Here is a 56,537-nt window from a genome sequence, read left to right as displayed (position 1 = left end):
GGCATCGCCGTCTCCGACATCGGTCTCGTCATTCATGGCACGACGCTTGCGACCAACGCGCTGATCGAGCGGCGCGGCGCGAAGACCGCCTTCGTCACCACGGAGGGCTTTCGCGACGTGCTCGAGATGCGCACGGAAAACCGCTTCGAGCAGTATGATCTCGACATCGTCCTTCCGCCCGCGCTCATCGCCCGCGCCGACCGTTTCACCGTGCGCGAGCGGATGAACGCGGCCGGCGCGGTGCTGCTGCCGCTCGAGACAGCCTCCCTCGCCGCCGCGATCGAGGCTGTCTCCGCGGGCGGCTATGACAGCGTCGCGATCGGCTTTCTCCACGCCTATGCCAATGGCGCGCACGAAGTGGCCGCGCGCGCAGCCATCCTCGAACGCCTGCCGGACATCTCGGTTTCGATCTCGTCCGAGGTCTCGCCGCAGATGCGCGAATTCGAACGCTTCAACACGGTCTGCGCCAATGCCTATGTCAAGCCGGCGATCCAGTCCTATCTCGACCGGCTCACCGTCGCGCTGAAGGGCATCGGCGTCGAGGGGCCGGTCTTCATGATCCATTCCGGCGGTGGCATCATTTCGGTGGAAACCGCGGCGGAATTTCCCGTCCGCCTCGTCGAATCCGGTCCCGCCGGCGGCGCGATCTTCGCCGCCGACATCGCCCGGCGCCACGGCCTCGACGCGGTGCTGTCCTTCGACATGGGCGGCACGACGGCGAAGATCTGCCTGATCGAGAAGCACGAACCGAAGACAGCGAAGACCTTCGAGGTCGCGCGCACCTGGCGCTTCCGCAAAGGGTCGGGCATGCCGATCTCCATTCCCGTGGTCGAGATGGTCGAGATCGGCGCCGGCGGCGGCTCGATCGCCTCGGTCGACGGCATGCGCCAGATCCGCGTCGGGCCGCATTCGGCGGGCTCCGAGCCGGGGCCGGCCTGCTACCGGCGCGGCGGCACGCGGCCGACCGTCACCGATGCCGACCTCATCCTCGGCAAGCTCGACCCCGACAATTTCGCCGGCGGCGCCATACCGCTTTCCGTGCCGCTCGGACGCGCGGCAATAGAAGCGGCGATCGGCGCCGTTCTTGGCCTCGATGCGGACGCCGCCGCCTACGGTATCTGCGAGATGGTCGACGAGAACATGGCCAATGCCGGCCGGGTGCATGCGGTCGAGAGCGGCAAGGCCATCGCCGACTTCACCATGATCACCTTCGGCGGGGCGGGTCCTCTGCACGCGGCGCGGCTCTGCGAGAAGATGGGGATTTCCACTTTCCTCGTGCCGCCGGGCGCCGGCGTCGGCTCGGCGATCGGCTTCCTGCGCGCGCCCTTCGGCTACGAGTCGGTGCGCAGCGCCGTCTTCGCGCTGTCGGCGTTCGATATCGCCGGCGCCAACCGCCTTATTGCGGCGATGGAGGCCGAGGCGCTCGGCTTCGTCGCGGGCGGGCTTAACGCCGGGGCGCCGGTGATCGAGCGCACGCTCTTCATGCGCTATGCCGGACAGGGCTGGGACATTCCCGTGCCGCTCGGCGACGGACCCTTTGATGACGGCAGTGTCGGCGACATTGCGGGGCGGTTCGAGGAAGCCTATGCCCGCTTCTTCGGCCGCGCCATCGAGGGACTGCCGATCGAGATCGTCGGCTGGTCGGTCAAGGCGCGCTCGCCGCTGCCGCCGGTGGCGCGCGTGCCGGCGATCGCCGAGGGCGCCGTCGTCGCGCCGACGGGCCGGCGGCGCCTGTTCGAGGCCGCGGCCGGCGCCTATCGCGACGCCGGCATCGTCGCGCGCGGGACGCTGTCTCCGGGCGATGTCGTCGAAGGCCCCGCGGTCATCGTCGAGCGCGAGACGTCGACCGTGCTCACCTCCGCCTTCCGTGCCGTCGTCCAGCGCGACGGCTGCCTGCGCGTCACCCGCTCGTGAGGATCGCCCGATGATCGATATCCGGATGCAGGTCATGTGGAACCGGCTGATCTCCGTCGTCGAGGAGCAGGCGCAGACGCTGATCCGCACCGCCTTCTCCACCTCGGTGCGCGAGGCGGGCGACCTTTCCGCCGGCATCTTCGACCTCGAGGGCCGGATGCTGGCGCAGGCCGTCACCGGCACGCCCGGCCACGTCAATGCCATGGCGGAGTCCGTCGCCCATTTCATCCGCGACATCGGCCCCGGGAACATCTTCGAGGGCGACGTCTACATCACCAACGACCCGTGGAAGGGCACCGGCCACCTGCACGACATCACCGTCGTCACGCCCTCCTTCCATCAGGGCAGGCTGGTCGGCTACTTCGCCGCGACCGCCCATGTCGTCGATGTCGGCGGGCGCGGCTTCGGGCCGGATGCGCGCGAGGTCTACGAAGAGGGCCTCTTCATCCCGATCATGAAGTTCTTCGAGCGCGGTGAGATCAACCGGACGCTGATCCAGATCGTGCACAACAATGTGCGCGAGAGCGACAAGGTGGTCGGCGACCTGCACGCGCTTGCCGCCTGCAACGAGACCGGCCATCGCCGCCTCGTCGACATGCTGACGGAATTCGACCTTCCGGACCTGACGACGATCGGCGGCTTCATCCTCGCGCACAGCCGCGCGGCGACGCTGGAGCGGCTGGAGCACCTGCCGCACGGATGCTGGTCCTACAGCCTCGATCTCGACGGTTACGACGCGCCGGTGCATCTCGCCGCCCGCCTCACCATCGGGCCGGACGGGGTGCTGGTCGATTTCGACGGCACCTCGGCTGCGAGCCCCTTCGGCATCAACGTTCCGCTCGTCTATGCCAAGGCCTATGCCTGCTACGGCATCAAATGCGTGGTGGCGCCGGAGATCCCGAACAATGCCGCCTCGCTCGCGCCCTTCGCGGTCACGGCGCCGGAAGGCTGCATCCTCAACGCCAAACGCCCCGCCCCCGTCGCCGTGCGCCATGTGCTCGGCCATTTCGTGCCGGATCTCGTGCTCGGCGCCCTGCACCAGGCGCTGCCGGGAAAGATACCGGCGGAGGGGGCGAGCGCCCTCTGGAACCTGCATATGAGCCTGCGGCCGGTGTCGGGAGAGGGGCGCGGCGCGGAAATCCTGATGTTCAATTCCGGCGGCGCCGGCGCGCGCGCATCGCTCGACGGCCTCAACGCGACGGCGTTTCCGAGCGGCGTGCACACGATGCCGGTCGAGGCGACGGAGAATGTCGGCCCCGTCATCGTCTGGCGCAAGGAACTGCGGGAAGGCTCAGGCGGCGCGGGGGCGCGGCGCGGCGGGCTCGGCCAGACGATCGAGATCGAGGCGGCGGAGGGCTATGCCTTGCGTTTCTCCGCCATGTTCGACCGTCTCCACCATCCCGCGCGCGGCCGTGACGGCGGCCATGACGGGGCGGCGGGGGGCGTCGCGCTCGACGACGGGACGGTGTTGAAGGGCAAGGGGCTGCAATTCGTGCCCGAGGGCCGCCGGCTCGTCCTGTCGCTGCCGGGCGGCGGCGGCTACGGCGATCCAGCGGACCGGCCGGCCGAGGCCGTCGCCGAGGATCTCAGGCACGGCTACATCACCCCCGCGCAGGCCACGCTTTACGACGGCGGGGATGGCGAACCGTGACGACGACCTTCGAGACGGCGCCGGTCGAAGCCGTCGGTCGCCCGCACGCCCTCGCCGGGGGTAAGATCGCGACGCGGCCCGGCTCCGGCCTCTTCGTTCGTCCGCACCTTCCCTCGGCGATGTCGCGCGAAACGCTGGGCCTTGCCGGCGACCGCGTCGGCGCCGCCTTCAAGACCCTTCGCCGATCCGAGGAGACCCCATGACCGATTACCAGAAGACCCTCGTCACCGGCGCCGCCGGCCGGATCGGCACGGCGTTGCGCGCCTCCGGCACGCGGCTCGGCCGCAGCGTCCGGCTTTCGGATCTCACCCCTTGCGCCGATCTCGCCCAACACGAGGAGGACATGCCGCTCGATCTCGCCGACTTCGACAGGGTGTCGGCGGCGGTCGAGGGTTGCGACGCGATCGTCCATCTCGGCGGTCTGTCGCTGGAAGGCCCCTGGCGCACCGTGCTCGATTCCAACATCACCGGCGGCTACAACATCTACGAGGCGGCGCGCCGGCACGGCGTCAAGCGCATCGTCTATGCGAGCTCCGTCCATGCGATCGGCTATTACGAGCGCACCGAGACGATCGACGGCACCGTCCCCACCCGGCCGGACAGCCTCTACGGCGTGTCGAAGACCTTCGTCGAGAATCTTGCCCGCTATTACCACGACAAGTTCGGCATCGAGAGCGTCTGCCTGCGCATCGGCTCCTGTTTTCCCGAGCCGACCGACCGGCGCCATCTCATCACCTGGCTCTCCTTCCGCGACTGCCGGCAACTGATCGAGAAGTGCCTCACCGCGCCGCGTGTCGGCTTCATGGTCGCCTATGGCATGTCGAACAATTCGGAGGCCTTCTGGGACAACCGGACGGCGGCCGTGCTCGGCTACAGGCCGCAGGACAGCGCCGACGCGTATCGCGCCGAGATCCTCGCCAGGACCCCGCAAGGCGATCCGAACGATCCGGCCGTGCGCTACCAGGGCGGCAGCTTCTGCGCCGCCGGCCATTTCGAGGACGAGCACTGAGGCACCGTCATGCAGGCTCCGCGAACATCCTATGACGTCGTCATCGTCGGCGGTGCCGTCATCGGCAGCGCCACGGCCTATTTCCTCGCCCTCGATCCCGATTTCACCGGCTCGGTGCTGGTGATCGAGAAGGACTGGAGCTATGCCCGCTCGGCGACGGCCCTGTCGTCGAGTTCGATCCGCCACCAGTTCTCCAATCCGATCAATGTCAAGATCTCGCAGTTCGGCACGGATTTCATCCGCCGTTTCAGGGAAAATGTCGCGGTCGACGGCGATGTGCCGGAGATCGGCTTCCACGAGAACGGCTATCTCTTCCTCGCCGGCGACGAGCGCGGCGCCGGCGTGCTGCGCGCCAATCACGAGACGCAGGTCGCCTGCGGCGCCGAGGTGTCGCTGCTCGCCCCGGAGGCCCTGGCCCGCCGCTTTCCCTGGCTCAACACCGACGGGCTGACGCTCGGCAGCACCGGCGAGCGCGGCGAGGGCTGGTTCGACAGTTCCGCCCTGTTGCAGGGTTTTCGCCGCAAGGCCCGAGCGCTCGGCGTCGATTATATCGAGGACGAGGTCGTCGCGGTCGGACGCGCGGGCGACCGTATCGTCTCGGTGACGACGAAAGGCGGACAGACGATTGCCTGCGACGTGCTGGTCAACGCGTCCGGCACCAACGGCAGACATGTCGCCCGCATGGCCGGGCTCGACATCCCCGTCGAGCCGCGCCGCCGCTCGCTTTTCGTGGTGGACTGTCGCACGCCGCTCGAAGGTCCGGTCGGGCTGACCATCGATCCCTCCGGCGTCTTCTTCCGGCCGGAAGGCAGGTTCTACCTGATGGGAACCGCGCCCCGGCATGACCCGGCGGTCGATCCGGACGATTTCGCCGTCATGCATGACGAGTTCGAGGAGGAGATCTGGCCGGCGCTGGCGCACCGCGTGCCGGCCTTCGAGGCGATCAAGGTGGTGAATGCCTGGGCCGGGCACTACGACTACTGCACGCTCGACCACAATGTCATCCTCGGACCGCACGGCGTGGTGAAAAATTTCCTCTTCGCCAACGGCTTTTCCGGTCACGGGCTGCAGCAGTCGCCGGCCATGGGGCGCGGTCTCGCCGAGCTGATCGTGCATGGCGGCTTCCGCACGCTCGATCTTTCGTCCTTCGGTCATGAAAGGGTGGTTGCCGGGCGGCCCTTTCTCGAACAGGCTGTGATCTGACAAGAACAAACGGGAGGAGACATCATGGCGACGGATAAAAAGGCGCGCACGGGCGGCGAGATCCTGGTCGATGCGCTGCGGATCCACGGCGTGACGCGCGCCTTCGGCGTGCCCGGCGAAAGCTATCTCGCCGTGCTCGACGCCTTCCACGATGCCGCCGATGCGATCGACTTCGTCATCTGCCGGCAGGAGGGCGGAGCGGCCTATATGGCCGAGGCGCATGGCAAGCTGACCGGCCAGCCCGGCATCTGCTTCGTCACGCGGGGACCCGGGGCCACCAATGCCTCGGTCGGCGTGCACACGGCATTCCAGGATTCGACGCCGATGATCCTCTTCATCGGCCAGGTGGCGCGCGACCAGATGGAGCGCGAGGCCTTCCAGGAAATCGACTATCGCCGCATGTTCGGCCCGATGGCGAAATGGGTGGTGGAGATCGAGAACGCCGCCCGCATTCCGGAGCTTGTCAGCCAGGCCTTCCACCGCGCCGTCAACGGCCGGCCGGGGCCGGTCGTCGTGGCGCTGCCGGAGGACATGCTGACCGATCGGGTGGCGGTCGCCGACGCGCCCGCCTATCGCCGGGTGGAGACCTATGCCGGCGGATCGCAGCTCGACGACCTCGCCGCCCTTTTGGCGAAGGCCGAGCGGCCGATGGTGGTCGTCGGCGGTGGCGGCTGGACGCCGCAGGCGGTCGCGGACCTCAAGAGCGTCTCCGAGCGCTTCGCCCTTCCCGTCGCCGCCTCCTTCCGCTGCCAGGACCTTTTCGACAACGCCCATCCGAACTATGCCGGCGATCTCGGCCCGGCGGCGGGAGCGAAGTTGATGGAGCATCTGCGCGGCTGCGACCTTCTGGTCTCGATCGGCGCGCGGCTCGGAGAAATGACCACGGGCGGCTATGCGCTGGTCGACATCCCCGTGCCGCGCCAGCCGCTCGTCCATATCCATCCGGGCGCCGACGAGCTCGGCCGGGTCTACCATGCGACGCTGCCGATCCAGGCGACGGTCGCGGGCTTCCTTTCCCAGGCGGCGCGGCTGTCGCCGTCCTCTGCGCCGGCGCGCGCGGCCTGGGTCGAGGCGGTCCATGCCGATTACCGCGCCAATCTCGTCCATCCCCAGATCCCCGGTCCGGTGCAGATGGGCGAGATCATGGCCTGGCTGCGCGGGACGCTGCCCGAGGATGCGATCATCACCAACGGCGCCGGCAACTATTCCACCTGGGCGCACCGCTTCTACCAGTATCGCACCTTCCGCAGCCAGCTCGGGCCGACCAACGGCTCGATGGGCTACGGCGTGCCGGCGGCGGTCGCGGCGAAACTCGCCGCACCCGGGCGCATGGTCGTCGCCTTTGCCGGCGACGGATGTTTCCTGATGAACGGGCAGGAACTGGCGACCGCCGCGCAATATGACGCGCGCATCATCGTGCTCGTCATCAACAATGGCATGTACGGCACGATCCGCATGCATCAGGAGCGCCATTATCCCGGCCGCGTCTCCGGCACGCGGCTGACCAATCCGGATTTCGCCGCCCTTGCCCGCGCCTATGGCCTGCATGGCGAGACAGTCGAGAAGACGGAGGAATTCGCCGGAGCCTTCCATCGCGCCGCCGGATCGGGCCGGCCGGCACTGATCGAGATCCGCATCGACCCGGAGGCGGTCACGCCGAAGATGAGCCTGAGCCAGATCCGCGCGCAGGCGCTCGCCGCCGCGACATGACGGTCGTGCGGCGCGACGGCGCCTCAGTCGCGGCCGTCGGCCGCCGCCGGGGCTTCGAGCATATGGCGATAGCGGGTGAGGCTCTCCTCCAGATGGGCGACGAGGGTCTGGCGCGCCGCCTTCGCGTCGCCCTGGGTGATCGCCGCCAGCAGCGCGGCGTGTTCCCTGCCGATCCTTTTGCGGTAGGCCGCCGGGGCGCGGCCGGACAGGCGATGCTTCATCACGAGGTCGAGGCTGATTTCGCCCATCACCGCCTCGAGGAAGCGCGGGAAATGCGGGTTGCGCGTCGCCCGGGCGATCGCCAGGTGGAAGTCGAAGTCGGCCAGCGCCTCCGTCTCGGCGTCGCCGCCGTCCAGGCTTTCCAGCCGGTCATAGGCGCGGGCGATGTCGGCGAGCGCCTCCGGCGTGCGGCGTTGCGCGGCGAGCGCGACGGACTGCATCTCGACCCCGAGGCGCAGTTCGAGGATCTCCATCGCGGAGCGGATGTCGTCGATCCGCCCGGCGTCGTAGTGAAGCGCCCGGGTGTCGCGCTCCGTCACGTAGACGCCGGCGCCCTGCCGCGCCGTGACCCGGCCGGCGACCTTCAGCGAGGTCAGCGCCTCGCGGATCACGGTGCGCGAGACGCCGAACTCGGCGCAGAGCTCGGCGCTGGACGGGATCTTCTCGCCGGCGGCGTAGAGGCCGGAATCGATCCGCTCGACGAGCCTTGCGACGACGATCTCGGCCAGGTTGCCGCGCTGCGTGATCACCGACATCGCCCTTGTGCTCCATGGGAGAGGTTTGCACTTGTCATATATCATACAGGACTTGCCGTCGGCGCGGAAGGGAGCGCCGTTGCCGCCCGCCAAAATTACCGGCATCCGGACGGGGCGGCTTGCACTGATAAAACTTGGCATATAAGTGATAACAGATAAATTCTACTCTCTGTCCTTGCTGGGAGAACGATCATGAAGGACCAGACCGTCGTCATCGTCGGCGGCGCCTCGGGCTTGGGGCTTGCCACGGCACGGCTGATGATCGCGCGTGGCGCAGCCGGGATCGGCCTGATCGACAGGAACGCGGGGCTGCTCGAAGCCGCCGCCGCCGAACTTTCCGCGCTCGGCGCGACGGTCGCGACCGCGGCCGCGGACATCTCGCGGGCGGAGACGGCGCATCCGGCCTTCGAGGCGGTCGCGGCGACGCTCGGCCGCATCCACGCGCTCGTCAACAGCGCCGCGATCTATCCGCGCGCGCCCATCCTCGACATCACCGACGACGAGTGGGACCTCGAAAACGCCATCAACATCAAGGGCACCTACCACATGATGGTCGCCGCCGTGCGCCACATGCGCCGGCATGTCGCGCCGCCGGCGGTGACGGGCCGCATCGTCAACGTCACCTCGGTCGACGCCTTCAAGGCGCATCCCCAGAACGCGCATTATGCCGCGACCAAGGCGGCGGTCGTCAGCCTGACGAAATCCTTTGCCCAGGAATGCGCGAAGGACCAGATCCTCGTCAATTCGGTCGCACCTGCGGGCTTCGCCACGGAGCGAGCGAAGGAGCTCGGCTTCCTGCCGGAACTCGCGAGAGCGAGCGCGCTCGGCCGCGCGGCGGAACCGGCGGAGATGGCCGAATGGATCGTGATGATGGCCTCGAGCCGCAACACCTATGCGACCGGCGAGAACGTCGTCGTCAGCGGGGGATACATCTATGTCTGACGCGGATCGCATCGCCGTCGTCACCGGCGCCACCAGCGGCATCGGCCAAGCCGTGGTGCCGGTCCTCAGGCGTCGCGGAATGGCCGTCTACGCCATCGGCCGCGATGCGGCGGGACTCGACCATCTCCACCGGGCATTCGGCGCGGTTCCCGTCAAGGCGGACGTCCGCGACACGGCAGCGATCGCGGCCGCCCTTGCCGGCGTCGCGGTCGACGTCCTCGTCAACAATGCCGGCATCCTCTCGTCCCGCGCCGCCTTCCATGAGGTCGACCCGGCAGAGATCGACGCGATGATCGACGTCAACCTGAAGGCGCCGATGCATCTGACCCGCCTCCTGCTCCCGGGCATGGTGGAGCGACGGCGCGGCCATCTCCTCTATGTCGGCTCCATCGCCGGCCTTTCGGCCTACCCGACCATGGGCGTCTACGGTCCTTCCAAGGCGGGCCTCAGCCTGTTCTGCGACAATCTTCGCTGCGACCTTCTCGGCACGTCGGTGCGGGTGACCGAAATTGCGCCCGGCCGCGTCCAGACCGCGCTCTATCGCAGCGCGATCCCGGACAACCAGGCCAGCGCCGTCCTCTATGACGGCTATCGCCCGATCCAGCCCGAGGACATCGCCCGCATCGTCGGCGACGTGATCGACCTGCCGCCGCATGTCGATGTGGCGCGCATCGAGGTCTTCCCGACGGACCAGGCGAGCGGCGGCGGCACCATGGTCAAGGCCCCCTGAGCAGGCGTGCCGTTCCCGCATCGGAACCTTGGCCGCGATCACGGCGTTACCGGGCAGACCTCGCCTGCGGCTGGCCTGTCCGTCGTTCCCCGCATGGCTTACCCTGGACCCGCTTCCCGAGCCGACACGCCCGCGACAACGGGCATTTCGGTCTTGCAGCCACATACGGGAGAAACCGGCGATGAAGCCCGTCTTCTGGATCAGCCTTGGCATCTACGCGTCGACGGCGCTTTTCGCGGCAGGCTTCTTCAGCGCGACGACGCTGATGGCGAAGCCGCCGCGTGCGGCGCTCGAAAGCATCGATCTTGCCCAATTGTGGCCGTCCACGCCACGCCCGGTCGATCCGGACAGCCAGGATTTCGAACGCCTGCCCGCACGGCCGCTGCCGGCGCCGGTCGTCAGCACGCCGGCCCACATCTCAAGGGAAAGCATCGAAACCGCGACCGCCCCCTCCTCCGTGAGCGACACAAGGCAAACGGCTGCGATCGAGATCTCCGAGATCGACGGCGACACGACCGGTTCGGTTTCACAAGGAATAACGGATGATGGTGACGCGATGGCGGTCTACAGGGCGGAACATGTCGCCTGGTGCGAGCGGCGCTACCGTTCCTACCGGCCGGACGACAATACCTATCGCAGCTATCGCGGCGAGATCCGTCCGTGCGTGTCGCCGTTCCTGGAGATCGCGATGGCGACGGCAGCGGATGCTCCCGCTGATTTCAGCCCAGACGGCGCCATCGTCAACGTCGATGGCGACGCGACTATGGCCGGGTTCATCAGTGAAGAGACCATCGACCGATGCCGCCGCCGATACGCCTCCTACCGCGCATCCGACAATACGTATCGCAGCTACAGCGGCGAGCGCCGGCCTTGCCTGATTGACTGAGGCACCGGAAGGCGCATCGAACGTCACGGGATGGCGAGACGGATGGGGCTGGAGGGAGACCGAAGATCCCGACGCGTCGCGCGGGGCGGTGGCTCCGCCGAAACCCCTCAGAATTGCTTCAGGATTGGGCGAAGAGGTCGAAGGGACGCTGCCAAACCTACGGGGCGTCGTGGCCGGCCGGATCACTTCCGCCCGCCTTTGAAAGAAGGACGTACGCCTCCGCAAAGCCCGATTTCGGGGGGGTCACACTTGGCAAATTATTGAGTATCCAAAAGCCGAACTCCGGAAATCCGGGTTCTTGCAAGTGCCCGCGATGGCCCGGATTCTGGCGGGCGGATCAGCGAAGGGGCTTTCCCTCCGCATCGAGAACGACCTCGCCGTCCTCCTTGGCAAAGGCGCCCTTGAACGTCTCAGGCAGGATGTCGATGACCGTCTCGGACGGCCGGGCAAGCCTCGTGCCGAGCGGTGAAACCACGAAGGGACGATTGATCAGGATCGGCATGGCCAGCATGGCGTCGAGCAACTGGTCATCGGCAAGCGACGGATCGTCGAGGCCTTTTTCGGCAAAGGGCGTGCCCTTCTCGCGGATCGCCTGGCGCACGGTCAGTCCGGCGTCGGCGATCAGTCGCACCAGTTCCTCCCGTGACGGCGGCGTCTGCAGGTAGTCGACAATGGTCGGCTCGAACCCGGCATGACGGATCAGCGCCAGCGCATTGCGCGAGGTTCCGCAGGCGGGGTTGTGGTAGATCGTGACGGTCATGGGCCGGGTTCCGGGTGCGGGAGGGATCGACAGCCTCTCTCGCGAACCTGTGCAGGGGCTTTGCGAGACTGGCATAGAAACAAAGACCTACAGCGGTGCGGGCGTATCCGAGCGATCCCGACGGGCGATCGGCGCCGGCTCCACCAGCATCCATCCGGCCACCGCCAGCGCCAGAAGCGCGCCGACGGTTTCGGCGAGGAGGAAGCCCGGCAGGTCGGCGGGGCGGATGCCCGCGAACGTGTCGGAGGCGGCGCGGGCGATCGCCACGGCGGGGTTGGCAAACGCGGTCGAGGCGGTGAACCAGTAGGCGGCGGTGATGTAGAGGCCGACAAGGCCGGAGATCGCCTGAGGCCGGAAACGGAGGCCGGCAAGGACGACGAAGATCAGGCCGAAGGTGGCGACCGCCTCGGCAAGCCACTGGCCGCCGCCGATGCGGATCGTCGTCGACACCTGCATCAGGGGCATTTCGAACATCGCATGCGCCAGCAGCGTGCCGGCGATCCCGCCGACGATCTGCGCGAGGCCGTAGGCCAGTGCCGCACGGCCTTCGAGGTCGCGGCGAAGTGCGAAGACCAGAGACACCACGGGATTGAAATGCGCACCGGAGACCGGTCCGAGCGTCGCGATCAGCACGACGAGCATCGCCGCCGTCGCCACCGTGTTGCCCAGCAGGACCAGCGCCGCGTCGTCGGTCAGCCGGTCGGCCATGATGCCGGAGCCGACGACAGTGGCGACGAGGATCAGGGTGCCGAGGGCCTCGGCGCCGAGACGGCGCGACAGCGGGAAGGCCGGACCCTTCATGCCGCGACATCCTTCACCATGATCGTGGCGGAGGCCGGGCACAGGCCTGACGCCTGACGCGTCGCGAGGATCGCGGCCGGTGCCATGTCTCGCGACGTGACCCGAAATCCAAGCCTCTCGAAGAAGCCGACGGCTGATTCCGTCATCAGGTAGACGGCCTCCCCACCGGCGTCTCGGGCCCTGCCGAGCAGCATGCGCGCAATCGTCGCGCCATAGCCCCGTCCCCTCTGGTCTTCGGAGACGACGAAGGAGCGAAGCAGCGCGCAGGCGCCAAGTGTTTCCAGCCCGCCAAATCCGACCGTCCGACCGTTCGCCGTGAACCGGAAGACCTGTCTGCCCGGCTCCGTGAGGTCGTCGAGGGGAAGGGAGGCAGCGGCAAGCGCCGCGCGCAGCCGGTCGTCGTCGCCGCGGATCGGCTCCATCGCCAGCGGAGCGCCGGCGCGGCGACCGGCTCCGGCCGGGCGAGACGGCCGCCCTGCCGCGTCCGTCCCAGGGGCGGGAGGGCGGCAGACGACCGATCCCACCGGCTCGCAGATCTCGGGATGGCCACCGCAACAGTCCTCCAGAAGGAAGCGCACCAGGCCGCTCAGTCCTTCGAAACGGGCCATGTAGATGATGGATCGGGATTCGCGCTGCTGGCGGACGAGCCCCGCCCGTTCCAGTTCCTTCAGGTGAAACGATATGTTCGACGGAGAGGTCCCGGCCTTCGCCGCGATGTTCCCTGCGGTCATGCCCCCGGCTCCGGCGACGACCAGCATCCGCACGACCCTGAGGCGGGTCTCCTGGGAGAGGGCTGAGAAGGATGCGAGTGCCTGATGCTCTTCCATATTTCTACAATCATTGAAATTTCGAAATCAATAGCGGATATCGAGATCGCCGGCAAGGCCTCATAAGGCGGTCGCGATCATTCGGGCGGTTGGCAGGCGGCGCCGCGTCGGTGGCGAGACATGCGCGGGTGGGGCCCGGCGGCGGGCCGGGGATGGCCGTTGCCCATGGCAGCAATCGAGCTTGCGCGAACGGCCGGATGTCCCGGGGTCTCGGCGCATGCCGCTCTGCTGTCGCCCTTCGTGTCCGGTGATCGCATGGCGCAAGGCAACCGCAGCCCGTAGCGATCAAGGAGATGAGGAGATCCTCCACTTTCAGCCGTCCTTCTCGAGGATCCGGGACCCGCCTCCGCGCGACGGACGCGGTGCGCCCTCGCCGCTCTCTCCCGAGACCGGCGAAAGATTTCTCTTGATATCGCGGGAAACTTCTCTTAAAACGTTTTTCGTAAATCGTTTTAAGGATTCGGCACGCCTTGGGAGGGGTGGATCGGCATGGTGGTCTCGATCAAGGACGTTGCCAAGCGGGCCGGCGTTTCAGCCGGCACCGTCTCCAACGTCTTCAGCGGCAATCGCGCGGTCAAGGCCGACCTCGTCGAGCGTGTGCGCCAGGCGGCGAGCGACCTCGGCTACCAGCCGGACCGCGCCGCCTCCCAGCTTCGCGCCGGCAAGGCGCGGATCGTCGCCGCGCTCGTTCCCGACCTCAACAACCCGTTTTTCACCAGCCTGATCGCGGCGATCGAGACCAGCGTCCGCGACGAGGGTTACGACATCATCGTCGCGAGCTCGCACGGCGATGCCGAGGAGGAGGCAAGGCGCCTGTCGGCCCTTCTCGCCTGGCGCCCGGCCGGTGTGGTCATCATCCCCTGCACGGACGCCTTTTCCAGCCGTGACCTGCTGATCGGCAGCGGCGTTCCCTTCGTCGTCGCCGACCGCGTTCCCGCGAATTTCACGGGCGATGCCGTGACGGTCGACAATGTCGATGCCGGACGCAAGGCGGCCGAACATCTCGTCGCGCTCGGCCACAGGCGCTTCGTCGTCGCAGCCTCGTCCATGGCCTTGCAGAACATCCGCGAGCGCTGCGAGGGGATCGAGGGCGCGCTGTCCCGGTCTGGCCTGCCGGTACCGACGCTGATCGAGGTCGGCCTCGATTTCGACACGGCGGCGGAACGGCTCGGCGCGTTCATGGAAGGGGAAAGGCTCGCCACCGCCTTCATCGCTCTTACCAACTTCGCGACGCTCGGCATTCTGGCCTCGGCCAATAAAAACGGCCTGATCGTTCCCGACGACATTTCCGTCCTCGGTTTCGACGACTATTCGTGGATGCATGCGGTCAAGCCGCCGCTGACCGCCATCCGGCAGCCCGTGGAGGAGATCGGGCGCACCATCTGGAACAGGCTGCGCGGCCATCTCGACAACGAGGACGAGATGCCGGCGCGCGAAAGACTTTTATGTGACCTCGTCGTCCGGGCGTCCACCGGCGCCCCGTCGACGGCGGGAGGCGTGCTCCGCCTGGCGTGAGGTGCCGGGCGCTGGAGTCGGAAGGCATCAACGGGACAAGCCGATGCGGTGGTCGCAACCACTGCAAGGGAAGAGCCGTGTCGACGTGCGGGCGCCGTCGCGGGCTGTGGAGGAACGCGTCCGCAAACTGGAGGAAGAAGACATGCGACATGCGAAAATGATCGGTATGACGTCCCTCGCGGCGATGCTCTGCGCATCGACCGCCATCGCTCAGGACATCGACTGGAAGACGCAGCTCGGCGACCATTCCGGCAAGACCCTCAGGGTCATGACCATCACGGATCCCTTCATCGATTCCATGAAGGCGACGAAGGACGCGTTCACGACCCTGACCGGCGCCAAGGTCGAGATCGACGGCTATGGCTATGATGCGCTTCACGAGAAGGAACTGCTCGCCTGCTCGCAGAACGACGGCAGCTATGACGTGCTGCTGATCGACGGCATCTGGATCGGCGAATTCGCCGAGGCCGGCTGCCTCGATGCGGCCGAGGAGAAGATCGCCGAGAACCCGGATCTCTACGCCTGGGACGATTTCACCCCCGCTGCCGCCGGTCAGGCGAGCTGGGAAGGCCAGCGCATCTGCCTTCCCGTCGGCATCTATTACGAGCTGATGTACTACCGCACGGACCTCTTCGAGAAGGCCGGCCTCAAGGTGCCGGAAACCTTCGAGGAGCTGAAGGCGGCCGCCGCCACCTTCACCAACAACAAGGACTTTCCGGGCGTCTACGGCTACGCCATGAACAACAAGCGCGGGGCCGCCGCCGGCCAGCAGTGGTTCGAGTGGATCTACAGTGCCGGCGGCAAGCCGTGGGTGTCGAACGACATCGGCGCGACGGAGCCCTACAAGGACCAGACGCCGCTGTTCAACTCGCAGGAATCGGTCGATCTCGTCCAGTTCTTCCGCGACATGGTGGCCTTCGGTCCTCCGGGCGTCGAATCCTTCGCCTGGGACGAGCGCGCCAATGCCTTTGCCGCCGGCAAGCTGGCGATGATCAACGACTGGTCGGTGCGCGCGCAGATCGCCAACGATCCGAAGCAGAGCCAGATCGCCGGCAAGTTCAAGGCAGCATTGATGCCGCACAAGGACGGCGGCAAGACGATCACCCCGGTCGGCGGCTGGATCGCCTGCGTCAATACCCATGGCGCCCAGAAGGACGCCGCATGGGACTACCTGAAGTGGTTCGCCAGCAAGCCCGTCCACCGCGACTTCGTGCTGGCCGGCGGGCCGCCGAGCCGGCTTTCCGCCATGGAGGACAAGGACGTCCAGGCGAAGTTCCCGTGGACCTCGGTGCTTCTCGAGGGGCAGAAGGACTCCTGGGCCGAAGTCCGGCCGCGCAACTCCGTCGCCTTCCAGCTGATCGATACCGTCGGCGCCCATGTCAACAAGGCGATCATCGGCGAAGCGACCGCCAGGGACGCCATGGAGGCCGCGAACGAGGACGTGACCAAGCTGCTCAAGGCAAACGGCCAGCTCTAGCCCATGTCCCGTCAGGTCCGGATCGGATCCGACGCCCCGACATGGCGTTAAGACGGAGAGACGGAGCATTCCCGGTGAACCGGTATTTGCCGGAGATGCGCCAGTCCTCGACCGCCGGGGCGGCCCTCTCGCCCGCCCCGGCGGCGCCCGGCAGGGAAAACCCGCGAGGGTGATCCGGGCAGGGCCGACGGCAACAGAGACAGCAGACATCCGTCCGGATCGACAGGGACCCGGACGGACGCGCCAACGCACTTCAACCCGTGGAGGATCTGACGATGGCCCATGCCGCATGGCAGGCCGGTTCGCCGGAGGCAGCGCCGAAGCGCGCCTTCATCCACAATGACCGGTTCCAGATGACCGCGTTCATCGTGCCGACCTGCCTCTTTCTGGCGTTTCTGACGATCTGGCCGTTCCTCTATTCGGTCTATCTCAGCCTGCACGCTGTGAAGCTGACGGCGATGAAGCGTGCGGTCTTCATCGGCCTCGACAATTACGTCAACCTCCTGAGCGACACGCTGTTCCTCCGGGCGATGGCGAATACCGGCCTCCTCGCCGTCGTGTCGATCACGTGCGAAATCGTCATCGCCTTCGTCATCGCCAAGGCCTTCGTCAGCCTCAGCCACCTGAAATGGGTGAACGGCCTGCGCTCGCTGTTCATGCTGCCGATGATGGTGACGCCGCTGATCGTCGGCATGATCTTTTCCTACATCTTCAATCCCGTGCTCGGCATCGCCAACCACCTGCTCGGCGGGATCGGCCTCGGCCCGGTTCCGTGGTTCGGCGACACGACGGCGGCGATGATCTCGATCCTCTTGATCAACATCTGGCAGTGGACGCCGTTCATGATGCTCCTGACCATGGCCGGCCTTCTGTCGATCCGCTCCGATCTTTACGAGGCGGCGCGCGTCGACGGGGCGAAGTGGTACCATGTGCTGACCCTTTTGGAGATCCCCTCGATCAGGGGCATCATCCTGCTCGGCGTCATCCTGCGCATCATCGACACGCTGCGCTTCTTCGACGTGGTCTATGTGACGACGCGCGGCGGACCGGGCGATTCCACCATGGTTCTGACCCTCTACGCCTACCAGCAGAACTTCCAGTTCTTCCAGGCCGGCGTCGGCTCGGCCGCGGCCGTGATCATCCTGGCGATCTCGATGATCATCACGACCTTCGCCGTGCGTCTCCTGAGGAGGATCGAGAATGAATAGCACCACCTTCCGGTTGCGCGACCTCGGGCCGATCGTCCTCGTCCTGTCCTTCGTCTTCGTCTCGATCGCACCGCTGCTGTGGCTGACGCTCGCCGCCTTCAAGCCGACGGCCGACATCATCGCCATACCGCCGGTGTGGATCCCGGACTTCACCTATCTGCAGAACTTCATCGACGTGCTGACGCAGTTCTGGCCCTTCATCGTCAACTCGCTGGTCGTCACCCTGGGCGCGACGGCGCTGGCGCTGCTGCTGGCGATCCCGACCGCCTTTGCGCTGGTCAATCACCGGTTCACCGGCCGCGAGGCGCTGGCCGACTGGATCCTGTCGACGCGGATGATGCCGCCGATCGCCGCCGCCGTGCCGCTCTTCGTCATCTTCCGCGGGGCGGGCCTGCTCGATTCGCTCCCCGGGCTGATCATCGCCTATGCCGGCTTCAACCTGCCCTTCGCCGTCTGGATGACGATGTCCTTCATCCGCCGCGTGCCGAAGGAGCTGATCGAGGCGGCGCGGCTCGAAGGCTGCACCTGGTTCCAGGTACTGATCCGCGTCGTGCTTCCCCTGAGCAAAAGCGGCCTTGCGGCGGTGGCGACCTTCGTCTTCATCTTCGCCTGGAACGAGTTCATGCTGGCGCTCTTCCTGACGACGCGCGAGGCAAAGACCTTCCCGGTCGTCATCTCGTCCTTCATCGGCACCGGCCGGGTCTACTGGGAGTACATCGCGGCGGCCTCCGTCATCCAGTGCCTGCCGCCGGTCCTCTTCACCTTCTTCATGCAGAAACACATCGTCTCCGGCGTCACCATGGGCGCCGTGAAGGACTGATGGTCAATACAGACAACCACGGAGACTTCCCATGATATTCCCACGCGGAACAGGCAAGGCGGCGCTGGTGACCGGCGCGTCGCGCGGCATCGGACGGGCGATCGCCGAGCGTCTGGCGGCCGAAGGCTACCGGGTGTTTGCCGCCGACCTGCCGGCGCGCGAGGCCGAGCTCGCCGATCTGGTCGCAACCGTCGCCGCTGCCGGCGGCACCTGCGAGATCCTCCATTGCGACGTCAGCGACGCGGCCTCCGTCGCGGCCATGGCGCGCGACCTTCTGGAAAAGGCCGGTCGCCTCGACGTGCTCGTCAACAATGCCGGCGTGCGCTCCGTGCATCTGGCCGACGCGATCGAGCCGGATGAGTGGGACCGGATGTTCGCCGTCAATACCCGCGGCACGTTCCTCGTCGCCAAGGCCTTCCTGCCGCACTTCCGCGAGAACGGGCGCGGCCGGGTGATCAACATCGCCTCGATCGGCGGCAAGCTCGGCGGGCCGAATGAGACACATTACTGCGCCTCCAAGGGCGCCGTGGTCAATTTCACCCAGGGGCTTGCGCGGGAAGTGGCAAAGGACGGCATCACCGTCAATGCCGTCTGCCCGGGCGTCATCGATACCGACATGGGCCGCGCCCATCTGGAAGATCCCGAAACCCTGCGCAGAGTGCTCGACAAGACGTCGATGGGCCGCGTCGGCAACCCCGTCGACGTCGTCGGCGCGGTGGCGTTCTTCGCCTCCGACGACGCGTCGTTCATCACCGGGCAATCGCTGAACGTCGATGGCGGGATCATCTTCCACTGAAGCGATCCGCCGGGGGACGACGGCGCCCGCCACCGCATCCGAGGAGGAGCATCATGGGTCAAATAGAACTCCGCAACGTCGTCAAGAGCTTTGGCGCCGTGGACGTCATCCGTGACGTCAGCCTGACGATCGACGACGGCGAATATGTCGTCTTCGTCGGACCGTCCGGTTGCGGTAAATCCTCGCTGCTGCGGCTGATCACCGGGCTCGAGGACGTGACGAGCGGCAAGGTGGTCATCGACGGGCGCGATGTCACCGGCGTCGCGCCGTCGGAACGGCATCTCGCCATGGTCTTCCAGTCCTACGCGCTGTTCCCTCACCTGACCGTCGCCGACAATATCGGCTTCGGTCTTCGCGTCTCCGGCCGGCCGAAGGCCGAGATCCGCGAGCGGGTGCTGGCGACCGCCCGCTCGCTGGCGCTGGAACCCTATCTCGACCGCTATCCGCGGCAGCTCTCGGGCGGACAGCGCCAGCGCGTCGCGATCGGGCGGGCGATCGTGCGCGCGCCGACGGCCTTCCTCTTCGACGAGCCGCTGTCGAACCTCGATGCGGCGCTGCGCGTGCAGATGCGGCTCGAACTGATCCGCCTCCACGACGAACTCAAGACCACCATGATCTACGTGACCCACGACCAGGTGGAAGCCATGACCATGGCCGACCGGATCGTCGTGCTCAATGCGGGCAAGGTGGAGCAGTTCGACACGCCGATCGCGCTCTACGACGCGCCGGCGAACCGGTTCGTCGCCGGCTTCATCGGCTCGCCGAAGATGAACTTCATCGCGGCGACAACGGAGGGCGGCAACCGCATCCGCACCGCCGCCGGCACCATCGACATCACCAACCTGAAGGAGCGGCTCGCGCCCGGCAGGGTGGAGTTCGGCATCCGGCCCGAGCATCTCGGCTACGGCCGCGAGGCGGGGCTGTGGCGGGGGAGGATCCTGGTCGAGGAGCAACTGGGAAGCGATGCCTACCTGACCGTCGATGTCGAGGCGCTCGGCACGCTGACGGTGCGCGCCGTCGGCGAGCGCGGCTATCGCCGCGGCGACACGATCTTCCTGACGCCTGACCCGGCACGCTCGCATCTCTTCGCCGAGGACGGCCGCGCGCTGACCGCGCCGGGCGTCCGGTGAGACATGGCCGGATCGATCGGCTGCAGCCCGGAATTTTTTGAAAGGAGTTCGCCGTGTACAGAGAGAAGACGAGCCTTGACGGACGGCTGGCCGCGGTCACCGGCGGCAGCCGCGGCATCGGGCTGGCCATCGCCGAGGCGCTGGCCGAATACGGGGCACGGGTGATCCTGCTCGACCGCGACGCCGACTTGCTTCGGGAAGGGGAGGCCGCGCTCAAGGCGAAAGGCTATTCCGTCCTCTCCCGCGTCGTGGACGTCACCGATGCGCCGGCGGTCCGGGCCGTGGCCGACCGGATCGCCGCCGACGAGGGGGGTGCCGACATCCTCGTCGCCAATGCCGGCATCGGACGGCCGCCCGTCGCCGCCGAGGACGTCGAGGATGCCGACTGGCTCGCCGTCAACGACGTCAACTTGAACGGCGTGTTCTGGTGCAACCGCGCCTTCGGCCGCCACATGCTGGCGAAGGGCGCAGGTGCCATCGTCAATGTCGGTTCGATGTCCGGCCTCATCGTCAACCGCCCCCAGGGCCAGTCGCATTACAATGCCTCCAAGGCGGCCGTCCATCATCTCACCCGCACGTTGGCGGCGGAATGGGCCGGGCGGGGTGTGCGGGTCAACGCCGTCGCGCCGACCTATATCGAGACGCCGCTGATCGCGCATGCCGAGGCGAGCGGCCTTGCGGCGCAATGGCGCGGCGACACGCCGATGGGCCGTTTCGGCCAGGCGCACGAGGTCGCGAGCGTCGTCCAGTTCCTCGCCTCGGATGCCGCCAGCCTGATGACCGGCGCGGTCGTTCCCGTCGACGGCGGGTTCACCTGCTGGTGAAGGGCGGGACCCGGCAGTCGCGCCGATCGGACAGGGAGGTTTTGTGAGCAGCCTTAAAGACAATGCCCGCCTCGTCGCGGAAAACGCCCTGTCGTCCCTCGTCTCCGCCGGCCGCGTCCTCCGCGCCCCCGGCAGGCAGGGAGGCGCCGCGCGTGCCGCGCTCTTTTCCAGGGACGGCGATCACCATGACGGCGCGGCGCGCGATCTCCCGGGGCGTCGCGCCGTCAGGGGCGCGATCGATACGCTCGAGGCCGATGGCCTCAGTCCCATGCCGCGCGGCCTGAAGGCGAACGGGGAGGGGACGATCGCCATTCCGGTCGTCGACCGCCCTGTCGAGCGCGTGCGCGCCGGCGGCGGGCCCATGGCGCAATCGACCGGCATCGTCACCTGCGAGGGCGACAACTCCGCGCCAGTCGCGCGCTTAGGGATCTGCCGGAGCCGATCCCCGACGACATCCTCCGCGTCCGTGCCGATGGCGACGACCGGCGGCGGCCCCGCTCTCCCTCGGCCTCGACGAGGGGAGAAACGGGACGGAAAGCCGGGGACGATGACCTGCCGAAAGGGGACCTGCCGAAAGGGGACTTACCGGACGGGGACCTGCCGAACGGGCGTGCTATTCTCCGGATATCGGGCGAACCGGACCTTCGCCTTGAAAACGGAGAGAAGCGCCGCCTGGATACCTGAAGCCATTCATCCGGCGCGATCACGCGTCGGCTCACACTTGAAAAACCAAGGACACGTCTGATGAAACACGGAATCTACTACTCCTACTGGGAGCATGAATGGAGCGCGAAGTTCGGCCCCTATGTCGAGAAGGTGGCGAAGCTCGGCTTCGACATCATCGAGGTCGCCGCCCATCATATCAACGACTACAGCGATGCCGATCTCGCGCGGATCAAGCAGAGCGCCAGGGACAACAACATCACGCTTACCGCCGGCATCGGGCCGTCCAAAGCCAAGAACCTGTCGTCGCCCGACAAGGCGGTGCGCGAGGCCGGCAAGGCGTTTTTCGAGCAGACGCTGAAGAATGTCGCCAAGCTCGACATCCGCACGATCGGCGGCGCCCTGCACTCCTACTGGCCGGTGGACTACAACGACCCCGTCGACAAGGCGGGCGACTACGCCCGCGGGGTGGAGGGGATCCACGGCATCGCCGATTTCGCCAACGATCTCGGCATCAATCTGTGTATCGAGGTGCTGAACCGCTTCGAGAACCATGTCCTCAACACCGCCGCCGAGGGGGTCGCCTTCGTCACGGATGTCGGCAAGCCGAACGTCAAGGTCATGCTCGACACGTTCCACATGAACATCGAGGAAGACAGCTTTGGCGATGCCATCCGCACCGCCGGCCCGCTGCTTGGCCATTTCCACACGGGCGAGAGCAATCGCCGGGTACCGGGCAAGGGCCGCATGCCCTGGCACGAGATCGGCCTCGCCCTTCGCGACATCGGCTATGCCGGCGCCGTCGTCATGGAGCCCTTCGTCAAGACCGGCGGAACCATCGGCTCGGACATCCGCGTCTGGAGGGATCTCAGCAACGGCGCCGATGAGGCGCAGATGGACCGGGACGCACGCGATGCGCTCGCCTTCTCCCACTTCGTGCTGGGCTCCGTCGATAAAAGCACGGCCTGACCACGGCCTGATCACGGTCGTCGCGGCATCGTCGCCGGCCGGCCTTGCCTAAGAGGATTGTCGTGAAGAGTGCCGCCCGTGCGGCGGAAGATCGGGATGGCCGTCTCTTCGGACGTCAGGGCGTGCGACCGGTCTGCGTCGACAGGTCCTCGCGGTCGAGGAAGGAGGCGCTCTTCACGCCAGCACCTCCGATCCTCGCCGGATCGCGGACACCCGAGACGGCTGACGGAGGCGGGCGGGCATCGGTGAGGGTGCCGGCATCGGCACGGCGGGCTCCGCCTGGCAGGCCGGGCCGGCTTCGTGTCGATGGAACCGGCTGCGGGCCTGACGATCCTCGGCGCGACGCCGGTCGGGTGGCTGTGGCGGAGCCGTCCCTCCGGGCAGCCCGCTCAAGCAGGGTGGGCCCGGGCGGGACGGGGAGCGGGTGACAGGACGCCTCCGGCGTGCCATAGGGGGCCGATCCCGTCACCAGGCCGCCTTCCATGATCCGCATCGACAATGTCAGCAAGTCCAACAGCCACCGCATCCTTTATATCGAGGCCTCTGCGGCCTTGAACCGGGGCGAGAAGATCGGCCTTGTCGGGCCGAACGGCGCCGGCAAGACGACGCTGTTCCGCATGATCACCGGCGAGGAGCTTCCGGACGAGGGGCAGGTCTCCGTCGAGAAGCATGTGACGATCGGCTACTTCAACCAGGATGTCGGCGAGATGGCTGGGCAGAGCGCGGTAGCTGCCGTTATGGACGGCGCGGGGCCGGTGAGTTCGGTCGCGGCCGAACTGCGCGCGCTCGAGGCGGCCATGGTCGATCCGGACCGGCTCGACGAGATGGAGGCGATCATCGAGCGCTATGGCGACGTGCAGGCGCGCTACGAGGAGCTCGACGGCTACGGCCTCGAGAGCCGGGCGCGGGAAGTGCTGGCGGGCCTGAGCTTTTCCGAGGAGATGATGGACGGCGATGTCGGCCGGCTCTCCGGCGGCTGGAAGATGCGCGTGGCGCTCGCCCGCATCCTGTTGATGCGGCCCGACGTCATGCTGCTCGACGAGCCGAGCAACCATCTCGACATCGAAAGCCTGATCTGGCTGGAAAGCTTCCTCAAAGGCTATGACGGCGCCCTGATGATGACCTCGCATGACCGCGAGTTCATGAACCGCATCGTCGACAAGATCCTCGAGATCGACGGGGGCGTGCTGACGACTTATGCCGGCGACTACGGCTTCTACGAGCAGCAGCGCGCGCAGAACGAGAAGCAGCAGCAGGCGCAGTTCGAGCGCCAGCAGGCGATGCTGGCGAAGGAGCTGAAGTTCATCGAGCGGTTCAAGGCGCGCGCCTCCCATGCGGCGCAGGTGCAGAGCCGGGTGAAGAAGCTCGACAAGATCGACCGGGTCGAGCCGCCGCGCCGGCGCCAGACCGTCGCCTTCGAGTTCCTGCCGGCGCCGCGCTCCGGCGAGGACGTCGCCAGCCTGAAAAAGGTCGCGAAGCGCTATGGCAGCCGGGTGATCTATGACGGGCTCGACTTCATGGTGCGCCGCAGGGAACGCTGGTGCATCATGGGCGTGAACGGAGCGGGAAAATCGACGCTGCTGAAGCTCGTCGCCGGGGCGACCGAACCGGATGCCGGCGCGGTGGCGCTCGGCGCCAGCGTGAAGCTCGGCTATTTCGCGCAGCATTCGATGGACGTGCTCGACGGCGACAGCACGATCCTCGAATGGCTGGAGCAGCGCTTTCCGAAGGCGGGGCAGGCGCCGCTGCGGGCGCTTTCGGGCTGTTTCGGCTTTTCCGGCGACGACATCGACAAGCGCTGCCGGGTGCTCTCCGGCGGCGAGAAGGCGCGCCTCGTGATGGCGGCGATGCTGTTCGACCCGCCGAACTTCCTCGTGCTCGACGAACCCACGAACCATCTCGATCTCGACACCAAGGAGATGTTGATCACGGCGCTTTCGGCCTATGAGGGCACCATGCTCTTCGTCTCGCACGACCGCCATTTCCTGTCGCGGCTGTCGAATCGCGTGCTGGAACTGACGCCGGAAGGCATTCACCAGTATGACGGCGGCTATGCCGAATATGTGGCCCGCACCGGCCACGAGGCGCCCGGCCTGCCCGTCTGACCGATCCGGCGCGGTGCGGACGATCCTCCGGCCCTCGGGCCTTCCGGTGATCGCGGGACGAGCACCGGGTCATCGTCCTTCCCGCACTGGCCCGCATGGACGAGAAGGCGCTTCGCCCGGAAAACCCCTCCGCTCACGCCTTCGTGACCGTTCGTGAACGTAAAGGCGCGCTTTCCTTCGATCCCCGACGAAACTCGAACCTCCCCCTCGCCGTTGGCCTTGCTGCGGGAAACCGCCACCAAACCAAGGCAAACGGCGACGCTGCACTGCACGCGAGGCGGCAGGCGGGTTGCATCACGGGAGATTTGACGGATGACCGAGACCAAGCGCGAATACGGAACGCCCCGCAACGATGTCTTCACCCTCTTCATCCCGGATGCGCGGCCGGCCGAGGTCGATCTCGGCCGCGGTGACGACACCGTGCTCGTGAATGCCGCACCGGACGTCCGTCAGGTCCGGCTGACCTTTACCAGCAGCGAAGTCGGCAACGGCGATGCCGAGGACAGCGACACGATGGACGGCCAGGACGGCGGCCTCGCCGTGCGCGTCCAGGCGGAGCGGGCCTCCGGCGCGCTCACCGGCCCCGTCAGCCGCTTCGACGATGAGGGCGTCCTGTTCCGCAACGTCCAGAACACCACCTTCGACGTGCGCGATCTCGTCAGCGGCGCCCGGCGCGGCGACCAGTTCGACGTCGTCCGTCTCGGCACGATCGGCAGCGACCGCCTGTTCGGCACCGCGGCCGACACGAATTATTACATCAATGGCGGGCAGGGCAACGACCGCATCGCCACCGGGCTCGGTGACGACTTCCTCGTCGGCGGCGCCGGCAACGACACGATCACCGATCGTGGCGGCGACAACACCGTCATCGGCGGTCGCGGCAACGACGTCATCACCACCGGTGCCGGCATGGACACGGCGCTCTTCAACATTGCCACCGACGGCAGCGACCGCGTCGATCTCGGCGGCGGCCTCGATACGGTGATCGTCTCCGGCGCGACGGCGGGCACGCAGCTGCGGGTGACGCTGACGAGCGGCGAGGTCGGCAATGGCAGCGCCCGCGACGGCCGCACGATGGCCAACCAGGACGGCGGCTATGCCGTCAGGCTGCAGGCCGAGGACGCCGATGGCAACCTCACCGGTGCGGTCAGCCGCTTCGACGACGAGGGCATCATCTTCCGGACCACCAGCGACGTCACCTTCGACGTGCGCGATCTCGTCAGCGGCGTCGCGCGCGGCGACCAGTTCGACATCGTCCGGCTCGGCACGACGGCGGACGACCGGCTGTTCGGCACGGTCCGCGACCAGTCCTACTATCTCAACGGCGGCATGGGCAACGACACGATCGTCGGCGGCTTCCAGACGGACGTGCTGGTCGGCGGCGCCGGTGACGACGTCCTTTCGAACCGCGGCGGCGACGACACGTTCATCGGCGGCGGCGGTAATGATAAAATCACCGGCGGCGCTGGCAACGAGACCGCCGTCGTCAACCTCGCCACCGACGGCGCCGACACGGTCGATCTCGGCGCCGGCGACGACCGGGTCAATGTCAGCGCGCCGGCGGGACAGGTGCGCATCAGCTTCACCAGCGCGGAAGTGGGCAACGGCACCGCGCGCGACGCGGGCATGATGGCGAACCAGGACGGTGGCCTCGCCGTCCGGCTGCAGTTGGAGGACGGCGCCGACATGCCGACGGGCGCGATCGGCCGGTATGACGACGAAGGCATCAGCTTCGCCGCCGCCGCTGCCGGCGTCACCTTCGACGTGCGCGATCTCGTCAGCGGCGTCGCGCGCGGTGACCAGTTCGACATGGTCCGCCTCGGCACCTCCGGCAATGACAGTTTCGACGAGGGCATGAAGGCGACCGCCTCCTACATCAATGCCGGCATGGGCGATGACACGGTCACAGGCGGCACGGGCAACGACTTCCTCGTCGGCGGCGGCGGCAACGACGTGCTGAACGGCGGTGCCGGCGACGATTCGATGATCGGCGGCATGGGCAACGACGTCTTCGTCTTCTCGGCGGCGCCGGGCAACGACCGCATCAACGACTTCGTGTCCGGTGCCGACAAGATCGACCTTCGCGCCTTCGGCATCGACGCCGGCGACATCACCACGGTCGCCGACGGGGCGAACACGATCCTGCGCGTCGATACCGACAATGACGGCGCGGCAAACTTCTCGATCACGCTGCTGAATGCCGGCGCTCCGACCGAAAGCGACTACCTCTTCGCCTGACCGGCGAAAGGCGCACCGGCGGCCTCGGCCGCCGGTGTCGCGTCATCCCTCTCCGCCTCTGCTTCCGCATTCCCGACATTCCCCGCCTTGACCCTTCGCGGCACTTGCCGCCTTATGGGCCGGTCATTTCAGGGGATGCTCATGACCGAAGCCATGCTGATCGGCGCCTTTCTCGCCGCGCTCTTCTACGTTCTCATTCCGGGACCCGCCTTCCTGGCGCTGCTCGGCATCGGTGCCGGACAGGGGCGCAAGGCCGGCGCCCTGTTCATGGGCGGCCATCTCGTCGGCGACACCGTCTGGTCGGCCCTGGCGCTCGTCGCCATCATCGGCGCCAAGTCAATCGGCACCCTGGTCTTCGATGTCCTCGGCCTTTTCTGCGGCCTCTATCTCGCCTGGATCGGCTGGACCGCGTTGAGCGCCAAGCCGCGCGGCGGCGACCGGCCGCTGATGGCGGTGGAAAGGCCGCTCCGGCGCGGGCTGATCTTCGGGCTGACCAATCCGAAGGGCTATCCGGTCGCGCTCGCGACCTTCACCGCACTTCTCGCAAGCTCCGCCAATGCGCTCGATTTCGAGGCGCTGCCGGCCCTGCTCGCCGTCTCCTTTCTCGGCTTCCTCATCGCCGACATCCTGCTGATCGGCGTCATCGGCGCCTCGGTCGTCCGGCGCTTCTACCGCCGGCACGAACGGGCGATCGTGCGGCTCTCCGGCGTACTGTTCATCGGCTTCGCCGTGCAGGCGGTCATGCATGCGGCGCCGGGGCTACTGAACCTGCGCCGCGCCTGAGCGGAGGCGACCCTTGACGTGCCTGCGGCAAGGGGCCATGTCGGGCGGGACGACCGCCGCGCCCGCCTCAGGCGGACACTTTCGAAAGGACTGTGCGATGACCCTCAACCCTGCGCTGACGGACTGGAGCGGTCCGAACGGGCTTCCGCGTTTCGACCGGGTCGGCGACGGCGATTTTGCCCCGGCCTTCGATGCCGCGCTCAGCCGCCACGACGGCGAGATCGATGCGATCGCCATGAACCAGGAGGAGCCGAGCTTCGAGAACACGATCGTCGCGCTCGAAATTGCCGGCGACGATCTTTCCCGCGTCTCCGCGCTGTTCTGGAACAGGGCGGGTGCCCACACCAACGACACGATCCAGATGCTCGAGCGCGAGATCGCCCCGAAACTGTCGCGGCACTATTCGAGGATCGGCATGAACGCGACGCTGTTCTCGCGCATCGACCGGCTCTGGGAGGAGCGTGAGGCACTCGGCCTCACCCTCGAGCAGATGCGCGTTCTCGAGCGCCACTGGAAGGGATTCGTCAAGTCGGGCGCGAAGCTGCCGAAGAAGGAGCAGGAGCGGCTGGCGGCGATCAACGAGCGGCTTGCCGGTCTCGGCGCGAATTTCGGCCAGAACGTGCTCGCCGACGAGAGCGGCTGGTCGCTGCCGCTTCAGGAGGGGCGCGATCTCGACGGCATCCCGGAATTCCTGAAGGAGGCGATGGCGGCGGCGGCGCGGGATCGCGGTGCCGAAGCGCCTTATGTCGTGACCCTCTCCCGCTCGATCATCGAGCCCTTCCTCACCTTCTCAGCCCGGCGCGACCTGCGCGAGCAGGCTTTCCGGGCCTGGGTGGCGCGCGGCCAGACCGGCGGGCCGACCGACAATCGCGCCATCGTCCGCGAGACGCTGGCGCTGCGCTCCGAAAAGGCCGCCCTGCTCGGCTACGAGAATTATGCGGCGCTGAAGCTCGACAACACCATGGCGAAGACGCCGGAGGCGGTGAACGGCCTGCTTCGCCAGGTCTGGGACAGGGCGCTGGTGCGCGCGAAGCAGGAGGAGGGCGACATCGCCGCCCTGATCGTCGAGGAGGGTGGCAACCACGACGTCATGCCCTGGGACTGGCGCTTCTATGCGGAGAAGATCCGCGCCCGGCGCTTCTCCTTCTCCGAGAGCGAGGTGAAGCCCTATTTCCAGCTCGACCGGATGATCGAGGCCTGTTTCGAGGTGGCGAGGCGCCTGTTCGGCATCGTCGCCATCGAACGCAAGGGGGTGACCGCCTACCATCCGGACGTGCGCGTCTTCGACATCCGCGACGAGGACGGCACGCTCGTCGCCATGTTCCTCGGCGACTATTTCGCCCGCTCCTCGAAACGGTCGGGCGCCTGGATGAGTTCCTTCCAGTCGCAGCACAGGCTGCCGCTGCCGAACGGCACGAAGGGCGAGCTGCCGATCATCTACAATGTCTGCAACTTCGCCAAACCGGCCGAGGGCAAGCCGTCGCTGCTCTCGCTCGACGACGCGCGCACGCTCTTTCACGAATTCGGCCATGCGCTGCACGGCATGCTGTCGAACGTCACCTATCCCTCGGTTTCCGGCACCGGCGTGTCGCGCGATTTCGTCGAACTGCCGTCGCAGCTCTACGAGCATTGGCTGACGGTGCCCGACATCCTCTCGACTTATGCGGTCCATGTCGAGACCGGCGCGCCGCTGCCGAAGGACCTGCTCGACAAGCTGCTCTCGGCCCGCACCTTCAATGCCGGCTTCAACACGGTCGAATTCACCTCCTCCGCCCTCGTCGACATGGCCTTTCACACGCGGGGTCCCGTCGAGGATCCGATGGCGGTGCAGGCGGAGGTGCTCGCCGGGATCGGCATGCCGCCGTCGCTGGTGATGCGCCATGCGACGCCGCACTTCCAGCACGTCTTTGCCGGCGACGGCTATTCGGCCGGCTACTATTCCTACATGTGGTCGGAGGTGCTCGATGCCGACGCCTTCGCCGCCTTCGAGGAGACCGGCGACGCCTTCGACGGCCGCATGGCGAAGCGGCTCAAGGACAATATCTATTCCGTCGGCGGCTCGATCGATCCCGAGGAGGCCTATCGCGCCTTCCGGGGCAAACTGCCGAGCCCGGAGGCCATGCTGGCGAAGAGGGGGCTTGCCGCGTGAGGATCGTCATCCTCCCGTCGCAGAAATTTCGACGGACCGTCATGGATCTGCAACCGCGCTGACACGCGGATGACAAAAGGTCGCTTCCACGCGCACCGTCTGACGGCGGCTCGCGACCAGCGTGGGAGCGATCCATGGACGATGCCGCAACACAGGCGGGACTGAGCCGCCGGTCCTTTCTTCTGTCGTCCGGCGCGATCGGCCTGGCGGCGACGGCGAAGCTCGCCGCGCCCTTTTATCTCCAGAGCCGCAGGCCGCATTTCCTGCATGGCGTCCAGTCCGGCGATGTCGACACGGCCTCGGGCATGGTCTGGACGCAGGTCGACCGCCCCTGCCGCATCGCGCTCGACTATTCGACCACCGGCGCCTTCGGCGACCCTGTCCGCGTCGCCGAACTGAATGCCCTGCCGGGCTCGAACTGCACGGCGAAACATCTCCTGGCCGATCTCCTGCCGGACCAGGAGATCTTCTACCGCTTCACCGCGACCGACCTCTCAGACGTCAACAGGGTCTCCGAGCCGATCGTCGGCCGGTTCCGCACCGCGCCGTTCCGGCGCCGTTCGCTGCGCTTCGCCTGGTCGGGCGACACGGCGGGACAGGGCTGGGGCATCGACGACGTCGGGATGAAGACCTATGCGACGATGGCGATCCATGCGCCGGATTTCTTCATCCATTCCGGCGACACGGTCTACGCCGACAATCCGATCCCCGACGAGATCACGCTTCGCGACGGCACGCTCTGGAAAAACCGCATCGTCACCCCGGAAAAGCGCGATGTCGCCCGCACGCTGAATGAGTATCGCGGCCAGTGGGCTTACAACCTCCTCGACGATCATGTCCGCGCCTTCAACGCCGCCTGCCCGATCTTCTACCAGTGGGACGACCACGAGGTGATGAACAACTGGTCCGCCTCGACCGACCTTTCCGGCGATCCGCGCTACCCGGAAAAGGACGTCTCCGTCTATGCCCGGCGGGCGCTGCAGGCGTTCAGGGAGATGACGCCGGTCCGCCCCTTCGAGACGCAGCCCGGCCGCATCTTCCGCAAGATCGTCTACGGGCCGCTGCTCGACGTCTTCTTCGTCGACCTGCGCTCCTATCGCGACCCCAACCAGGCGGATGGCGGCGCCGGCATCCTCGGCTGGCGGCAGGCGGCCTGGCTGAAGCGGGAGCTCGCCGCCTCGCGCGCCACCTGGAAGGTGATCGCCTGCGACATGCCGATCGGCCTCGTCGTCTGGGACGACTACGCCTCGAAGACGGGCAGCGACGCGATCGCGAACGGCGACGACGGGCCGCCGAAGGGACGCGAGGGCGAGTTCGCGGAGATCTTCCGCTTCCTCCGCGACAACGCGGTCAACAACATCGTCTGGCTGACGGCCGACGTGCACTATACCGCGGCGCACCACTACGATCCGTCGCGCGCGGCGTTCAAGGATTTCCTGCCCTTCTGGGAATTCGTCTCCGGCCCGCTCCATTCGGGCACCTATGGGCCGAAGCCGCTCGACAGGACCTTCGGTCCCGAGGTGCGTTTCATCAAGGCGGCCGGCACCGGCATCGACCAGAACCTGCCGCCCTCCGCCGGCCTGCAGTTCTTCGGCCTCGTCGACATCGATGGCCAGAGCCGGCAGATGACCGTGCGCCTGATGGACCGCGACGACCGCGAATTGTGGCGCGTCGTGCTCGATCCCGTGGTGACTGGATGAGCGGCGTGTCGGCCGCGCATGGCTGCAATACCGGCGCCCCTCTTTCGCGAACGCGAAAAACAGGATATGAGCGCGCCAAATGAACGTGGCGCGTCCCCGATGTTGCGCCCCCAGCCTCAGAGATCAGAACATGGCACTCCGCAATATCGCGATCATCGCGCACGTCGACCATGGGAAAACGACCCTCGTCGACGAGCTCCTGAAACAGTCCGGCTCGTTCCGCGAGAACCAGCGCGTCGCCGAGCGCGTGATGGATTCGAACGACCTCGAAAAGGAACGCGGCATCACCATCCTCGCCAAGGCGACGTCGGTCGAGTGGAAGGGCGTGCGCATCAACATCGTCGACACGCCCGGCCACGCCGATTTCGGCGGCGAGGTCGAGCGCATCCTGTCGATGGTCGACGGCGCCATCGTCCTCGTCGACAGTTCCGAAGGCCCGATGCCGCAGACCAAGTTCGTCGTCTCCAAAGCGCTGAAGGTCGGCCTGAAGCCGATCGTCGCGATCAACAAGATCGACCGCCCGGACGGCCGCCACGAGGAGGTCATCAACGAGGTCTTCGACCTCTTCGCCAATCTCGACGCCACCGACGAGCAGCTCGACTTCCCGATCCTCTACGGCTCGGGCCGCGACGGCTGGATGAACGTCAATCCGGAAGGCCCGAAGGATCAGGGTCTGGCGCCGCTGCTCGATCTCGTGCTGACGCATGTTCCCGAGCCGACCGTCGAGGAGGGCCCGTTCCGCATGATCGGCACCATCCTCGAGGCCAACCCCTTCCTCGGCCGCATCATCACCGGCCGGATCGCGTCGGGCTCGATCAAGCCGAACCAGTCGGTCAAGGTGCTCGGCCAGGACGGTAGGCTGATCGAGAACGGGCGCATCTCGAAGATCCTCGCCTTCCGCGGCATCGAGCGCACGTCGATCGAAGAGGCCCATGCGGGTGACATCGTCGCGATCGCCGGGCTGTCCAAGGGCACGGTCGCCGACACGTTCTGCGATCCCTCGGTGAGCGAGGCGATGACGGCCCAGCCGATCGACCCGCCGACCGTGACCATGTCCTTCATCGTCAATGACAGCCCGCTCGCCGGCACCGAGGGCGACAAGGTGACGAGCCGCGTCATCCGCGACCGTCTGTTCAAGGAAGCCGAGGGCAATGTCGCGCTGAAGATCGAGGAGGCCGAGGGCAAGGATTCCTTCTTCGTCTCCGGCCGCGGCGAGCTGCAGCTCGCCGTGCTGATCGAGACCATGCGCCGGGAAGGCTTCGAGCTCGCCGTCTCGCGCCCGCGCGTCGTCATGGAAAAGGACGCGACCGGCACGCTGATGGAGCCGATCGAGGAGGTCGTCATCGACGTCGACGAGGAGCATTCCGGCGTCGTCGTGCAGAAGATGTCCGAGCGCAAGGCCGAGATGGTCGAGCTCAGGCCGTCGGGCGGCAGCCGCCAGCGCCTGCGCTTCTACGCGCCGACGCGCGGCCTGATCGGCTACCAGTCGGAGCTTCTGACCGACACGCGCGGCACGGCGGTGATGAACCGGCTGTTCCACGATTACCAGCCCTACAAGGGCGCCATCGGCGGTCGCGTCAATGGCGTGCTGCTCGCCAACGGCGCCGGCGAGGCCGTCGCCTATGCCATGTTCAACCTCGAGGACCGCGGCCCGATGATCATCGAGCCGGGCGAGAAGGTCTATCAGGGCATGATCATCGGCATCCACAGCAGAGACAACGACCTCGAGGTCAACGTGCTGAAGGGCAAGCAGCTGACCAACATCCGCGCCGCCGGCAAGGACGAGGCCGTCAAGCTGACGCCGCCGATCCGCATGACGCTCGACCGGGCGCTGTCCTGGATCCAGGACGACGAACTGATGGAAGTGACGCCGAAGTCGATCCGTCTGCGCAAGCTCTATCTCGACCCGAACGACCGCAAGCGTTTCGAAAAGGCCCGCACTGCCGGCGCGGCCTGACGAGGGCCCGTGGCGACAACGAGGAACCCCGGAGCGATCCGGGGTTTTTTGTGCGCCGCATCTCTTTGCCGGTTGCTGAAAGCGTTAAGAATGCGTTAACTTTGCCCATGGGCGAAGGTCCGGTCGCGGTCCTTCGATCGGGCATCCGTAAGCCGGATGCGGGACATGGTCAGAGTGCGTCATGAAGACAGTCACCATCGAAATCCGGCGGGGGGAAGCCCGTGACGCCGCGGCGATCTCCGGGGTTCATCGCGCCGCGTGGCGGCAGGCCTATGCCGGCCTCATCCCGCACCGCCCGCTGATCCAGATGATCGAGCGCCGCAACGAGGCCTGGTGGCGCAAGGCGGCCGGCGGTCCCGCGACGCTCCTCGTTCTCGATGTCGCCGGCACCATTGCCGGCTATGCCACGCTCGGCCTCAACCGCGCCCGTGCCCTGCCGCAGGAAGGCGAGGTCTACGAGCTTTACCTGCGGCCAGAATATCAGGGCCTCGGCTTCGGCCGCCTGCTCTTCGGCGAGGCGAAAAGCCTGCTGAAGTCGCTCGGATGCCGCGGCCTCGTCGTCTGGTGCCTCGAGGACAGTCTCAATGCCGACCGGTTCTTCCGCGGTGCCGGGGGCCGCGACATCGCCGAGGGCATGGAGGATTTCGAGGGCCGCAGCCTGCGCAAGATCGGCTACGTCTGGGACTGAATTTTCCGCGCTGCGGCTTTCGGCGCCCGCCGCGTTCCGGCTCCGCGACGGCGCCCGGTCCATTTTTGCCCATCCGACGAAAGCCATGTTGCGCAGTGCGGCATTTCCCTTTATCGCACTGCGACGCTCATCGCTTCAGCTTGGGAGACACATATGCGGATCGACGCAATTTCCATCGGCAAGAACCCGCCCGAGGACATCAACGTCATCGTCGAGGTTCCGGTCGGCGGACATCCGATCAAGTACGAGATGGACAAGGATGCCGGCACGCTGATCGTCGACCGCTTCCTCTATACGCCGATGACCTATCCGGGCAATTACGGCTTCGTGCCGCACACGCTGTCGGACGACGGCGACCCGATCGACGTGCTGATCGCCTCGACCCGCCCCCTCGTTCCCGGCTGCGTCATCAATGTCCGCCCTATCGGCGTGATGATGATGGAGGACAATTCCGGCAAGGACGAGAAGATCATCGCCGTGCCGAACTATCACCTGACCAAGCGTTACGACAAGGTGAAGGACTATACCGACCTGCCGGAGATCACGCTGCAGCAGATCGAGCATTTCTTCGAGCACTACAAGGACCTCGAGCCCGGAAAATGGGTGAAGATCTTCGGCTGGAAGAATGTCGACGTCGCCCAGCGGCTGATCGCGGAAGCAATCGAGCGGGCGAAGTCCGGCAAGGGTTGACCCGGCGTTGTGATTGGAGACGATGCGGCCCCGGCTTTCCCAGCCGGGGTTTTTCTTTGCCCGTTCGAGCGGCTGCGGCAGGGATCAGAGGCCGAGCAGCGCCGGGGCGATCGTGTAGTTCAGCAGCATCTGCAGGAAATAGAGGATGACGAGCACGACGAGCGGCGACAGGTCGACGCCGCCCATGTTCGGCAGGATGCTGCGGATCGGCCGGTAGACTGGTTCGGTCAGCTGGTAGAGCGAGCGGCCGATCATGTTGATCGCCTGGTTGTTGGTGTTGATCACGTTGAAGGCGTAGAGCCAGGAAAAGATCGCCGAGGCGATGACCAGGAACCAGACGATGTTGATGATGAAATTGAGGGTGCTGATGACAGCAATCATGCCGCTCTCCAAAGGGTTGTCGCCTGACATGTAGCCATTGGCGGCAGGGGCGGCAAGTCCGGCCGCGCCGCTGCGATGAACGTCCCGGCGGTTTTCGGACGCGGGCCATCCGCCGGCCTTATCCTTCAGGCGGCGCCGGCTTTCCTTGAGGCGGTGTCGGCCTTTGCTTCCCCGCCGACGAAGATCAGGTCGAGGAACCCGTCCATCCAGCGCCGGAGCGCCGCGTCGTGGCGCATGCGGCCGTCGAGATGGTCGCGCCCCTGCTGGGCGCCGGGAAGCACGAAGCGGTGGGCGCCGTGCACGACCCAGCGATGCATCATCGCGCGTGTCAGCTCGCCGTGGAACTGGATGCCCCAGGCGTTGGCGCCATAGCGGAAGGCCTGGTTGGGATAGGCGTCGCCCGTTGCCAGGAGCGCGGCGCCGGCGGGAAGATCGAAGCCTTCGCGGTGGAAATGGTAGACCATTGCCGGCCAGTCGATCAGCGCCTGGCCTTCCGGCGTCGCCTCGAGCGGATACCAGCCGATTTCCGTCAGCCCCTCGCGATGGGGGGCGACGGCGCTGCCGAGCTTGCGGGCGAGCATCTGCGCGCCGAGGCAGATGCCGAGATAGGGCTTGTTTTCCTTGAGCGGCACCGACAGCCAGTCGATCTCGGCCTTGACGAAATCGTCGTCGTCATTGGCGCTCATCGGTCCGCCGAAGACGACGGCGCCGGCATGGCCGGCAAGCGTTTCGGGCAGCGGATCGCCGAGCACCGGGCGGCGGATGTCGAGCGCAAAACCCTTTTCCTCGAGGAGATGGCCGACCCGGCCGGGGCTCGAGCGCTCCTGATGCAGGACGATGAGGATCTCTTCCTTCTTCGCGAGGCCTTGCCGCGGCATGTCACTCTTCCTGTTTCAGCCCGGTCTCCTCCCCGATGTTCATGCGCGCCGCTGCCTCCCGGCGCTTCAGCACCCTGTCCCGGCCCGATACGCCGAGCAGGTCCGCGATCCGCCAGATCACGTGATCCTCCATCTCGTTGCGCCGGCCGTCCGCATAGACAATCTCCCACAACATGCCGACGAGGTCGATCCTCTGTTCCTCGGAAAAATGGCGTTTGACGTCGGAGGTGAAGCGGTAGAAGTCGATCGCCTCGCTCTCGGCCGTCTCGCCGGCGGAGACGAGCGCCGTCAGCGTCTGATCGTCGAGGCCGTAATGCTCGCGGATCACCGAGCGCACCTTGGCGCGTTCGCTGTCGAGCACCGCGCCATCGGCCTCCATCACCTGGATGCAGAGCGCCACGACGGCGATGCGCGGGTCGCCGGGCGCGATCGGGGCGGGCAGCGGGCCGGTCAGGCTCTCGAAAAATTCGCGAAGGCGCTCGAACATGCGTCTGACGGGATCCCTTGTTGCTCAGGCCTGGCGTTCCGCACCGTCGTCGGGCACGGAACGCGGCGCGGTTCAGAACAGGCGCAGCGCCTGCTGCTCGGCGGCCTTCGGGTCGCGCACCCCCGGATCGTCCGGCGGGCGGCCGAAGAAGGGCTCCACCACCGTCTCGTCCCGCTTTCCGTCCTCGGGAGGCACGGCCTTGACCGGCACGGCGGGTTGCGGCTCGGCGGCGGGAGGCGGTGCCGTCGCGGCCATCTCGCTTGTCGGCTCCGCCGGCCTTTCCACGGAGACGACGACCGGCTTTTCCACCTCGACGATGCGGACCGTCTCGACCGGTGCCGGGGCGGGCGTGACCGGCGGCAGGTTGCGGATCGCCTCTTCGGCCGGATTGACGCTGCCTTCCTCGACCGGGCCGTCGATCTGGCTGACCGGCGTCTTCCATTCGAAGGCGTCGAGCCGGCCGGTCACAGGCGAGACCGGCCGCCATTCGGCCGCAGTGACACCGTCGGCGGTCCAGGCGGCGTCGCCGGGGCTGCGCAGGGCCTGCGCCATCCAGTAGCGGATGCGGCCGATATCGCTGGTGTCGGCCTCCTCGATGTCGGCAAGCAGCAGGAAGACCCCTTCGGAGGGTGCGATGCGGGCCGCCGCCTCCGCCTTTTCCCGGGCGAGCAGCAGTTCGCGCGCGTCGAGCGCGGCGCGCGCCACGGCGATCAGCGCCGCCGGGCTGTTCGGCCGGATCGCCTCCAGCTTGTTCGCCCGCTTCAGCCGGTCGAGGGCGGAGTCGCCGTTGCGGGCGCGGATATAGAGGCTGGCGACGTCGGGATGGGCCGTCGCCTTCCAGAGCTTTTCGAGGATGCCGGCCGCCTTGCGCAGATTGTCCTCGCGGTTGAGGGCGCGCGCGGCGACGAGGCCGGCGGGCACGAGGTCGGGCGCGAGCTTCAGGGCCGCCAGCGCATCGTCGCGCGCGCCCTTCGGATCGGCGTCGAGCCTCTCCGTCGCGCGCGCGGTCAGCAGCACGGCCTTCTTCCGGTAGGCCTCGGCCTTTTCTATCGCATGGGCGGAACGGGCCTGGTCGACGAGGCGGATCGCCTCGTCCCACTGGCCGGTGCGGCCGCGATGTTCCAATGCCGCAAGCGTCGCCCAGGCGAGATGGGGCGCATTGTCGGCGGCGCGTTCGGCATAGTGGCGGGCGGCTTCGTGCGCCTCCTGGCGCCTGGCCTCGAGATAAAGCCCGCGCAGGCCGAGCTCGCGCGTTTCTGGATCGTCGGCCATCGTTTCGAATTTCTTGCGGGCGTCGTCGTGCCGGCCCTCGATCAGCGCGGTCTGCGCTTCGAGCAGATGGATCAGCGGTTCCTGGTCGGCGCGGATCAGGCCGCGGGTGCGCACCGCCATCTTGCGGGCCAGGATCGCGTCGCCGGCGCCGGCGGCGATCAGGCCGGTCGACAGCGCCTGGTAGCCGCGATCGCGCCGGCGGGCGCGGAAGTAGCGGCTGATCGTGTGCGGCGACAGCCAGAGCGAGCGGACGAGCCAGAGGGTGATCAGCACGGCCGCGATCAGCGTGACGAAGATGCTCGCCGCCACCATCAGTGTCATCTCGATGCGCTGGCCCTGCCAGACGATGGCGAGTTCGCCCGGGCGGTCGGCGAGCCAGGCGAAGCCCGCGCCGATCGCGAGCACCACGAGGACATAGAACAGGATACGGATCATCGGGGCGTCCTCAACCGGGATTGGCGGGATTGGAGGCGGTGAGCGCACCGGCGACAGCCCCGTCGACCAGCGTCTCCGCCGCGATGCGCTGGTCGAGGCGGCTCTTGAAGGCCGCACCGGCGGCCTTGGCCTTGTCCGGCAGCGCCTCCCATTCGAGGACGGCGCCCTTCAGGTCGCCGTTGACGATGCGGTCCTCGATGCGGGCGATCATCGCCTCCGGCCCGGTTCCCTCGACGGTTCCGACCGGGCGGACGCGGATCGCCGTCGCGGCGCTGTTGATCAGGCGCGAGACGATGCCCTCGTCCGGTGCGCGCTCGCGCACGGCGTCGATCATCGCGGTCGCCGTTGCGGGGAAGTCGGCGACGAGATCCTTGCGCGGCGCCACCCCTTGCGAGGCGAGCGGCTGCAGCCCGGCAACCGCCGGATCCTCCGGCGACACGCTCTTCAGCGCGTCGAGCTCGGCGAGGAAGGGCCCGCCGCGGTCGATCGCCGTCTTCAGCGCGGAAACGGCGATCGCCCTGGCGAGCTGCACGTCGCTCGCCGGCTCGTCCAGCCGGCGCTCGGCCTCGCCAAGGCGGGTGGTCAGGTCGGCGGCGGCCTTCGTCGTCTCCTGCTTCAGCGTCTCGACATTGCCCTGGAGCAGCGACAGCTGGTCGGTCAGCGCCTTGACGGCGGTCTGCAGCGCCTCGACATCCGGGTCGGGCCGGTTCGCTTCGCCGGCCGCGCTCTCGATCGCGGCGAGGCGCTGCTCGATGCCGGAAAGGTCCGGCGCCGGCCGGTTGGCGATCTCGCCGCGCAGGGCCGCGATCTCGCCGGTGATGCCTTCAAGGGCGGCGCCGTCGTTCTGGGTCGCCGGTCCGAGCGACGGGATGACGCCGCCATATTGCAGCACGCCGAAGCCGGCAAGCGTGATCAGGCCGCCGAGAATGCCGGCCGCGAGCGCGCCGCTGGTCGTGCCGCGCGCGGCCTGCGGGGCAGGCTCTGGCGATGCCGGGCGCTGGGGCCGCTCCGTCGGGCGGTCCGGCGCTTCCCTCGTTTCTGCGGCCGCAGCCGCCTCTGCCTCTGTCGGCACCGTTGCCGGCTCGGCGCCGATCGCGGTGGGCTCGGGCGTGCTTTGGGGAACGGCATCGGTCGGCGTCTCCGGGCCGAGCGTGGTTTCGGCAGGCGTTTCCGCGGTTGCGTCGCCGGTGGCGGTTTCGGCAGGACGCGTAATGTCGGGGTCGGGCGAGACAGGGTCTCCGGCCGACGGGGATGTCTCGTCGGCGAGCGGACGGGCTTCGAGATCGATGGTCGTCGGCTCCCTCTTCGACTTCGAGCGGCGCGGCGGGATTTCCGGAACCATGGTCGTCTTCCCCATTCTCGATTGGCAGTGACGGTAAACCTAGACACCCCCAGGGGCGAGGGAAAGACCCTCGCCGATGAATTGGCGCAAAACAGTGGCTAGCCCATCGAGGCGGGCGGTGGCATGCCGAGACGCGACAGCAGGCTGTCCTCGTCCGGCCGCTCGGCGATGACGACGCTTTCGAGCGCGCCGCCGAGCGCCTCGGCGACGGACCGGCTGAGACAGAAAGCCGCGCCTGGATGCCGTGCCCCGGCGATGCCGGCCAGCAGGCCGGCGAAAAGGCGCGCCCCTTCCGCGGAATAGAGCAGCACGGCCGGTACGGGCGCCTCGGCGAGCACGGCGGCAAGCTCCGCCGCCGCGTCGCGCGGCTTCATCCGGTAGCAGGCGACGGTCTCGACCGCGATTGCCGCGGCGAGGAGCCCGTCCTCGAGGGTTTTCGCGCGCGGTGCGCCGGCGAGATAGAGAAGAGGGGCGGCGGGGCGGGCATCGCCGGCGATCCGCCTTGCCAGCCCCGCGCCGTCGCCGGGCCCGACGCGCACGTCGCAGAAGCCGAGCGCGCGGAAGGCGTCGGCGGTCGCCCCGCCGACGGCATAGAGCGGCGTTCGCAGATGGTCGCGAACAGCGTGGCCAAGGCCGGCGAGCGTGCGCGCGGCCTCGGCGCTGGTGGCGGCGATCGCACCGTGCGGCCGGGAGAGCGCCCGGCGCAGCGCGTCAAGGTCCGGCACCGCTTCCGTCAGCGGCACCACGACCGCCTCATGCCCGATCGACCGCAGCCGCGCGGCCGTCGCCCCGGCCGCCGGCTGCGGCCGGGTGACGAGGACGCGCATGCGGTCAGCTCCAGGAGGAAAAGAAGCCAGGCCCGGCCTTGGCACGGATCGCCTCGCCAGCCTCGGCACCCAGCCGTTCGGCCTCGCTTGCGGCGCCCTCGATGGCGATCCTGTGGACCGTGGCGCCGTCCGGGGTGAGGATCATGCCGGAGAAGGCGAGGCGCTCGCCGTCGGAGACGGCGTGGCCGGCGATCGGCGTGCGGCAGGAGCCGTCGAGCCGGGCGAGGAACTGCCTCTCGCAGGCGACGGCCTCATGGGTGCGTCGGTCGTCGATTGCCGCGAGCAGGTCCGCCACGCGGCGGTCTCCGAGGCGGCTCTCGATGCAGATCGCCCCTTGCGCCGGCGCGGGGGGGAAGTCCTCGGGATCGAGGAGTTCGGTCGGCACGTTTTCCCTGCCGAGCCGCTTCAGCCCGGCGAATGCCAGCAGCGTGCCGTCCACCTGGCCCTCCGCGAGCTTGCGCAGCCGCGTCTCGACGAGGCCGCGATAGGTGATCACGGAAAGGTCGGGCCGCAGGCGGCGGATCAGCGCCTGGCGCCGGAGCGAGGAGGAGCCGACGGTCGCGTTCTCCGGCAGATCGGCAAGGCGCGACGCGGCGCGGCCGATGAAGGCGTCGCGCACGTCCTCGCGCGGCAGGAAGGCGGAAAGATGCAGGCCGTCCGGCAGGCGGGTCGGCATGTCCTTGGCGGAATGCACGGCGAAGTCCAGGCCGCCGGCCAGCAACTGGTCCTCGAGTTCCTGGGTGAACAGGCCCTTGCCGCCGATCTCCGACAGCGCCCGGTCGGTGATGCGGTCGCCCGCCGTCGACAGGACGACGATCTCGAACATCTCCGGCGAGAGCCCGTGGGCGGCGGCGAGCCGGTCGCGCGTCTCATGCGCCTGGGCGAGCGCCAGCGGGCTGCCGCGCGTACCGATCCGGAAAGGTTTTGTTTGCATCGATCGCCGTCCATTGTTACCGGAAGAACCATGTAGCCGCCTTTGCCGGCCTTCGCAATTCTCGACGGGAACGCCCGAAAGCCGATGTCTCAACCGCTGATCCTCCTCGGCATCGAAACGAGCTGCGACGAGACCGCCGCCGCCGTGGTCGCGCGCGATCCGGACGGGCGCGGGACGATCCTTGCCGACGTGGTCCTGAGCCAGCTCGACGCGCACAGCGCCTATGGCGGCGTCGTCCCCGAGATCGCCGCGCGCGCCCATGTCGATGCGCTCGACCATCTCGTTAGCGAGGCACTCGCCCGCGCCGGTCTGCCGCTCGCCCGCATGGACGCGATCGCGGCGACGAGCGGGCCGGGGCTGATCGGCGGGCTGCTCGTCGGCCTGATGACCGCCAAGGCCATGGCTCTGGCGACGGGCAAGCCGCTCTACGCCGTCAACCACCTGGAGGGCCACGCGCTGACGGCGCGGCTGACGGACGGGCTCGCCTTTCCCTACCTGATGCTGCTCGTCTCGGGCGGGCACACGCAGCTGATCCTCGTGCGCGGCGTCGGCCGCTACGAGCGCTGGGGCACGACGATCGACGATGCGCTCGGCGAGGCCTTCGACAAGACGGCGAAGCTGCTCGGCCTGCCCTATCCGGGCGGCCCGGCCGTCGAACGCGCCGCGGCGAAGGGCGATCCCGACCGCTTCGCCTTTCCCAGGCCGCTCGTCGGCGAGGCGCGGCTGGATTTCTCGTTTTCCGGCCTCAAGACGGCCGTGCGCCAAGCGGCCCACGGCATCGCCCCCGTGACGGACCGGGACATCGCCGATATCTGCGCCTCGTTCCAGAAGGCGGTGTCGCGCACGCTGAAGGACCGGGTCGGGCGCGGGCTCGATCGCTTCCGCCGCGAATTCCCCGCCGTCGCGGCGCCTGCGCTCGTCACGGCCGGCGGCGTTGCCGCCAACAGGACGCTGAGGGACACGCTCGAACAGCTCTCGGCGGCGAAGGGGTTTCGCTTCGTCGCGCCGCCCCTCTCGCTCTGCACCGACAACGGCGCGATGATCGCCTGGGCCGGGGCGGAGCGGATGGCGGCCGGCCTTGCCGCCGATCCGCTCGATGTCGCGCCGCGCTCGCGCTGGCCGCTCGACGCGGAGGCGAAGCCGCTCACCGGCTTCGGCCGGCGGGGCGCCAAGGCATGAGCACGATCGCCGTCATCGGTGCCGGCGCCTTCGGCACGGCGCTTGCCGCCGTGGCGGCGGGCGCGCCCGACAACCGCGTCCATCTTCTCGCCCGCCGCGCGGAGGTCGTCGAGGCCTGGCGGACGACCGGCCGCAATGCGGATGGGCTGCCGGGCATCGACCTGCCGCCGGCGCTGACCCTCACCGCCGACACCGCGATCCTGCCACAGGCCGAGATCGTGCTCTTTGCCATGCCGTCGCAGGCCCAGGGCGCGGCGGCGCAGTGCTATGGAGCGCTGATCCGCCCCGAGGCGGAGATCGTCACCTGCGCCAAGGGCATGGACCGCGCGACCGGCCGGCTGCTGACCGATGTGATCGAGGCGGTGCTGCCGGGGCGGACGGTCTCCGTGCTCTCCGGCCCGGGCTTCGCCGCCGACATCGCGACGGGACTGCCGACGGCGATGGTGCTCGCCTCTGCCGACATGGATCGCGCCGCGCGGCTCGCCGAGCGGCTTTCCGGCCCGACCTTCCGCCTTTATCCCTCGGACGACCGCATCGGCGTCCAGCTCGGCGGCGCGCTGAAGAACGTGCTGGCGATCGCCTGCGGCCTCGTCGAGGGTGCCGGGCTCGGCGATTCCGCCCGCGCCGCCCTGATCGCCCGGGGGCTGGCCGAGATGTCGCGTTTCGCCGCCGCGCGCGGCGGACAGGCGGAGACGGTGCGCGGCCTTTCCGGACTCGGCGACCTCGTGCTGACGGCGACGAGCCACCAGTCGCGCAACCTGCGCTTCGGCCTGTCGATCGCACGGCAGGGGCGCGCCGGCGCGGCCGTCGCCGGCCTGGTCGAGGGCGCGTTTGCCGCCGACATCGCGGCGCGCACGGCAAGGCGGCTCGGCGTCGACATGCCGGTGACCGATGCCGTCGCCGCCATCATCGACGGCACGCTCGACATCCCCGCGGCGCTCGAGAGCCTGATGTCGCGCCCCATCACCCGCGAATAACCGAACCGCCAAGGAGAAGACCATGCTGTTTGCCGTCCTGTGCACCGACAAGCCCGGCTCGCTTTCCGTCCGCATGGAGGCGAGGCCCGCCCATGTCGATTTCCTCACCGGGCTGAACGCGCAGGGCAGGCTCGCTTTCGCTGGTCCCTTCCTCGACGCCGACGGCAAGCCGAACGGCAGCCTCGTCGTGCTCGACGCCGGCACGATCGAGGACGCGCAGGCAATCGCCGCCGCCGATCCCTATGCGGCGGCCGGGCTGTTCGCCTCGGTCGAGATCCGGCCGTGGAACTGGGTGTTCAACAAGCCGGAGGCGTGAACCGCATGGCCTACTGGCTCTACAAGTCGGAGCCCGCCTCCTGGTCCTGGGACCAGCAGAAGGCGGCGGGCGCGGCCGGCACCGAATGGGCGGGCGTGCGCAACTATCTGGCGCGCAACAACATGCGGGCGATGGCGCTCGGCGACAAGGGCTTCTTCTACCACTCGAACGACGGGCTCGAGATCGTCGGCATCGTCGAGGTCGCGGCGCTCTCCCATCCCGATTCGACGGCGAAGGACGATCCGCGCTGGGATTGCGTCGACATCCGCGCGGTGCGCGACATGCCCGTCCCGGTCGGGCTCAAGGCGATCAAGGCCAATCCGGCGCTGTCGCAGATGTCGCTCGTCACCTCGATGCGCCTCTCCGTCCAGCCGGTGACCGAGGCGGAATATCTGGAAGTCTGCCGCATGGGCGGCCTTGACGATCCGCCGCGGTGAAGACCGAGCCCGACCGTTTCATCCGCGCCCATACCGAGGTGCTCGCGCCGCCGCATGTGCCGGAAATCCGGCTGCATCTGGCGAGCGAGGCGCATGATCTCTGGCTGAAGACGGAAGAGGAACTGGAGGAGATCGGCCTGCCGCCGCCTTTCTGGGCCTTCGCCTGGGCCGGCGGACAGGGGCTTGCCCGTCATATCCTCGACACGCCCGCGCTGGTTCGCGGCCGTGCCGTCCTCGATTTCGCCACCGGCTCGGGCCTGGTGGCGATCGCGGCGGCAAAGGCGGGCGCGGCCAGCGTGCTCGCGGTCGACATCGATCCTTGGGCGGAAACGGCGGTGAGGCTCAATGCGGCGCTGAACGGCGTTTCGCTTTCGGTGTCGCGCGCCGAGGTGATCGGCCCGGTCCCCGAGGCGGACGTGCTGCTTGCGGGAGACGTCTTCTACGACCGGGATTTCGCCGCCCGTCTCGTGCCGTGGTTCTCGGCCTCGGCGCAGGCCGGTCTCGACGTGCTGGTCGGCGATCCCGGCCGCGCCTACTGCCCCCGCGCGCGGCTCTCCGCGCTCGCCGTCTACAGCGTCCCGGTCAGCCGGGCGCTCGAGGACGGCGACGTGAAGCGCACCACGGTCTGGCGTTTCGACCCCGCGGGGCGTTGACGGTCAGGGCCGGACGACGCAGACGCCGGCCTCGTAGCTGCAGCCGTCATTGTAGCCGGGCGTGACCACGATGACGTTGCCGCGACGCTCGTCGCGGTAGGACGTGTCGCGATCGATGGAGAGGCCGCCCTTCTCACGATAGGCGCGCAGGCCCCCGCCGTAAAAGTTGCCGTCGTAGCCGCGCCGGCGCTCCGCCCGCTCCTCAATGCGGACCCGGCGCTCCTCGCGCTCGCGCCAGCGGTCGCGCCGCGTCAGGCGCTCACCGGAGTGGCGGCCGCGATGCTCGTATCGGTACTCCCCATGCCAGTCGCGGTCGCGGTGCCGGTATTTCTTCCGGTAGCGCAGCGGTGTCAGATCCTCCGCGCCCCGGTCGCTCCAGCCGCGATCGCTGCGCTCGTGATGAAACCGACGCCCCTCGCCGTCATGCCGGTCGCGCGCGCCGGCCGTCTGAAACGATGTGAGGACCATCAGCGCGGCCAGACCTGCGGCGGCGACCGATCGTGCGGACAGGAAGCTGGGCATGACGCATTCTCCTCGCGACGCTTAACAAAACCTAAACACAATCTGGGGCAGGGTTGGACAAAAGTCACGGATACGCGGAAGAAAAGCGCGGCTATCGTTAACGCCTGGACCTTCGGGAGCGCGGCAAAATGCCTAAAATGTTTAATCGATTAAATTTCTTTCGCACTGCAAACGCCCTTGTCGGCCCGCCCATGGCCGATTAAACGTCCGGTGACTGAATTGTGCGCAATCCGACACTTTTCCTGAAAATCAAGTCTGTTTTCAGGCAGTAGCCGGACCGTCCCTTGCGAGGTCCACATGACGAATGTCAGCAAAAGCCGGCCGCTCTCGCCGCATCTCCAGGTCTACAAGCTCATCCCGACCATGCTCATGTCGATCGTGCACCGCATCACCGGCGGCGCGCTCTATGTCGGCACGGTGCTGGTCGCCTTCTGGCTCATCGCCGCCGCCTCCGGCCCCGCCTATTACGACTGGGCGAGCTGGCTGTTCGGCACGATCCTCGGCCGTCTCGTGCTCTTCGCCTACACATGGGTGCTCGTCCATCACATGGTCGGCGGCATCCGGCACATGTTCTGGGACGTCGGCCGGGGATACGAGAAGAATTTCGCCACGATGATCGCCCGCCTCTCGCCGGTCGTTTCGGCGGCGATCACCGTGGCGATCTGGGTCGTCGCCCTCATCGCCCGCATCTAGGAGGATTGCCCGATGGACATGCGTACCCCCCTCGGCAAGGTCCGCGGCCTCGGTTCGGCGAAGGACGGCACGGAGCATTTCTGGCGCCAGCGCCTGACCGCCGTCGCCAACGTGCCGCTGCTCACCTTCTTCGTCCTCTTCGTCGCGACCTATGCCGGCGCGCCCTACGAGGAACTGGCGGCGGCGATCGCCAACCCGATCGTCGCGGTCGTGCTGTCCGCCGTCATCCTGTCGGCCGTCATCCACATGCGCCTCGGCATGCAGGTGATCATCGAGGATTACGTTCACGCGGAGATGGCGAAACTCGCCCTCCTGATGCTCAACACCTTCTTTGCGATCGCCATCGGCGGGCTCTGTCTGTTCGCCATCCTGAAGATCGCCTTCGCAGGATAGACACGCCATGGCCTTCACCTCCTCGCCCGCCATCAACGGCCGGGCCTACCAGTATGTCGACCATGCCTTCGACGTCGTCGTCGTCGGTGCCGGCGGCGCGGGCCTGCGCGCCACGCTCGGCATGGCCGAACAGGGCTTCAAGACCGCCTGCATCACCAAGGTCTTCCCGACGCGCTCGCACACGGTCGCGGCACAGGGCGGCATCGCCGCCTCGCTGCAGAACATGACGCCGGACTGCTGGCAGTGGCATCTCTACGACACCGTCAAGGGCTCCGACTGGCTCGGCGACGTCGACGCCATGCAGTACCTCGCGATGGAAGCGCCGAAGGCGGTCTACGAGCTCGAACATTACGGCGTGCCGTTTTCCCGCAACGAAGAGGGCAAGATCTACCAGCGCCCCTTCGGCGGCCACATGCAGAACTACGGCGCCGGCCCGCCGGTGCAGCGCACCTGCGCCGCCGCCGACCGCACCGGCCACGCCATCCTGCACACGCTCTACGGCCAGTCGCTGAGGAACAATGCCGAATTCTTCATCGAGTATTTCGCCCTCGACCTGATCATGGCGCCGGACGGGCGCTGCACCGGCGTCGTCGCCTGGAACCTCGACGACGGCACGATCCACCGTTTCTCGGCCAAGATGGTCGTGCTGGCGACCGGCGGCTACGGCCGCGCCTATTTCTCCGCCACCTCGGCCCATACCTGCACCGGCGACGGCGGCGGCATGATCGCCCGCGCCGGCCTGCCGCTGCAGGACATGGAATTCGTCCAGTTCCACCCGACCGGCATCTACGGCGCCGGCTGTCTGATCACCGAGGGCGCGCGCGGCGAGGGTGGCTACCTCGTCAATTCCGAGGGCGAGCGCTTCATGGAGCGCTACGCGCCCTCGGCCAAGGACCTCGCCTCGCGCGACGTCGTCTCGCGCTGCATGACGCTCGAAATCCGAGAGGGTCGCGGCGTCGGCAAGGCGAAGGACCATATCTTCCTGCATCTCGACCATCTCGACCCGGCCGTGCTGCACGAGCGTCTTCCCGGGATTTCCGAGAGCGCCAAGATCTTCGCCGGCGTCGACGTCACGCGCGAGCCGATCCCGGTCCTGCCGACCGTCCACTACAACATGGGCGGCGTGCCGACCAACTACTGGGGCGAGGTGCTGAACGCCGACAGCGACAATCCGGAGCGCATCGCGCCGGGCCTGATGGCGGTCGGCGAGGCGGGTTGCGCCTCGGTGCACGGGGCAAACCGCCTCGGCTCCAACTCGCTGATCGACCTCGTCGTCTTCGGCCGCGCCGCGGCGATCCGCGCGGCAGAGGTGATCGACCGGACGGGCGCGATTCCCGCCCTCGACACGGCCGCCTGCGACCGGATCATGGAGCGTTTCGACGGATTGCGCTTTGCCGGCGGCGCGACGCCGACCGCGGTGCTGCGCGAAAAGATGCAGCGCACCATGCAGGAGGACGCCGCCGTCTTCCGCACGCAGGAATCGCTCGAGTCGGGCTGCCGCCGCATTTCGGCGATCTGGGGCGAACTCTCCGACATCAAGGTCACCGACCGTTCGATGATCTGGAATTCCGACCTCGTCGAGACGCTGGAACTGGAAAACCTGATGGCGAACGCCATCACCACGGTCTATGGCGCCGAGGCGCGCAAGGAAAGCCGCGGCAGCCATGCGCGCGAGGACTACACATCTGGCCCCTTCGCCGGCCGCGACGACGAGAACTGGCGCAAGCACACGCTCGCCTGGGTCGATGCCAAGGGCGCGGTGAAACTCGACTACCGCCCGGTCCATACCGAACTCATCGCCGACGGCATCGATCCGCACAAGATCGAGCCCAAGGCCCGCGTCTACTAAAGGAGAAACGATCATGGTTGAACTCGCTCTCCCCAAGAATTCGCAGATGACCGAGGGCAAGGTCTGGCCGAAGCCGGCGGGTGCCGCGAAGACGCGGGAATTCCGCGTCTATCGCTGGAGCCCGGACGACGGGAAGAACCCGTCGATCGACACGTTCTATATCGATGTCGACGATTGCGGACCAATGGTGCTCGACGGGCTGCTCTACATCAAGAACAAGATCGACCCGACGCTGACGCTGCGCCGCTCCTGCAGGGAGGGCATCTGCGGCTCCTGCGCCATGAACATCGACGGCACCAACACGCTTGCCTGCACCAAGGGCATGGACGACGTCGACGGGGCGATCAAGGTCTATCCGCTGCCGCACATGCCGGTCGTGAAAGACCTCGTGCCGGATCTCACCAACTTCTATGCGCAGCACCGCTCGATCGAGCCCTGGCTCAAGACCGTGTCGCCGACGCCGGCCAAGGAGTGGAAGCAGAGCCACGAGGACCGGCTGAAGCTCGACGGCCTCTACGAGTGCATCCTGTGCGCCTGCTGTTCGACCTCCTGTCCGAGCTACTGGTGGAACGGCGACCGCTATCTCGGGCCCGCCGTGCTGCTGCAGGCCTACCGCTGGTTGATCGACTCGAGGGATGAAGCCAAGGGTGAGCGCCTTGACAACCTCGAGGATCCGTTCCGCCTCTACCGCTGCCACACGATCATGAACTGCGCGCAGGCCTGTCCGAAGGGTCTCAATCCGGCCAAGGCGATCGGCGAGATCAAGAAGATGATGGTGGAACGGCGCGTCTGACCGGCGCGACTGTTTCCCCGATATCACACGATCCTAAAGAATCAGGTTGTGGCGACACGTCAAATCTGTATTTACGGTTCGGTCGGCCTATACTAGGGCAACGACAGGTTTTCGGGACTGGACGCGGGGAGTGACGAGATGCGGGCGACACAGGCGGTTCTCGGGCTGATGCTCATCGGTGCGCTCGCGGGATGCCAGCGGACATCGATGGGTGATTTCGGCGGGCGCGAGACGGTGGCCCCGGTCCAGGCGCAGCCGGTGCCGGCGGTGCAGTCCGGCCAGCTTGCCGCGCCGACGGGCGATCCCTCGCAGTTTCCCGCACCGCCGGTGACCGCGACCGCCGATCCGGCGCTGCCCCAGGACGGAACGCAGGTCGCCGCCGCCAGTCCTGCCGCGGCCGCGGCACTCGACGTCAAGAAGGAAGCGATGGTCGGCAACTGGCGCGTCCAGGCGGCGGGAAGCTCCTGCGACATGTTCCTGACGCTGACCAATCTCGGCAGCGGTTCGCGCGGCGGCACCCGCGGCTGTGCCGGCGAACTGACCGCGATGGGCTCCTGGGAGGTCAGCGGCAAGCAGGTCGTGCTGAAGGACCGCGACGGCAACCCGATCGCGCGCCTCTACAAATCGGCCGAATCGCGCTTCGACGGCTCGACCAACAGCGGCCAGTCCGTCAGCCTCAGCCGCTGATCGCCGGCATGACCTGCCGGTGACGGCGGCGGCACCAGAGGCCCCGCGCAGCGCATCGATTTCGTGTCACGCCCGCGCGGCGGCCTTTCCGGCCAGCCGCCCACGCGCCAGACGGTGACGGACCTTCGCTTGCCCCATTCCGAAGACAGTGTTTCCCGTATTCTCGCCGCCTGCATCGCCGAAGGCGCGCTGTCGGCCGATCCGGTGCAGATGAAGCTCGCCCGCCGCCTGGACGTGCTTTGCGCGGAACTCGTCGCCGGCCGGCCGTCGCGCAAGTCGAATGCGCTCGGCTGGCTGTTCGCCTCGCGCAAGAAGGAGCAGCCGCCGGTCAAGGGGCTCTATATCCATGGCGGCGTCGGGCGCGGCAAGACCATGCTGATGGATCTGTTCTTCGAGACGGTGCCGATCGAGCGCAAGCGCCGTGCCCATTTCCATGCCTTCATGGCGGATGTTCACGAGCGGATCGCCGCCCATCGCCGCCGACTGAAGAGCGGGGAGACCCGGCAGGCCGACCCGATCCCTCCCGTCGCCGCCGCCCTTCATGCCGAGGCGCGGCTCGTCTGTTTCGACGAATTCACCGTCACCGACATTGCCGATGCGATGATCCTGTCGCGGCTTTTCGCCGAACTCTTCGCCAAGGGCTGCGTGCTGGTCGCGACATCGAACGTCGCGCCGGACGATCTTTACCGCGACGGGCTCAATCGCGGACTGTTCCTGCCCTTCATCGATCTCCTGAAGGCGCATGCCGATATCGTGCCGATCGATTCCCCGACAGACTACCGGCTCGAGAAGGAGGCGGGAGGACCGGTCTGGAGCCATCCGCTCGGACCGGCGGCCGATGCGGCGATCGAACGGGCCTGGCGGCGCGAGACGGCGGGTATCACGCCCGCCCCCTCCGACGTCCCGCGCAAGGGGCGCGCCATCCCGGTGCCGCTCGCCGCGGGCCGCGCCGCCCGCTTCTCCTTCGCCGATCTGTGCGAGGCGCCGCTTGCCGCCGCCGATTATCTTGCCATCCTCGAGCGCTACGACACGCTCTTCCTCGAACATGTCCCCCTGCTCGATCCGGACCGGCGCAACGAGACCAAGCGCTTCATCCTGCTCGTCGACACCCTCTACGATCGCGGCGCCCGGCTTTACGCGTCCGCCGCCGCCGCGCCGCAGGATCTGCTGGCGGGCCGGCGCGGCACCGAGGGGTTCGAGTTCGACCGGACCGTGTCGCGGCTGATCGAGATGCAGGGCGCGTCGTGGCATTCGCGCCCGAACAGCGCCGGAACATGACGGAACCATGTCGGAAATTCTTACGTTTACGTAAGAATTTTTATATCTAACCGTTTGAAATTGCTTCGTCCAAAAGTATTGGTTGATATTTTACCTTTTGAGGGTTAATGCCTTGCGCCCGAGGGATGGGCGTCGGCCGCGCCGGAAGTCCCGCTCGATTATGGATCGCAAGAGGGATAGACTTTATGGCGCGCAACAAGATTGCACTCATCGGCTCCGGCATGATCGGCGGAACGCTCGCCCATCTCGCCGGCCTCAAGGAACTCGGCGACATCGTCCTGTTCGACATCGCCGACGGCGTGCCCCAGGGCAAGGGCCTCGACATCGCCCAGTCCTCCCCGGTCGAGGGCTTCAACGCGAGCCTCACCGGCGCCAGCGACTATGCGGCGATCGAGGGCGCGGATGTGTGCATCGTCACCGCCGGCGTGGCGCGCAAGCCCGGCATGAGCCGCGACGACCTGCTCGGCATCAACCTGAAGGTGATGGAACAGGTCGGCGCCGGCATCAAGAAATATGCCCCCGACGCTTTCGTCATCTGCATCACCAACCCGCTCGACGCGATGGTCTGGGCGCTGCAGAAGTTCTCCGGCCTGCCGGCCAACAAGGTCGTCGGCATGGCCGGCGTGCTCGATTCGGCGCGCTTCCGCCTGTTCCTCAGCCAGGAATTCAACGTCTCGGTCCAGGACGTCACCGCCTTCGTGCTCGGCGGCCATGGCGACACGATGGTGCCGCTCGCCCGCTACTCGACGATCGCCGGCATCCCGCTGACCGACCTCGTCAAGATGGGCTGGGTCACCAAGGAGCGGCTGGAGGAGATCATCCAGCGCACCCGTGACGGCGGCGCCGAGATCGTCGGCCTGCTGAAGACCGGTTCGGCCTATTACGCGCCGGCGGCCTCCGCCATCGAGATGGCCGAATCCTACCTCAAGGACAAGAAGCGCGTGCTGCCCTGCGCCGCCTATCTCTCCGGCCAGTACGGCGTCAGCGACATGTATGTCGGCGTTCCCGTCGTCATCGGCGCCGGCGGCGTCGAGCGCATCGTCGAGATCGAGCTGAACGAGGCCGAGGACGCGGCCTTCCAGAAGTCGGTCGGCGCCGTCAAGGGCCTGTGCGAGGCCTGCATCGGCATCGCGCCGAACCTGAAGTAACCGTCCCGCCGAAGCACAGGATCATCCCATGAACATTCATGAATACCAGGCCAAGGCCCTGCTCAAGGGGTTTGGCGCGCCCGTCGCAGAGGGCGTGGCGATCTTTTCCGCCGACGAGGCGGAGGCGGCGGCGAAGTCGCTGCCCGGTCCCCTCTACGTCGTCAAGAGCCAGATCCATGCCGGCGGCCGCGGCAAGGGCAAGTTCAAGGAACTCGGCCCCGAGGCCAAGGGCGGCGTGCGCCTCGCCTTCTCGATCGACGAGGCCAAGGCCCATGCGAAGGAGATGCTTGGGCATACGCTCGTCACCAAGCAGACCGGCGAGGCCGGCAAGCAGGTGAACCGCCTCTACATCGAGGACGGCGCCGACATCGACCGCGAGCTCTATCTCTCGATCCTCGTCGACCGCTCGGTCGGCAGGGTCGCCTTCGTCGTCTCGACGGAAGGCGGCATGGACATCGAGACGGTCGCCCACGACACGCCGGAAAAGATCATCACCGTGGCGATCGATCCGGAGGCCGGCGTCACCGACGCCGATGTCGAGGCGCTTGCCGCCGCGCTGAAGCTCGAGGGTGAGGCGAAGGCGGACGCGGCGACGCTGTTCCCGATTCTCTACAAGGCCTTCGTCGAGAAGGACATGAGCCTGCTCGAGGTCAACCCGCTGATCGTGATGAAGAACGGCCGCCTGCGCGTGCTCGACGCCAAGGTCTCCTTCGACGGCAACGCGCTCTTCCGCCATCCGGACGTGCAGGCGCTGCGCGACATCACCGAGGAGGACGAGAAGGAGATCGAGGCGCACAAGTACGACCTCGCCTATGTCGCCCTCGACGGCAACATCGGCTGCATGGTCAACGGCGCCGGTCTCGCCATGGCGACGATGGACATCATCAAGCTCTACGGCGCTGAGCCGGCGAACTTCCTCGACGTCGGCGGCGGCGCCTCCAAGGAAAAGGTCACGGCTGCCTTCAAGATCATCACGGCCGATCCGGCGGTGAAGGGCATCCTCGTCAACATCTTCGGCGGCATCATGAAATGCGACATCATCGCCGAGGGCGTGATCGCGGCGGTCAAGGAGGTGGGGCTTGAGGTTCCGCTCGTCGTCCGTCTCGAGGGCACCAATGTCGAGCTCGGCAAGAAGATCATCAACGAATCGGGTCTCAACGTCATTTCCGCCGACGACCTCGATGACGCTGCGCAGAAGATCGTCGCAGCCGTGAAGGGGGCCTGAGCCTTATGTCGATCCTGATCAACAAAGACACCAAGGTCCTCGTCCAGGGCCTGACCGGCAAGACCGGCACGTTCCACACCGAGCAGGCGCTCGCCTATCACGGCACGCAGATGGTCGGCGGCATCCATCCGTCGAAGGGCGGCACGAACTGGACCGGCGCCAAGGGCGAGACCCTGCCGATCTTCGCCTCCGTCGCCGAGGGCCGCGACGCGACCGGCGCCAATGCCTCGGTGATCTACGTGCCGCCGGCCGGTGCCGCCGCCGCGATCGTCGAGGCGATCGACGCGGAGATCCCGCTGATCGTCTGCATCACCGAGGGCATCCCGGTCGAGGACATGGTCAAGGTCAAGGCGCGGCTCGCCCGGTCGTCCTCGCGCCTCATCGGGCCGAACTGCCCGGGCGTGCTGACGCCGGACGAGTGCAAGATCGGCATCATGCCGGGCAACATCTTCCGCAAGGGCTCGGTCGGCGTGCTGTCGCGCTCCGGCACGCTCACCTACGAGGCGGTGTTCCAGACCTCGAATGAGGGCCTCGGCCAGACGACGGCCGTCGGCATCGGCGGCGATCCGGTCAAGGGCACCGAGTTCATCGACGTGCTCGAGATGTTCCTCGCCGACGCGGCGACCCAGTCGATCATCATGATCGGCGAGATCGGCGGCTCGGCCGAGGAAGACGCGGCGCAGTTCCTGAAGGACGAGGCGAAGAAGGGCCGCAAGAAGCCGATGGTCGGCTTCATCGCCGGCCGCACCGCCCCTCCGGGCCGCACCATGGGCCATGCCGGCGCCGTCATTTCCGGCGGCAAGGGCGGGGCCGAGGACAAGATCGCGGCGATGGAATCGGCCGGCATCCGCGTCTCGCCGTCCCCGGCGCGCCTCGGCAAGACGCTGGTCGAGGTGCTGAAGGGCTGATCGCGGCGCCTCCGGGGGTGTCGTTCGCCCCCGCAGACGCCATATAAGGCGGGCATGGCCGTCCGGTCGCCATGCTCGCGGCACGAATCGCAGGCAGTCTTCCCCGGCCGGGCCGCAGGCTCGGGGGAAGACGGAAAAGACAGGACGGCAGGATGCAGCGTCCCGGATGCCGAAGGCGGCGCCGGGCGCTGCAGACCCGCCGTTAAGACGAGACCACAAGGGCAGGAAACGCCGTCCGGGGCACGCCCGGCACAACCACAAGGCAGGAGGCGGGCGCGGCACGCTCGCGAGAGACCATGACCAGGCAAGAGGCCAACGAGCAGTTTCAGTTGACGTCGTTCCTCGACGGCGCGAACGCTGCCTATATCGAGCAGCTCCAGGCACGTTACGAAAAGGATCCGGCATCCGTCTCGGCGGAATGGGCGGCGTTCTTCCGCGGCCTCCAGGACGTTCCGGCCGATGTGGTGAAGGCGGCCGAGGGGGCCTCGTGGAAGCGGGCCAACTGGCCGATCGCGGCGAATGGCGAACTCGTCTCGGCGCTCGACGGCAACTGGCCGGCGGCGGTCGAGAAGGCCGTCGCGAAGAAGATCGAGGCGAAGGCCGCGGCCGGCCCCGTCGCCGCCGCGGCGAGCCCCGAGGAGATCCAGCGCGCCGCCCGTGACTCCGTGCGCGCCATCATGATGATCCGCGCCTATCGCATGCGCGGCCACCTCCATGCCAAGCTCGACCCGCTCGGCATCGCCGCCCCGGTCGAGGACTATCACGAGCTTTCGCCGTCGAACTACGGCTTCACCGACGCCGATCTCGACCGCAAGATCTTCATCGACAACGTTCTCGGCCTCGAATACGCGACCGTGCGCGAGATGATCGAGCTGCTCGAGCGCACCTATTGCTCGACGCTCGGCGTCGAGTTCATGCATATCTCCAATCCGGAGATCAAGGGCTGGATACAGGAGCGGATCGAGGGCCCGGACAAGGGCGTCGATTTCACGCCCGAGGGCAAGAAGGCGATCCTGCAGAAGCTGATCGAGGCGGAAGGCTTCGAGCAGTTCATCGACGTCAAGTACAAGGGCACCAAGCGCTTCGGCCTCGACGGCGGCGAATCGCTGATCCCGGCGCTGGAACAGATCATCAAGCGCGGCGGCCAGCTCGGCCTGAAGGAAATCGTCCTCGGCATGGCCCATCGCGGGCGCCTCAACGTGCTGACCAACGTCATGGGCAAGCCGCACCGCGCCGTCTTCCACGAGTTCAAGGGCGGCTCCTACGCGCCCGACGACGTCGAAGGTTCGGGCGACGTCAAGTACCATCTCGGCGCCTCCTCCGACCGCGAGTTCGACAGCAACAAGGTGCATCTGTCGCTGACGGCGAACCCGTCCCATCTCGAGATCGTCAATCCGGTGGTGATGGGCAAGGCCCGCGCCAAGCAGGACCAGATCGCCACCGTCTACGAGGGCGACATCATCCCGCTGCGCGAGCGCGCCAAGGTCATGCCGCTGCTGCTGCACGGCGACGCCGCCTTTGCCGGCCAGGGCGTCACCTCCGAAATCCTCGGCCTCTCCGGCCTGCGCGGCCACCGCGTCGCCGGCACGGTGCATGTCATCATCAACAACCAGATCGGCTTCACCACCAATCCGGCCTTCTCGCGCTCCTCGCCCTATCCCTCGGACGTGGCGAAGATGATCGAGGCACCGATCTTCCACGTCAACGGCGACGATCCGGAGGCGGTCGTCTATGCCGCCAAGATCGCCACCGAATTCCGGATGAAGTTCCACACGCCGGTCGTCATCGACATGTTCTGCTACCGCCGCTTCGGCCACAACGAAGGCGACGAGCCCTCCTTCACCCAGCCGAAGATGTACAAGGTCATCCGCGCCCACAAGTCGGTCGCGACGATCTATGGCGAGCGGCTGGTCGCAGAAGGGCTGCTCTCGGTCGGCGAACTGGAAAAAATGAAGGGTGACTGGCGCGCGCGGCTCGAGCAGGAGTTCGAGGCCGGCCAGTCCTACAAGCCGAACAAGGCCGA

The 56,537-nt window shown here is 67.5% G+C and carries 51 protein-coding genes and 2 pseudogenes (2 of these 53 cut by a window edge); 40 read left to right on the top strand and 13 right to left on the bottom strand.

Annotated elements, in window-relative coordinates:
• The 6 genes in view from ACEVQ6_RS09400 to ACEVQ6_RS09375 are tightly spaced (at most 24 nt apart) and all read left to right on the top strand, a layout consistent with a single transcriptional unit that may run on beyond the window.
• Positions 1-1,914, top strand: the 3' portion of a protein-coding gene (locus ACEVQ6_RS09400; protein WP_374888690.1) for a hydantoinase/oxoprolinase family protein. The gene continues 171 nt to the left of window position 1, outside the view; the window shows 1,914 of its 2,085 coding nt (coding positions 172-2,085); the start codon falls outside the window, past its left edge; the stop codon is at positions 1,912-1,914.
• Positions 1,915-1,924: 10 nt separating this feature from the next.
• Positions 1,925-3,565, top strand: a complete 1,641-nt coding sequence (locus ACEVQ6_RS09395; RefSeq protein ID WP_374888689.1) for a hydantoinase B/oxoprolinase family protein — start codon at positions 1,925-1,927, stop codon at positions 3,563-3,565.
• Entirely contained in the window at positions 3,562-3,768 is a 207-nt protein-coding gene (locus ACEVQ6_RS09390) for a hypothetical protein (protein ID WP_374888688.1), read from the top strand. Before ACEVQ6_RS09395 ends, ACEVQ6_RS09390 begins: the two co-directional genes overlap by 4 nt.
• Complete coding sequence (locus ACEVQ6_RS09385; protein ID WP_374888687.1) at positions 3,765-4,574, top strand: NAD-dependent epimerase/dehydratase family protein; 810 nt, start codon at positions 3,765-3,767, stop codon at positions 4,572-4,574. Before ACEVQ6_RS09390 ends, ACEVQ6_RS09385 begins: the two co-directional genes overlap by 4 nt.
• Before the next feature lie 9 nt (positions 4,575-4,583).
• The gene (locus ACEVQ6_RS09380) at positions 4,584-5,777 is read left to right on the top strand and encodes an NAD(P)/FAD-dependent oxidoreductase (RefSeq protein ID WP_374888686.1); all 1,194 of its coding nucleotides are present in this window, start codon (positions 4,584-4,586) and stop codon (positions 5,775-5,777) included.
• A 24-nt stretch (positions 5,778-5,801) separates the two neighbouring features.
• Entirely contained in the window at positions 5,802-7,487 is a 1,686-nt protein-coding gene (locus ACEVQ6_RS09375) for a thiamine pyrophosphate-binding protein (protein WP_374888685.1), read from the top strand.
• A 23-nt stretch (positions 7,488-7,510) separates the two neighbouring features.
• Here ACEVQ6_RS09375 and ACEVQ6_RS09370 read toward each other — a convergent pair whose 3' ends face one another.
• Positions 7,511-8,242: a FadR/GntR family transcriptional regulator gene (locus ACEVQ6_RS09370; protein WP_374888684.1), complete on the bottom strand. Its 732-nt coding sequence runs from the start codon at positions 8,240-8,242 to the stop codon at positions 7,511-7,513.
• Between the two features lie 192 nt (positions 8,243-8,434).
• On the opposite strand from ACEVQ6_RS09370, the gene ACEVQ6_RS09365 reads away from it, so the two are divergent.
• The 3 genes from ACEVQ6_RS09365 (at position 8,435) to ACEVQ6_RS09355 (ending at position 10,800) form a co-directional block, all read left to right on the top strand.
• Positions 8,435-9,184 carry an SDR family NAD(P)-dependent oxidoreductase gene (locus ACEVQ6_RS09365; protein ID WP_374888683.1) on the top strand — a complete coding sequence of 250 codons (750 nt, stop codon included), beginning with the start codon at positions 8,435-8,437 and terminating at the stop codon, positions 9,182-9,184.
• Positions 9,177-9,914, top strand: a complete 738-nt coding sequence (locus tag ACEVQ6_RS09360; RefSeq protein ID WP_374888682.1) for an SDR family oxidoreductase — start codon at positions 9,177-9,179, stop codon at positions 9,912-9,914. The genes ACEVQ6_RS09365 and ACEVQ6_RS09360 overlap by 8 nt, the downstream gene beginning before the upstream one ends.
• A 181-nt stretch (positions 9,915-10,095) precedes the next feature.
• Positions 10,096-10,800 (top strand): BA14K family protein, encoded by a 705-nt coding sequence (locus tag ACEVQ6_RS09355; protein ID WP_374888681.1) that lies wholly within the window; start codon positions 10,096-10,098, stop codon positions 10,798-10,800.
• Positions 10,801-11,137: 337 nt separating this feature from the next.
• Here ACEVQ6_RS09355 and arsC read toward each other — a convergent pair whose 3' ends face one another.
• The 4 genes and pseudogenes from arsC to ACEVQ6_RS09335 all read right to left on the bottom strand — a co-directional run.
• Positions 11,138-11,560 carry an arsenate reductase (glutaredoxin) gene (arsC, locus tag ACEVQ6_RS09350; protein WP_374888680.1) on the bottom strand — a complete coding sequence of 141 codons (423 nt, stop codon included), beginning with the start codon at positions 11,558-11,560 and terminating at the stop codon, positions 11,138-11,140.
• Positions 11,561-11,647: 87 nt separating this feature from the next.
• Positions 11,648-12,361: an aquaporin gene (locus ACEVQ6_RS09345; protein ID WP_374888679.1), complete on the bottom strand. Its 714-nt coding sequence runs from the start codon at positions 12,359-12,361 to the stop codon at positions 11,648-11,650.
• Positions 12,358-12,750, bottom strand: a pseudogene (arsN2, locus tag ACEVQ6_RS09340) (arsenic resistance N-acetyltransferase ArsN2); the annotation flags it as partial. The pseudogene arsN2 and the gene ACEVQ6_RS09345, both read right to left, overlap by 4 nt.
• 105 nt (positions 12,751-12,855) lie before the next feature.
• Positions 12,856-13,188, bottom strand: a pseudogene (locus ACEVQ6_RS09335) (ArsR/SmtB family transcription factor); the annotation flags it as partial.
• A gap of 489 nt (positions 13,189-13,677) precedes the next feature.
• On the opposite strand from ACEVQ6_RS09335, the gene ACEVQ6_RS09330 reads away from it, so the two are divergent.
• The 16 genes from ACEVQ6_RS09330 to ppa all read left to right on the top strand — a co-directional run bounded on the left by ACEVQ6_RS09330 (position 13,678) and on the right by ppa (position 34,900).
• Positions 13,678-14,703 (top strand): LacI family DNA-binding transcriptional regulator, encoded by a 1,026-nt coding sequence (locus ACEVQ6_RS09330; protein WP_374888678.1) that lies wholly within the window; start codon positions 13,678-13,680, stop codon positions 14,701-14,703.
• A 142-nt stretch (positions 14,704-14,845) separates the two neighbouring features.
• On the top strand, positions 14,846-16,180 hold the full coding sequence (locus ACEVQ6_RS09325) for an extracellular solute-binding protein (protein ID WP_374888677.1): 1,335 nt from the start codon (positions 14,846-14,848) through the stop codon (positions 16,178-16,180).
• 275 nt (positions 16,181-16,455) lie between these two features.
• On the top strand, positions 16,456-17,388 hold the full coding sequence (locus ACEVQ6_RS09320) for a carbohydrate ABC transporter permease (protein ID WP_374888676.1): 933 nt from the start codon (positions 16,456-16,458) through the stop codon (positions 17,386-17,388).
• Positions 17,381-18,208 carry a carbohydrate ABC transporter permease gene (locus ACEVQ6_RS09315; protein ID WP_374888675.1) on the top strand — a complete coding sequence of 276 codons (828 nt, stop codon included), beginning with the start codon at positions 17,381-17,383 and terminating at the stop codon, positions 18,206-18,208. Before ACEVQ6_RS09320 ends, ACEVQ6_RS09315 begins: the two co-directional genes overlap by 8 nt.
• A gap of 31 nt (positions 18,209-18,239) precedes the next feature.
• A complete protein-coding gene (locus tag ACEVQ6_RS09310) occupies positions 18,240-19,004 on the top strand; it encodes an SDR family NAD(P)-dependent oxidoreductase (RefSeq protein ID WP_374888674.1) in 765 nt (254 codons plus the stop codon).
• Positions 19,005-19,057: 53 nt separating this feature from the next.
• Positions 19,058-20,134, top strand: a complete 1,077-nt coding sequence (locus tag ACEVQ6_RS09305) for an ABC transporter ATP-binding protein (protein WP_374888673.1) — start codon at positions 19,058-19,060, stop codon at positions 20,132-20,134.
• Between the two features lie 53 nt (positions 20,135-20,187).
• The gene (locus ACEVQ6_RS09300) at positions 20,188-20,958 is read left to right on the top strand and encodes an SDR family NAD(P)-dependent oxidoreductase (RefSeq protein WP_374888672.1); all 771 of its coding nucleotides are present in this window, start codon (positions 20,188-20,190) and stop codon (positions 20,956-20,958) included.
• Between the two features lie 744 nt (positions 20,959-21,702).
• Complete coding sequence (locus ACEVQ6_RS09295; RefSeq protein ID WP_374888671.1) at positions 21,703-22,590, top strand: D-psicose 3-epimerase; 888 nt, start codon at positions 21,703-21,705, stop codon at positions 22,588-22,590.
• Positions 22,591-23,072: 482 nt separating this feature from the next.
• On the top strand, positions 23,073-24,695 hold the full coding sequence (locus ACEVQ6_RS09290; RefSeq protein ID WP_374888670.1) for an ABC-F family ATP-binding cassette domain-containing protein: 1,623 nt from the start codon (positions 23,073-23,075) through the stop codon (positions 24,693-24,695).
• 312 nt (positions 24,696-25,007) lie between these two features.
• Positions 25,008-26,933, top strand: coding sequence for a calcium-binding protein (locus ACEVQ6_RS09285; RefSeq protein ID WP_374888669.1), 1,926 nt, complete (start codon positions 25,008-25,010; stop codon positions 26,931-26,933).
• Between the two features lie 141 nt (positions 26,934-27,074).
• Positions 27,075-27,716 (top strand): LysE family translocator, encoded by a 642-nt coding sequence (locus tag ACEVQ6_RS09280; protein ID WP_374888668.1) that lies wholly within the window; start codon positions 27,075-27,077, stop codon positions 27,714-27,716.
• Positions 27,717-27,813: 97 nt separating this feature from the next.
• Positions 27,814-29,865 carry a M3 family metallopeptidase gene (locus ACEVQ6_RS09275; protein WP_374888667.1) on the top strand — a complete coding sequence of 684 codons (2,052 nt, stop codon included), beginning with the start codon at positions 27,814-27,816 and terminating at the stop codon, positions 29,863-29,865.
• A 134-nt stretch (positions 29,866-29,999) separates the two neighbouring features.
• A complete protein-coding gene (locus ACEVQ6_RS09270) occupies positions 30,000-31,565 on the top strand; it encodes an alkaline phosphatase D family protein (RefSeq protein ID WP_374888666.1) in 1,566 nt (521 codons plus the stop codon).
• 130 nt (positions 31,566-31,695) lie between these two features.
• Complete coding sequence (gene typA / locus ACEVQ6_RS09265) at positions 31,696-33,522, top strand: translational GTPase TypA (protein ID WP_374888665.1); 1,827 nt, start codon at positions 31,696-31,698, stop codon at positions 33,520-33,522.
• 181 nt (positions 33,523-33,703) lie between these two features.
• Positions 33,704-34,210, top strand: a complete 507-nt coding sequence (locus ACEVQ6_RS09260) for a GNAT family N-acetyltransferase (protein WP_374888664.1) — start codon at positions 33,704-33,706, stop codon at positions 34,208-34,210.
• Positions 34,211-34,363: 153 nt separating this feature from the next.
• Positions 34,364-34,900 carry an inorganic diphosphatase gene (gene ppa, locus ACEVQ6_RS09255; RefSeq protein ID WP_374888663.1) on the top strand — a complete coding sequence of 179 codons (537 nt, stop codon included), beginning with the start codon at positions 34,364-34,366 and terminating at the stop codon, positions 34,898-34,900.
• Positions 34,901-34,984: 84 nt separating this feature from the next.
• Here ppa and ACEVQ6_RS09250 read toward each other — a convergent pair whose 3' ends face one another.
• The 7 genes from ACEVQ6_RS09250 to hemC form a co-directional block, all read right to left on the bottom strand.
• Positions 34,985-35,281 carry a YggT family protein gene (locus ACEVQ6_RS09250; RefSeq protein WP_374888662.1) on the bottom strand — a complete coding sequence of 99 codons (297 nt, stop codon included), beginning with the start codon at positions 35,279-35,281 and terminating at the stop codon, positions 34,985-34,987.
• A gap of 125 nt (positions 35,282-35,406) precedes the next feature.
• Positions 35,407-36,159, bottom strand: coding sequence for a glutamine amidotransferase (locus ACEVQ6_RS09245; protein ID WP_374888661.1), 753 nt, complete (start codon positions 36,157-36,159; stop codon positions 35,407-35,409).
• A gap of 1 nt (position 36,160) precedes the next feature.
• Positions 36,161-36,646 carry a tellurite resistance TerB family protein gene (locus ACEVQ6_RS09240; protein ID WP_374888660.1) on the bottom strand — a complete coding sequence of 162 codons (486 nt, stop codon included), beginning with the start codon at positions 36,644-36,646 and terminating at the stop codon, positions 36,161-36,163.
• A gap of 72 nt (positions 36,647-36,718) precedes the next feature.
• On the bottom strand, positions 36,719-38,353 hold the full coding sequence (locus ACEVQ6_RS09235) for a heme biosynthesis protein HemY (protein ID WP_374888659.1): 1,635 nt from the start codon (positions 38,351-38,353) through the stop codon (positions 36,719-36,721).
• A 10-nt stretch (positions 38,354-38,363) separates the two neighbouring features.
• Positions 38,364-39,695 (bottom strand): COG4223 family protein, encoded by a 1,332-nt coding sequence (locus tag ACEVQ6_RS09230; RefSeq protein WP_374888658.1) that lies wholly within the window; start codon positions 39,693-39,695, stop codon positions 38,364-38,366.
• A gap of 98 nt (positions 39,696-39,793) precedes the next feature.
• Entirely contained in the window at positions 39,794-40,522 is a 729-nt protein-coding gene (locus ACEVQ6_RS09225) for a uroporphyrinogen-III synthase (RefSeq protein WP_374888657.1), read from the bottom strand.
• A 4-nt stretch (positions 40,523-40,526) separates the two neighbouring features.
• On the bottom strand, positions 40,527-41,456 hold the full coding sequence (gene hemC / locus ACEVQ6_RS09220; RefSeq protein ID WP_374888656.1) for a hydroxymethylbilane synthase: 930 nt from the start codon (positions 41,454-41,456) through the stop codon (positions 40,527-40,529).
• 84 nt (positions 41,457-41,540) lie between these two features.
• On the opposite strand from hemC, the gene tsaD reads away from it, so the two are divergent.
• The 5 genes from tsaD to ACEVQ6_RS09195 are packed head-to-tail and all read left to right on the top strand — an operon-like array spanning position 41,541 to position 45,018.
• Positions 41,541-42,635, top strand: coding sequence for a tRNA (adenosine(37)-N6)-threonylcarbamoyltransferase complex transferase subunit TsaD (gene tsaD / locus ACEVQ6_RS09215; protein ID WP_374888655.1), 1,095 nt, complete (start codon positions 41,541-41,543; stop codon positions 42,633-42,635).
• Entirely contained in the window at positions 42,632-43,612 is a 981-nt protein-coding gene (locus tag ACEVQ6_RS09210) for an NAD(P)H-dependent glycerol-3-phosphate dehydrogenase (protein WP_374888654.1), read from the top strand. Before tsaD ends, ACEVQ6_RS09210 begins: the two co-directional genes overlap by 4 nt.
• A gap of 22 nt (positions 43,613-43,634) precedes the next feature.
• On the top strand, positions 43,635-43,928 hold the full coding sequence (locus ACEVQ6_RS09205; protein WP_374888653.1) for a YciI-like protein: 294 nt from the start codon (positions 43,635-43,637) through the stop codon (positions 43,926-43,928).
• Between the two features lie 5 nt (positions 43,929-43,933).
• Positions 43,934-44,365 (top strand): EVE domain-containing protein, encoded by a 432-nt coding sequence (locus ACEVQ6_RS09200; protein WP_374888652.1) that lies wholly within the window; start codon positions 43,934-43,936, stop codon positions 44,363-44,365.
• Complete coding sequence (locus ACEVQ6_RS09195; protein ID WP_374888651.1) at positions 44,362-45,018, top strand: class I SAM-dependent methyltransferase; 657 nt, start codon at positions 44,362-44,364, stop codon at positions 45,016-45,018. The genes ACEVQ6_RS09200 and ACEVQ6_RS09195 overlap by 4 nt, the downstream gene beginning before the upstream one ends.
• Before the next feature lie 3 nt (positions 45,019-45,021).
• Here the strand turns inward: ACEVQ6_RS09195 and ACEVQ6_RS09190 are convergent, their stop codons facing one another.
• The gene (locus ACEVQ6_RS09190; RefSeq protein ID WP_374888650.1) at positions 45,022-45,540 is read right to left on the bottom strand and encodes a hypothetical protein; all 519 of its coding nucleotides are present in this window, start codon (positions 45,538-45,540) and stop codon (positions 45,022-45,024) included.
• A 297-nt stretch (positions 45,541-45,837) separates the two neighbouring features.
• On the opposite strand from ACEVQ6_RS09190, the gene sdhC reads away from it, so the two are divergent.
• From sdhC to ACEVQ6_RS09140, 10 genes are all read left to right on the top strand, one after another.
• Entirely contained in the window at positions 45,838-46,233 is a 396-nt protein-coding gene (gene sdhC / locus ACEVQ6_RS09185) for a succinate dehydrogenase, cytochrome b556 subunit (RefSeq protein ID WP_374888649.1), read from the top strand.
• Positions 46,234-46,245: 12 nt separating this feature from the next.
• Positions 46,246-46,626, top strand: a complete 381-nt coding sequence (gene sdhD, locus ACEVQ6_RS09180; protein ID WP_374888648.1) for a succinate dehydrogenase, hydrophobic membrane anchor protein — start codon at positions 46,246-46,248, stop codon at positions 46,624-46,626.
• A gap of 7 nt (positions 46,627-46,633) precedes the next feature.
• Positions 46,634-48,475 carry a succinate dehydrogenase flavoprotein subunit gene (gene sdhA / locus ACEVQ6_RS09175; RefSeq protein WP_374888647.1) on the top strand — a complete coding sequence of 614 codons (1,842 nt, stop codon included), beginning with the start codon at positions 46,634-46,636 and terminating at the stop codon, positions 48,473-48,475.
• Positions 48,476-48,488: 13 nt separating this feature from the next.
• Positions 48,489-49,268: a succinate dehydrogenase iron-sulfur subunit gene (locus tag ACEVQ6_RS09170; protein WP_374888646.1), complete on the top strand. Its 780-nt coding sequence runs from the start codon at positions 48,489-48,491 to the stop codon at positions 49,266-49,268.
• A 138-nt stretch (positions 49,269-49,406) separates the two neighbouring features.
• On the top strand, positions 49,407-49,955 hold the full coding sequence (locus ACEVQ6_RS09165; RefSeq protein ID WP_374888645.1) for a protease inhibitor Inh/omp19 family protein: 549 nt from the start codon (positions 49,407-49,409) through the stop codon (positions 49,953-49,955).
• Positions 49,956-50,084: 129 nt separating this feature from the next.
• A complete protein-coding gene (zapE, locus tag ACEVQ6_RS09160; RefSeq protein WP_374888644.1) occupies positions 50,085-51,233 on the top strand; it encodes a cell division protein ZapE in 1,149 nt (382 codons plus the stop codon).
• A 185-nt stretch (positions 51,234-51,418) separates the two neighbouring features.
• Entirely contained in the window at positions 51,419-52,381 is a 963-nt protein-coding gene (gene mdh, locus ACEVQ6_RS09155) for a malate dehydrogenase (protein ID WP_374888643.1), read from the top strand.
• 28 nt (positions 52,382-52,409) lie between these two features.
• Positions 52,410-53,606, top strand: a complete 1,197-nt coding sequence (sucC, locus tag ACEVQ6_RS09150; RefSeq protein ID WP_374888642.1) for an ADP-forming succinate--CoA ligase subunit beta — start codon at positions 52,410-52,412, stop codon at positions 53,604-53,606.
• 5 nt (positions 53,607-53,611) lie between these two features.
• The gene (sucD, locus tag ACEVQ6_RS09145; protein ID WP_374888641.1) at positions 53,612-54,514 is read left to right on the top strand and encodes a succinate--CoA ligase subunit alpha; all 903 of its coding nucleotides are present in this window, start codon (positions 53,612-53,614) and stop codon (positions 54,512-54,514) included.
• Between the two features lie 296 nt (positions 54,515-54,810).
• A protein-coding gene (locus ACEVQ6_RS09140) for a 2-oxoglutarate dehydrogenase E1 component (RefSeq protein ID WP_374888640.1) crosses the window boundary here: on the top strand, positions 54,811-56,537 show its 5' portion. It continues 1,267 nt past the right edge of the window; 1,727 of the gene's 2,994 nt are visible here — the first part of the coding sequence; the start codon lies at positions 54,811-54,813; its stop codon lies off the right edge, out of view.

Origin of the sequence: Ensifer soli (assembly GCF_041928815.1) — a bacterium.
Classification (GTDB): Bacteria; Pseudomonadota; Alphaproteobacteria; order Rhizobiales; family Rhizobiaceae; genus JBHFEI01.
Note: the sequence above shows the minus strand (reverse complement) of the source record. Positions and strands in the feature narration are given on the sequence as shown.

What these genes read in the sequence shown, in the direction of transcription:
- sucD (WP_374888641.1), top strand. Translation starts at nt 53,612, where the DNA reads ATGTCGATCCTGATCAACAAAGACACCAAGGTCCTCGTCCAGGGCCTG.
- ACEVQ6_RS09355 (WP_374888681.1), top strand. Translation starts at nt 10,096, where the DNA reads ATGAAGCCCGTCTTCTGGATCAGCCTTGGCATCTACGCGTCGACGGCG.
- ACEVQ6_RS09260 (WP_374888664.1), top strand. Translation starts at nt 33,704, where the DNA reads ATGAAGACAGTCACCATCGAAATCCGGCGGGGGGAAGCCCGTGACGCC.
- ACEVQ6_RS09275 (WP_374888667.1), top strand. Translation starts at nt 27,814, where the DNA reads ATGACCCTCAACCCTGCGCTGACGGACTGGAGCGGTCCGAACGGGCTT.
- ACEVQ6_RS09360 (WP_374888682.1), top strand. Translation starts at nt 9,177, where the DNA reads ATGTCTGACGCGGATCGCATCGCCGTCGTCACCGGCGCCACCAGCGGC.
- hemC (WP_374888656.1), bottom strand. Translation starts at nt 41,456, where the DNA reads ATGCAAACAAAACCTTTCCGGATCGGTACGCGCGGCAGCCCGCTGGCG.
- ACEVQ6_RS09280 (WP_374888668.1), top strand. Translation starts at nt 27,075, where the DNA reads ATGACCGAAGCCATGCTGATCGGCGCCTTTCTCGCCGCGCTCTTCTAC.
- ACEVQ6_RS09365 (WP_374888683.1), top strand. Translation starts at nt 8,435, where the DNA reads ATGAAGGACCAGACCGTCGTCATCGTCGGCGGCGCCTCGGGCTTGGGG.
- ACEVQ6_RS09170 (WP_374888646.1), top strand. Translation starts at nt 48,489, where the DNA reads ATGGTTGAACTCGCTCTCCCCAAGAATTCGCAGATGACCGAGGGCAAG.
- ACEVQ6_RS09165 (WP_374888645.1), top strand. Translation starts at nt 49,407, where the DNA reads ATGCGGGCGACACAGGCGGTTCTCGGGCTGATGCTCATCGGTGCGCTC.
- ACEVQ6_RS09285 (WP_374888669.1), top strand. Translation starts at nt 25,008, where the DNA reads ATGACCGAGACCAAGCGCGAATACGGAACGCCCCGCAACGATGTCTTC.
- ACEVQ6_RS09205 (WP_374888653.1), top strand. Translation starts at nt 43,635, where the DNA reads ATGCTGTTTGCCGTCCTGTGCACCGACAAGCCCGGCTCGCTTTCCGTC.
- ACEVQ6_RS09310 (WP_374888674.1), top strand. Translation starts at nt 18,240, where the DNA reads ATGATATTCCCACGCGGAACAGGCAAGGCGGCGCTGGTGACCGGCGCG.
- ACEVQ6_RS09245 (WP_374888661.1), bottom strand. Translation starts at nt 36,159, where the DNA reads ATGCCGCGGCAAGGCCTCGCGAAGAAGGAAGAGATCCTCATCGTCCTG.
- ppa (WP_374888663.1), top strand. Translation starts at nt 34,364, where the DNA reads ATGCGGATCGACGCAATTTCCATCGGCAAGAACCCGCCCGAGGACATC.
- ACEVQ6_RS09320 (WP_374888676.1), top strand. Translation starts at nt 16,456, where the DNA reads ATGGCCCATGCCGCATGGCAGGCCGGTTCGCCGGAGGCAGCGCCGAAG.
- ACEVQ6_RS09370 (WP_374888684.1), bottom strand. Translation starts at nt 8,242, where the DNA reads ATGTCGGTGATCACGCAGCGCGGCAACCTGGCCGAGATCGTCGTCGCA.
- ACEVQ6_RS09305 (WP_374888673.1), top strand. Translation starts at nt 19,058, where the DNA reads ATGGGTCAAATAGAACTCCGCAACGTCGTCAAGAGCTTTGGCGCCGTG.
- ACEVQ6_RS09325 (WP_374888677.1), top strand. Translation starts at nt 14,846, where the DNA reads ATGCGACATGCGAAAATGATCGGTATGACGTCCCTCGCGGCGATGCTC.
- sucC (WP_374888642.1), top strand. Translation starts at nt 52,410, where the DNA reads ATGAACATTCATGAATACCAGGCCAAGGCCCTGCTCAAGGGGTTTGGC.
- tsaD (WP_374888655.1), top strand. Translation starts at nt 41,541, where the DNA reads ATGTCTCAACCGCTGATCCTCCTCGGCATCGAAACGAGCTGCGACGAG.
- ACEVQ6_RS09380 (WP_374888686.1), top strand. Translation starts at nt 4,584, where the DNA reads ATGCAGGCTCCGCGAACATCCTATGACGTCGTCATCGTCGGCGGTGCC.
- ACEVQ6_RS09295 (WP_374888671.1), top strand. Translation starts at nt 21,703, where the DNA reads ATGAAACACGGAATCTACTACTCCTACTGGGAGCATGAATGGAGCGCG.
- ACEVQ6_RS09240 (WP_374888660.1), bottom strand. Translation starts at nt 36,646, where the DNA reads ATGTTCGAGCGCCTTCGCGAATTTTTCGAGAGCCTGACCGGCCCGCTG.
- ACEVQ6_RS09395 (WP_374888689.1), top strand. Translation starts at nt 1,925, where the DNA reads ATGATCGATATCCGGATGCAGGTCATGTGGAACCGGCTGATCTCCGTC.
- typA (WP_374888665.1), top strand. Translation starts at nt 31,696, where the DNA reads ATGGCACTCCGCAATATCGCGATCATCGCGCACGTCGACCATGGGAAA.
- ACEVQ6_RS09345 (WP_374888679.1), bottom strand. Translation starts at nt 12,361, where the DNA reads ATGAAGGGTCCGGCCTTCCCGCTGTCGCGCCGTCTCGGCGCCGAGGCC.
- arsC (WP_374888680.1), bottom strand. Translation starts at nt 11,560, where the DNA reads ATGACCGTCACGATCTACCACAACCCCGCCTGCGGAACCTCGCGCAAT.
- ACEVQ6_RS09210 (WP_374888654.1), top strand. Translation starts at nt 42,632, where the DNA reads ATGAGCACGATCGCCGTCATCGGTGCCGGCGCCTTCGGCACGGCGCTT.
- ACEVQ6_RS09375 (WP_374888685.1), top strand. Translation starts at nt 5,802, where the DNA reads ATGGCGACGGATAAAAAGGCGCGCACGGGCGGCGAGATCCTGGTCGAT.
- ACEVQ6_RS09190 (WP_374888650.1), bottom strand. Translation starts at nt 45,540, where the DNA reads ATGCCCAGCTTCCTGTCCGCACGATCGGTCGCCGCCGCAGGTCTGGCC.
- mdh (WP_374888643.1), top strand. Translation starts at nt 51,419, where the DNA reads ATGGCGCGCAACAAGATTGCACTCATCGGCTCCGGCATGATCGGCGGA.
- ACEVQ6_RS09385 (WP_374888687.1), top strand. Translation starts at nt 3,765, where the DNA reads ATGACCGATTACCAGAAGACCCTCGTCACCGGCGCCGCCGGCCGGATC.
- ACEVQ6_RS09250 (WP_374888662.1), bottom strand. Translation starts at nt 35,281, where the DNA reads ATGATTGCTGTCATCAGCACCCTCAATTTCATCATCAACATCGTCTGG.
- ACEVQ6_RS09200 (WP_374888652.1), top strand. Translation starts at nt 43,934, where the DNA reads ATGGCCTACTGGCTCTACAAGTCGGAGCCCGCCTCCTGGTCCTGGGAC.
- ACEVQ6_RS09290 (WP_374888670.1), top strand. Translation starts at nt 23,073, where the DNA reads ATGATCCGCATCGACAATGTCAGCAAGTCCAACAGCCACCGCATCCTT.
- ACEVQ6_RS09230 (WP_374888658.1), bottom strand. Translation starts at nt 39,695, where the DNA reads ATGGTTCCGGAAATCCCGCCGCGCCGCTCGAAGTCGAAGAGGGAGCCG.
- ACEVQ6_RS09315 (WP_374888675.1), top strand. Translation starts at nt 17,381, where the DNA reads ATGAATAGCACCACCTTCCGGTTGCGCGACCTCGGGCCGATCGTCCTC.
- sdhA (WP_374888647.1), top strand. Translation starts at nt 46,634, where the DNA reads ATGGCCTTCACCTCCTCGCCCGCCATCAACGGCCGGGCCTACCAGTAT.
- ACEVQ6_RS09270 (WP_374888666.1), top strand. Translation starts at nt 30,000, where the DNA reads ATGGACGATGCCGCAACACAGGCGGGACTGAGCCGCCGGTCCTTTCTT.
- sdhD (WP_374888648.1), top strand. Translation starts at nt 46,246, where the DNA reads ATGGACATGCGTACCCCCCTCGGCAAGGTCCGCGGCCTCGGTTCGGCG.
- ACEVQ6_RS09330 (WP_374888678.1), top strand. Translation starts at nt 13,678, where the DNA reads ATGGTGGTCTCGATCAAGGACGTTGCCAAGCGGGCCGGCGTTTCAGCC.
- sdhC (WP_374888649.1), top strand. Translation starts at nt 45,838, where the DNA reads ATGACGAATGTCAGCAAAAGCCGGCCGCTCTCGCCGCATCTCCAGGTC.
- ACEVQ6_RS09225 (WP_374888657.1), bottom strand. Translation starts at nt 40,522, where the DNA reads ATGCGCGTCCTCGTCACCCGGCCGCAGCCGGCGGCCGGGGCGACGGCC.
- ACEVQ6_RS09235 (WP_374888659.1), bottom strand. Translation starts at nt 38,353, where the DNA reads ATGATCCGTATCCTGTTCTATGTCCTCGTGGTGCTCGCGATCGGCGCG.